This is a genomic window from Arthrobacter sp. CG_A4, assembly GCF_035985125.1.
Lineage (GTDB): Bacteria > Actinomycetota > Actinomycetes > Actinomycetales > Micrococcaceae > Arthrobacter.
Window position 1 is genome coordinate 56,775 of the sequence record NZ_JAXCID010000003.1, and the last position, 55,205, is coordinate 111,979.

General features: G+C 67.3%; 57 protein-coding genes, 3 tRNA genes and 1 pseudogene (1 of these 61 only partly in view). 16 read left to right on the forward strand and 45 right to left on the reverse strand.

Translation table 11 applies throughout. The features are described 5' to 3' along the window. The first annotated feature begins 112 nt into the window (after nt 1-112). Together RCH07_RS02265 and RCH07_RS02270 are read left to right on the forward strand one after the other, a co-directional pair. Nucleotides 113-919, forward strand: a complete 807-nt coding sequence (locus tag RCH07_RS02265) for an exodeoxyribonuclease III (protein ID WP_326965842.1) — start codon at nt 113-115, stop codon at nt 917-919. Between the two features lie 31 nt (nt 920-950). Then, nucleotides 951-1,904: a hypothetical protein gene (locus RCH07_RS02270; RefSeq protein WP_326965843.1), complete on the forward strand. Its 954-nt coding sequence runs from the start codon at nt 951-953 to the stop codon at nt 1,902-1,904. 2 nt (nt 1,905-1,906) lie between these two features. Here the strand turns inward: RCH07_RS02270 and RCH07_RS02275 are convergent, their stop codons facing one another. From RCH07_RS02275 to RCH07_RS02355, 17 genes are all read right to left on the reverse strand, one after another. After that, nucleotides 1,907-3,079, reverse strand: coding sequence for a LacI family DNA-binding transcriptional regulator (locus tag RCH07_RS02275; RefSeq protein WP_326965844.1), 1,173 nt, complete (start codon nt 3,077-3,079; stop codon nt 1,907-1,909). A gap of 97 nt (nt 3,080-3,176) precedes the next feature. Then, nucleotides 3,177-3,431 (reverse strand): hypothetical protein, encoded by a 255-nt coding sequence (locus RCH07_RS02280; RefSeq protein ID WP_326965845.1) that lies wholly within the window; start codon nt 3,429-3,431, stop codon nt 3,177-3,179. 10 nt (nt 3,432-3,441) lie between these two features. Further along, nucleotides 3,442-4,329, reverse strand: coding sequence for a carbohydrate ABC transporter permease (locus RCH07_RS02285; RefSeq protein WP_326965846.1), 888 nt, complete (start codon nt 4,327-4,329; stop codon nt 3,442-3,444). Continuing rightward, nucleotides 4,326-5,363: a carbohydrate ABC transporter permease gene (locus RCH07_RS02290; RefSeq protein ID WP_326965847.1), complete on the reverse strand. Its 1,038-nt coding sequence runs from the start codon at nt 5,361-5,363 to the stop codon at nt 4,326-4,328. Before RCH07_RS02290 ends, RCH07_RS02285 begins: the two co-directional genes overlap by 4 nt. A 7-nt stretch (nt 5,364-5,370) precedes the next feature. Then, nucleotides 5,371-6,663, reverse strand: a complete 1,293-nt coding sequence (locus RCH07_RS02295) for an ABC transporter substrate-binding protein (RefSeq protein ID WP_326965848.1) — start codon at nt 6,661-6,663, stop codon at nt 5,371-5,373. Nucleotides 6,664-6,890: 227 nt separating this feature from the next. Beyond that, nucleotides 6,891-7,502 (reverse strand): hypothetical protein, encoded by a 612-nt coding sequence (locus RCH07_RS02300; protein ID WP_326965849.1) that lies wholly within the window; start codon nt 7,500-7,502, stop codon nt 6,891-6,893. Then, the gene (locus RCH07_RS02305) at nt 7,499-8,062 is read right to left on the reverse strand and encodes a DUF6286 domain-containing protein (protein WP_326965850.1); all 564 of its coding nucleotides are present in this window, start codon (nt 8,060-8,062) and stop codon (nt 7,499-7,501) included. Before RCH07_RS02305 ends, RCH07_RS02300 begins: the two co-directional genes overlap by 4 nt. A gap of 110 nt (nt 8,063-8,172) precedes the next feature. After that, entirely contained in the window at nt 8,173-8,556 is a 384-nt protein-coding gene (locus tag RCH07_RS02310; RefSeq protein ID WP_326965851.1) for a hypothetical protein, read from the reverse strand. Beyond that, nucleotides 8,553-8,744 carry a hypothetical protein gene (locus tag RCH07_RS02315; protein ID WP_326965852.1) on the reverse strand — a complete coding sequence of 64 codons (192 nt, stop codon included), beginning with the start codon at nt 8,742-8,744 and terminating at the stop codon, nt 8,553-8,555. The genes RCH07_RS02310 and RCH07_RS02315 overlap by 4 nt, the downstream gene beginning before the upstream one ends. Next, nucleotides 8,741-9,196, reverse strand: coding sequence for an Asp23/Gls24 family envelope stress response protein (locus RCH07_RS02320; RefSeq protein WP_326965853.1), 456 nt, complete (start codon nt 9,194-9,196; stop codon nt 8,741-8,743). The genes RCH07_RS02315 and RCH07_RS02320 overlap by 4 nt, the downstream gene beginning before the upstream one ends. Before the next feature lie 131 nt (nt 9,197-9,327). Continuing rightward, nucleotides 9,328-9,759: a hypothetical protein gene (locus RCH07_RS02325; protein ID WP_326965854.1), complete on the reverse strand. Its 432-nt coding sequence runs from the start codon at nt 9,757-9,759 to the stop codon at nt 9,328-9,330. A gap of 209 nt (nt 9,760-9,968) precedes the next feature. Next, nucleotides 9,969-10,199, reverse strand: coding sequence for a CDGSH iron-sulfur domain-containing protein (locus RCH07_RS02330; protein WP_326965855.1), 231 nt, complete (start codon nt 10,197-10,199; stop codon nt 9,969-9,971). Between the two features lie 185 nt (nt 10,200-10,384). Further along, on the reverse strand, nt 10,385-11,440 hold the full coding sequence (locus RCH07_RS02335) for an iron-containing redox enzyme family protein (protein ID WP_326965856.1): 1,056 nt from the start codon (nt 11,438-11,440) through the stop codon (nt 10,385-10,387). Between the two features lie 201 nt (nt 11,441-11,641). Then, nucleotides 11,642-12,595 carry a manganese catalase family protein gene (locus RCH07_RS02340; protein WP_326965857.1) on the reverse strand — a complete coding sequence of 318 codons (954 nt, stop codon included), beginning with the start codon at nt 12,593-12,595 and terminating at the stop codon, nt 11,642-11,644. 291 nt (nt 12,596-12,886) lie between these two features. Then, entirely contained in the window at nt 12,887-13,786 is a 900-nt protein-coding gene (locus RCH07_RS02345) for a diacylglycerol/lipid kinase family protein (protein WP_326965858.1), read from the reverse strand. Between the two features lie 457 nt (nt 13,787-14,243). Further along, complete coding sequence (locus RCH07_RS02350) at nt 14,244-14,501, reverse strand: hypothetical protein (RefSeq protein WP_326965859.1); 258 nt, start codon at nt 14,499-14,501, stop codon at nt 14,244-14,246. Nucleotides 14,502-14,720: 219 nt separating this feature from the next. After that, a complete protein-coding gene (locus RCH07_RS02355; protein ID WP_326965860.1) occupies nt 14,721-14,996 on the reverse strand; it encodes a hypothetical protein in 276 nt (91 codons plus the stop codon). Nucleotides 14,997-15,173: 177 nt separating this feature from the next. On the opposite strand from RCH07_RS02355, the gene RCH07_RS02360 reads away from it, so the two are divergent. Continuing rightward, a complete protein-coding gene (locus tag RCH07_RS02360; RefSeq protein ID WP_326965861.1) occupies nt 15,174-15,887 on the forward strand; it encodes a TetR/AcrR family transcriptional regulator C-terminal domain-containing protein in 714 nt (237 codons plus the stop codon). Between the two features lie 28 nt (nt 15,888-15,915). Then, the gene (locus tag RCH07_RS02365; protein WP_326965862.1) at nt 15,916-16,146 is read left to right on the forward strand and encodes a zinc-ribbon domain-containing protein; all 231 of its coding nucleotides are present in this window, start codon (nt 15,916-15,918) and stop codon (nt 16,144-16,146) included. 79 nt (nt 16,147-16,225) lie between these two features. Here RCH07_RS02365 and RCH07_RS02370 read toward each other — a convergent pair whose 3' ends face one another. The 7 genes from RCH07_RS02370 to RCH07_RS02400 all read right to left on the reverse strand — a co-directional run bounded on the left by RCH07_RS02370 (nt 16,226) and on the right by RCH07_RS02400 (nt 19,146). Next, entirely contained in the window at nt 16,226-16,534 is a 309-nt protein-coding gene (locus RCH07_RS02370; RefSeq protein WP_326965863.1) for a phosphotransferase-like protein, read from the reverse strand. 29 nt (nt 16,535-16,563) lie between these two features. After that, nucleotides 16,564-16,788 carry a phosphotransferase-like protein gene (locus RCH07_RS02375; RefSeq protein ID WP_326965864.1) on the reverse strand — a complete coding sequence of 75 codons (225 nt, stop codon included), beginning with the start codon at nt 16,786-16,788 and terminating at the stop codon, nt 16,564-16,566. Between the two features lie 545 nt (nt 16,789-17,333). Next, nucleotides 17,334-17,409, reverse strand: a tRNA-Phe gene (locus RCH07_RS02380). Nucleotides 17,410-17,457: 48 nt separating this feature from the next. Next, nucleotides 17,458-17,531: transfer RNA gene (locus RCH07_RS02385), tRNA-Asp, on the reverse strand. A gap of 96 nt (nt 17,532-17,627) precedes the next feature. Beyond that, nucleotides 17,628-17,700: transfer RNA gene (locus RCH07_RS02390), tRNA-Glu, on the reverse strand. Nucleotides 17,701-17,847: 147 nt separating this feature from the next. Further along, the gene (locus RCH07_RS02395; RefSeq protein ID WP_326965865.1) at nt 17,848-18,498 is read right to left on the reverse strand and encodes an FMN-binding negative transcriptional regulator; all 651 of its coding nucleotides are present in this window, start codon (nt 18,496-18,498) and stop codon (nt 17,848-17,850) included. A 45-nt stretch (nt 18,499-18,543) separates the two neighbouring features. Beyond that, nucleotides 18,544-19,146 carry a LysE/ArgO family amino acid transporter gene (locus RCH07_RS02400; protein ID WP_326965866.1) on the reverse strand — a complete coding sequence of 201 codons (603 nt, stop codon included), beginning with the start codon at nt 19,144-19,146 and terminating at the stop codon, nt 18,544-18,546. Nucleotides 19,147-19,215: 69 nt separating this feature from the next. Between RCH07_RS02400 and RCH07_RS02405 the strand changes: the two genes are divergently transcribed. The 9 genes and pseudogenes from RCH07_RS02405 to RCH07_RS02445 all read left to right on the forward strand — a co-directional run bounded on the left by RCH07_RS02405 (nt 19,216) and on the right by RCH07_RS02445 (nt 28,015). Then, on the forward strand, nt 19,216-20,097 hold the full coding sequence (locus tag RCH07_RS02405; RefSeq protein ID WP_326965867.1) for an ArgP/LysG family DNA-binding transcriptional regulator: 882 nt from the start codon (nt 19,216-19,218) through the stop codon (nt 20,095-20,097). A 98-nt stretch (nt 20,098-20,195) separates the two neighbouring features. After that, nucleotides 20,196-21,182 (forward strand): annotated as a pseudogene (locus RCH07_RS02410) (DMT family transporter); the annotation flags it as partial. A 220-nt stretch (nt 21,183-21,402) separates the two neighbouring features. Beyond that, on the forward strand, nt 21,403-21,879 hold the full coding sequence (locus RCH07_RS02415) for a metallopeptidase family protein (RefSeq protein ID WP_326965868.1): 477 nt from the start codon (nt 21,403-21,405) through the stop codon (nt 21,877-21,879). A 10-nt stretch (nt 21,880-21,889) separates the two neighbouring features. Further along, complete coding sequence (locus RCH07_RS02420) at nt 21,890-22,810, forward strand: cation diffusion facilitator family transporter (protein ID WP_326965869.1); 921 nt, start codon at nt 21,890-21,892, stop codon at nt 22,808-22,810. A gap of 250 nt (nt 22,811-23,060) precedes the next feature. Next, complete coding sequence (locus RCH07_RS02425; protein ID WP_326965870.1) at nt 23,061-24,488, forward strand: C40 family peptidase; 1,428 nt, start codon at nt 23,061-23,063, stop codon at nt 24,486-24,488. Between the two features lie 314 nt (nt 24,489-24,802). Beyond that, nucleotides 24,803-25,411, forward strand: coding sequence for a hypothetical protein (locus tag RCH07_RS02430; protein WP_326965871.1), 609 nt, complete (start codon nt 24,803-24,805; stop codon nt 25,409-25,411). A 68-nt stretch (nt 25,412-25,479) separates the two neighbouring features. Continuing rightward, on the forward strand, nt 25,480-26,091 hold the full coding sequence (locus RCH07_RS02435; protein ID WP_326965872.1) for a copper resistance CopC family protein: 612 nt from the start codon (nt 25,480-25,482) through the stop codon (nt 26,089-26,091). 53 nt (nt 26,092-26,144) lie between these two features. Further along, the gene (locus tag RCH07_RS02440; protein WP_326965873.1) at nt 26,145-26,750 is read left to right on the forward strand and encodes a copper chaperone PCu(A)C; all 606 of its coding nucleotides are present in this window, start codon (nt 26,145-26,147) and stop codon (nt 26,748-26,750) included. Further along, a complete protein-coding gene (locus tag RCH07_RS02445; RefSeq protein ID WP_326965874.1) occupies nt 26,747-28,015 on the forward strand; it encodes a Dyp-type peroxidase in 1,269 nt (422 codons plus the stop codon). Before RCH07_RS02440 ends, RCH07_RS02445 begins: the two co-directional genes overlap by 4 nt. A 13-nt stretch (nt 28,016-28,028) precedes the next feature. Here RCH07_RS02445 and RCH07_RS02450 read toward each other — a convergent pair whose 3' ends face one another. The 6 genes from RCH07_RS02450 to RCH07_RS02475 form a co-directional block, all read right to left on the reverse strand. Then, on the reverse strand, nt 28,029-28,829 hold the full coding sequence (locus tag RCH07_RS02450; RefSeq protein WP_326965934.1) for an ABC transporter permease: 801 nt from the start codon (nt 28,827-28,829) through the stop codon (nt 28,029-28,031). Between the two features lie 82 nt (nt 28,830-28,911). Then, nucleotides 28,912-29,925 (reverse strand): ABC transporter ATP-binding protein, encoded by a 1,014-nt coding sequence (locus tag RCH07_RS02455; RefSeq protein ID WP_326965875.1) that lies wholly within the window; start codon nt 29,923-29,925, stop codon nt 28,912-28,914. Nucleotides 29,926-29,944: 19 nt separating this feature from the next. Continuing rightward, entirely contained in the window at nt 29,945-31,093 is a 1,149-nt protein-coding gene (locus RCH07_RS02460) for a LolA family protein (protein ID WP_326965876.1), read from the reverse strand. Between the two features lie 116 nt (nt 31,094-31,209). Continuing rightward, a complete protein-coding gene (locus RCH07_RS02465; RefSeq protein ID WP_326965877.1) occupies nt 31,210-32,010 on the reverse strand; it encodes a hypothetical protein in 801 nt (266 codons plus the stop codon). 213 nt (nt 32,011-32,223) lie between these two features. Beyond that, complete coding sequence (locus RCH07_RS02470; protein ID WP_326965935.1) at nt 32,224-34,881, reverse strand: PEP/pyruvate-binding domain-containing protein; 2,658 nt, start codon at nt 34,879-34,881, stop codon at nt 32,224-32,226. Nucleotides 34,882-35,015: 134 nt separating this feature from the next. Beyond that, nucleotides 35,016-36,050: a universal stress protein gene (locus RCH07_RS02475; RefSeq protein ID WP_326965878.1), complete on the reverse strand. Its 1,035-nt coding sequence runs from the start codon at nt 36,048-36,050 to the stop codon at nt 35,016-35,018. Nucleotides 36,051-36,544: 494 nt separating this feature from the next. On the opposite strand from RCH07_RS02475, the gene RCH07_RS02480 reads away from it, so the two are divergent. Further along, nucleotides 36,545-37,171 carry an FAD-binding protein gene (locus RCH07_RS02480; protein WP_326965936.1) on the forward strand — a complete coding sequence of 209 codons (627 nt, stop codon included), beginning with the start codon at nt 36,545-36,547 and terminating at the stop codon, nt 37,169-37,171. 153 nt (nt 37,172-37,324) lie between these two features. Here RCH07_RS02480 and RCH07_RS02485 read toward each other — a convergent pair whose 3' ends face one another. After that, nucleotides 37,325-37,951, reverse strand: coding sequence for a copper resistance CopC family protein (locus RCH07_RS02485; RefSeq protein WP_326965879.1), 627 nt, complete (start codon nt 37,949-37,951; stop codon nt 37,325-37,327). A gap of 111 nt (nt 37,952-38,062) precedes the next feature. On the opposite strand from RCH07_RS02485, the gene RCH07_RS02490 reads away from it, so the two are divergent. Further along, a complete protein-coding gene (locus RCH07_RS02490) occupies nt 38,063-39,505 on the forward strand; it encodes an NCS2 family permease (protein WP_326965880.1) in 1,443 nt (480 codons plus the stop codon). A 231-nt stretch (nt 39,506-39,736) separates the two neighbouring features. Further along, the gene (gene hutG / locus RCH07_RS02495) at nt 39,737-40,756 is read left to right on the forward strand and encodes a formimidoylglutamase (protein ID WP_326965881.1); all 1,020 of its coding nucleotides are present in this window, start codon (nt 39,737-39,739) and stop codon (nt 40,754-40,756) included. On the opposite strand, the gene RCH07_RS02500 is transcribed toward hutG, so the two are convergent. From RCH07_RS02500 to RCH07_RS02565, 14 genes are all read right to left on the reverse strand, one after another. Further along, nucleotides 40,737-41,639 carry an HAD family hydrolase gene (locus RCH07_RS02500; RefSeq protein WP_326965882.1) on the reverse strand — a complete coding sequence of 301 codons (903 nt, stop codon included), beginning with the start codon at nt 41,637-41,639 and terminating at the stop codon, nt 40,737-40,739. The genes hutG and RCH07_RS02500 overlap by 20 nt on opposite strands. After that, nucleotides 41,636-44,371: a phosphoribosyltransferase domain-containing protein gene (locus RCH07_RS02505; protein WP_326965883.1), complete on the reverse strand. Its 2,736-nt coding sequence runs from the start codon at nt 44,369-44,371 to the stop codon at nt 41,636-41,638. Before RCH07_RS02505 ends, RCH07_RS02500 begins: the two co-directional genes overlap by 4 nt. Next, nucleotides 44,368-45,549, reverse strand: coding sequence for an HpcH/HpaI aldolase/citrate lyase family protein (locus RCH07_RS02510; protein WP_326965884.1), 1,182 nt, complete (start codon nt 45,547-45,549; stop codon nt 44,368-44,370). The genes RCH07_RS02505 and RCH07_RS02510 overlap by 4 nt, the downstream gene beginning before the upstream one ends. A gap of 34 nt (nt 45,550-45,583) precedes the next feature. Further along, nucleotides 45,584-46,480 (reverse strand): hypothetical protein, encoded by an 897-nt coding sequence (locus RCH07_RS02515; RefSeq protein ID WP_326965885.1) that lies wholly within the window; start codon nt 46,478-46,480, stop codon nt 45,584-45,586. 2 nt (nt 46,481-46,482) lie between these two features. Next, on the reverse strand, nt 46,483-47,025 hold the full coding sequence (locus RCH07_RS02520; RefSeq protein ID WP_326965937.1) for a TerD family protein: 543 nt from the start codon (nt 47,023-47,025) through the stop codon (nt 46,483-46,485). A gap of 8 nt (nt 47,026-47,033) precedes the next feature. Continuing rightward, nucleotides 47,034-47,552, reverse strand: coding sequence for a hypothetical protein (locus RCH07_RS02525; RefSeq protein ID WP_326965886.1), 519 nt, complete (start codon nt 47,550-47,552; stop codon nt 47,034-47,036). 34 nt (nt 47,553-47,586) lie between these two features. After that, nucleotides 47,587-48,783 (reverse strand): toxic anion resistance protein, encoded by a 1,197-nt coding sequence (locus RCH07_RS02530; RefSeq protein ID WP_326965887.1) that lies wholly within the window; start codon nt 48,781-48,783, stop codon nt 47,587-47,589. Between the two features lie 33 nt (nt 48,784-48,816). Continuing rightward, a complete protein-coding gene (locus RCH07_RS02535; RefSeq protein WP_326965888.1) occupies nt 48,817-49,398 on the reverse strand; it encodes a TerD family protein in 582 nt (193 codons plus the stop codon). A gap of 59 nt (nt 49,399-49,457) precedes the next feature. Further along, nucleotides 49,458-50,039 (reverse strand): TerD family protein, encoded by a 582-nt coding sequence (locus RCH07_RS02540; protein ID WP_326965889.1) that lies wholly within the window; start codon nt 50,037-50,039, stop codon nt 49,458-49,460. Nucleotides 50,040-50,071: 32 nt separating this feature from the next. After that, the gene (locus RCH07_RS02545; protein WP_326965890.1) at nt 50,072-50,662 is read right to left on the reverse strand and encodes a TerD family protein; all 591 of its coding nucleotides are present in this window, start codon (nt 50,660-50,662) and stop codon (nt 50,072-50,074) included. Nucleotides 50,663-50,689: 27 nt separating this feature from the next. Continuing rightward, nucleotides 50,690-51,826 (reverse strand): DUF475 domain-containing protein, encoded by a 1,137-nt coding sequence (locus RCH07_RS02550; protein ID WP_326965891.1) that lies wholly within the window; start codon nt 51,824-51,826, stop codon nt 50,690-50,692. A 232-nt stretch (nt 51,827-52,058) separates the two neighbouring features. Further along, nucleotides 52,059-52,295 (reverse strand): hypothetical protein, encoded by a 237-nt coding sequence (locus RCH07_RS02555; RefSeq protein WP_326965892.1) that lies wholly within the window; start codon nt 52,293-52,295, stop codon nt 52,059-52,061. Nucleotides 52,296-52,445: 150 nt separating this feature from the next. Continuing rightward, nucleotides 52,446-54,038: a histidine ammonia-lyase gene (gene hutH, locus RCH07_RS02560; RefSeq protein ID WP_326965893.1), complete on the reverse strand. Its 1,593-nt coding sequence runs from the start codon at nt 54,036-54,038 to the stop codon at nt 52,446-52,448. Between the two features lie 82 nt (nt 54,039-54,120). Next, nucleotides 54,121-55,205 carry the 3' portion of a urocanate hydratase gene (locus RCH07_RS02565; protein WP_326965894.1) on the reverse strand. Its footprint extends 616 nt past the window's final position, so only the last 1,085 of its 1,701 coding nucleotides appear in the window; the start codon falls outside the window, past its right edge; it ends in the stop codon at nt 54,121-54,123.

The window sequence follows — 55,205 nt, forward strand, 5'->3', positions numbered from 1 at the left end:
TGTGACCCACGCCATCTCCCTGCTGAATATACTCGGACTTCCTACTAATTTCCAGAGGGACTGCCCGGGCCGGGCAGCGTCGTCGTCCAGCCAAGTTCGGTAAGTTAGGGGTGTGAAGATTGCTACCTGGAATGTGAACTCGCTGCGTGCCCGTGCCGACCGTGTCGAAGCCTGGCTTCAGCGCACCGACTGTGATGTCCTGGCCATCCAGGAAACCAAGTGCAAGGACGAGAACTTTCCCTGGGAATTGTTCGAGAACATGGGCTACGAGGTGGCGCACTTCGGCCTGAGCCAATGGAACGGCGTGGCAATCGCCTCCCGGGTGGGACTCGACGACGTCGAACGCACCTTCATGGACCAGCCCGTCTTCGGCAAGAACGGCAAGGACGCCGTGCAGGAGGCCCGCGCCATCGGCGCCACATGCGGCGGCGTCCGGGTCTGGAGCCTCTATGTCCCCAACGGCCGGGCGCTCGACGACGAGCACATGCCGTACAAGCTCAACTGGCTGAACACGCTGAGATCCCATGCCGAGGGCTGGGTCAAGGACGAACCCCAGGCGCAGATCGCGCTGATGGGCGACTGGAATATCGCCCCGCGCGACGAGGATGTCTGGGACATCGACTATTTCCGTGCCGAGGGCCTCACCCACGTCAGCGAGCCGGAACGGAAAGCCTTCCGCGCCTTCGAAGACGCCGGATTCCAGGACGTTGTCCGCCCCCGCACCCCGGGCCCCGGGGTCTACACCTACTGGGACTACACCCAGCTGCGCTTCCCCAAGAAGGAAGGCATGCGGATCGACTTCGTCCTCGCCTCCCCCGCGTTGGCCGCCCGCGTCACCGGCGCGTCGATCGACCGCGAGGAACGCAAGGGCAAGGGCGCCTCCGACCATGCCCCCGTCATCGTGGAGCTGGGCGACTGATGACCGCTGGTCAGGGAAGCACCGTGATCCGATGACGGGGAACCTCTACCGGGGACAAGTCGGGCTGCCGTTTTCCTCGGCGCTGCGCATCTACGAGCCCCTGGCAGCGTTCCCGGCAGAACAGCAGGAGGCGCTGCGCACGGCGGGCGGCCGCAGCGCGTCGCGCGCCGCCGTCGAAAACGCCGAACTGCTGGCCTCCCTGGGCCGGGTCACCCGCTCCGGCGGGGATCCGTTCCCCACCGGGCGGACCGATCTGGTGCGCGTCGTCGGGTCCCCGCGTGGTGCGGCCGGCGCCCCGCCAGTGACCGCTGCCGGCGCGCCCATCGCCCCCAGTGCCGCCGACGGCGCCGGCTCCGACAGCACGCAGCCCGCCGAGGCCGGGCAGTCCGCGGGACTGCTGTATTGCCCGAGCCAGCTTGTCCTCCGGGCCGGTCTCGCGGCGAATGCCCTGCTGGAAGGAATTCATGCGCCCCTGGCGCAGCTGCTGATCCCTGAGGAGCAGCGATACCGGCACCAGGGACGCATCGACGAGGTGCGTGCGCACGCCGGACTGGGCCGCGTCCACACCCGCGCGTCCACCTGGGGCATCCCGTTCAGCTGGTTCTGCCTCTTCCAGGAGTCCGACCCCACCGAGGTAGTGGAATCCGACGGACATATCGTCACGGTGCGGGTCCGCGCGGCGATCGGCGAGGCCCTGGAGCGGGTCCGCTATGCGGTGGCCCATCTGACCCTCGCCGCGCCGGATCTGGACATGCTCGAGGACCTGACCCAGCTCACGGAATGGCTGGCGCTCTTCCACCCGGAGTCGGCGGTGGAACTGGACTACGGCGCCGTGGCGGACAAGGTCTACCCGGACGATTCCCCTCTGGACGTGAGGCTGGGGATAGAGTGCCTCGCCGAAGGCGACATGACCGGCGCGGCCGCCGCCTACCGCCGGCTGGCGTCCCGCTGGATCCCGATCCGGCAGCTCGCCCGCGCTTCCTGACCCTAGCCGGCGGCGTGCGACCGGCCGGCAGGCTGCCCGGCAACCGAGTCGTCGTCGTCCTTAATTCCGGAGGCAGTCCCGCCAGCAGACTGCCCGGCAATCCTCCCGACGGCGGGTGAGTCCGCGGCGCGGGGAGGCGCCGTCGTCCGCCGCACGATCAGCCAGTGCGGCGCGACCGTGGACCGCACGGCCCCGGCCACGCCGTCGAGCTCGTCCAGCAGCATCTTGGTGCCCAGTTCGGCCTGCTCGTCGGGCCGCTGCCCGACGGTGGTGAGTCCCATGGCTTCAGAAAAGTCGTGGTCGTCGATGCCGATCACCGAGAGGTCCTCCGGGACCCGGACACCGGCCTGAGCGGCTTCGAAAATGATCCCCATGGCCATCTCGTCCGAGGCGCAGAAGATGGCAGTGGGCTTCGGTCCCGGCCTGTCCCAGAGCCGATGGAAGGCCGCCTGACCGCTCGGGACGGTGAAGTCTCCGCATTCGTCCCACTCCGGCCGGACACTCAGCCCGGCTTCCGCCATGACGTCCTGAAAAGCCTTGATCCGGACCCTCGGGACGTCGAAGTTCAGGTCGGTTTCGTCGTCGCCATGCAGGAGGGCGATGTCCTGGTGTCCGAGGTCGATCAAGTGGCGGACCGCTGTGCAGGCGGCCGCATAGTCGTCAATGCCGATGTACGGGCATTCGTCCACATGTCCGCCCACGACGACGAGCGGGATGTCAATCTTCTGAAGGTGTTCGATTTCCTCATGGGTCAGCGCCATGCAGAGGACCAGCAGCGCGTCGATCTGCTTGTAGACCATGGTCTTGCTGAAAAGCCGCTCGCGGTTGCTGCCGTGTCCGCCCAGGTTGAAGAGGGACAGGTTATAATGCCGGCTGTGAAGTTCCCGATCCGCACCCTCGATGGCCTTGGAGAAGAACCAGCGGCTGACGAAAGGCGCCAGCACCCCGATCGTCTTGGTGCGCCCGGTGGCCAGCCCGGAGGCCGAGGAGGACGCCACGTATCCCAGATCCGCCGCAACGCCCAGGATTTTCTCCCTGGTGGCCGGCGACACCTGGGGCAAACCGCGGACCGCACGGGACACGGTGGCCGTTGAGACACCGGCCGCGGCGGCCACATCCTCGATGCTGACGCCCGAGTGGCCTCCCCGTTGTGCCCTATCCGTTGTCCGTGCCACCGTGTCCCCTTGTCGACTGAGCGCGGAGGCCATCCGGCCGTCCGCGGAACTGTGTCAGCTAGCCTCCCCGCGGCACGGCAGCTGTAACCCCCGGTCCTTACTTCTGCCTGGTCGCCGTCCGTTGGGGCAGGCGCCGGCGCAGCCGGATCATCCCGTACAGCGCCAGCACAGTGGCCAGCAGCCCGAGCGCCCAGCCAAGGGCCGGCTGGGCGGTCACCTCCATCCAGACGGTGCCCACCAGCAGCACCAGTGCCCAGAACCCGAGGAGTCCGATGATGATGTCGAAGTCCTCCCCCGAGCGCACGCGCCGGTGCTCGCTGCGGATTAGGCCGCGGCTTGGCTTGGCGCTCAAGGCCGCACCGTCATTTAACCGCGCCGGCCGTGAGGCCAGCAACGATCTTGCGTTGGAAGACCAAAACCAGGATCACCAACGGAATAGTGACGATAGTTCCGGCGGCCATGATGGCCGTGTAGGGAATCTGGTTGGGCTGGGCACCCGCGAAGCTGGCAATGGCCACCGTCACCGGCTGGGTCGCGTCACTCGAGAGCTGGCTGGCGATAAGGAACTCATTCCAGGAGGAGATGAATGCCAGGATCGCCGTCGTGAAAATGGCCGGCGCAGCCAGCGGCATGATCACCTTGCGGAACGCCTGCCCCTGGGTGCAGCCATCCACTCGGGCGGATTCCTCCAGCTCCCACGGCATCTCCCGGAAGAACGACGTCATGGTGTAAACCGTCAGCGGGAGGACGAAGGAGATGTTCGGAATGATCAGTGCCTGGTAGGTGCCGATCCAGCCGATATTGGTGAACAGCTGGAACAGCGGGGTGATGAGGGCGACGCCGGGGAACATGGACGCCCCCAGGATGAAGCCGAGCACCAAATACTTGAACCGGAAGTTCAACCGCGCCAGCGCGTATGCCGCGAAGACGCCGATCACCAGCGAGATGATGGTGACCACGACGCCGATGAACACGCTGTTGATCAGCGCCTGGCCGAAGCGGTTGCCGAAGGAAGTGTCGAAGGCGGTGTTGAAGTTATCCAGCGTGACATGGCTGGGCAGCAGTGAGGTGTCGTAGGTGAATCCGACATCCCTGAACGCCGTCACCACCATCCAGTAGGCCGGGGCCAGGCACCAGATAAGGATCACGGCGGCACTGATGTAGGTGCGGCCCTGCGCCCACTTCTCGCGGTTCTGGGCTACCTTGCGGCCACGGTCCTGCCGTGCTCGGAGTTCGGTCGCGGCGGTCATTTCTTCCCCTTACCGGTGCCGCCGCTTTGCTCCACAACATTCGCTCCGAGGAAACGGACGAAGATGAAGGCAACGACAAAGATGATGATGAACGTAATGGTGGACAGTGCCGCAGCGGCGTTGAAGCCTTGCCTGATCTGGTTGATCACCAGGATGGAGAGCGTGGTGGTGTTGTTCGCACCACCAGTGAGGATGTAGGGGAGGTCGAACATCCGCAGGGCATCGAGGGTCCGGAAGAGGATGGCCACCATCAGCGCCGGCTTCACCAGCGGCAGGGTGATCATGCGGAACCGCTGCCAGGCGGACGCGCCGTCCACCTTGGCCGCTTCGTAGACGTCGGCCGGGATCATTTGCAGGCCTGCCAGGATCAGCAGCGCCATGAACGGTGTGGTCTTCCACGTATCTGCGATGATAACGGCCCACTTGGCGGGCCATTCGCTGCCCGTCCAGAGGATGGTGGTGTTGAACAACTTGTTGGCGATGCCCTCGAAGGCGAAGATGAAGAGCCAGAGCTTGGCGGTCACGGCGGTGGGGATGGCCCACGGAACCAGAACGGCTGCCCGGACCAGGCTGCGGCCCTTGAAGGTTCGAGCCATGATGATAGCCATCCAGAAACCGAGCACAGTTTCCAGTGCCACGGTCACCACCGTGAAGAAGAACGTGGTGGCGGTCGCCGACCAGAACTGCGCACCAAGGGTTCCCGGCGGGCAGGCGACGGTTCCGCCGCCCGGAGCGGCACACTGTTGGGCAATCCAATTCACGTAGTTCGAGATGCCAGCCGGTCCGCCCGCGGTGAAGAGTCCCGTGACGGGGTCAAGGCCGGAGTCCTTCGAGAAGGACATGATGATGGCGCTGATAATCGGGTAAACGATCACGATCGCCAGCGCGATGATGGTCGGCGCAAGCAGCCACGAGGCCCATCGGCCCTGGCTGGCGACGCGGTTGTCCTCGCCCACGCCCTTCGGCGCACGGTGGACCGGGGCGCTGCCCGACGCCGGTGACTTAACCGGCGTCGGGCCCAATTCGGTTGCCATGGCTAGGCTACTGTCCCGCGCTAGCGGACTCGATGGACTTCTGCATGTCGGACAGTGCCGCGTCGACGGTCTTTTCGCCCTTGATCGCCGCGTAGGCATTTTCCTGGATGGCCTTGGTGACGGCCGGGTAGAACGGGGTGACGGGCCGCGGTACGGCGTTCTCGATCGAGGTCTTCAGAACCGGCAGGTACGGAAGCTTGGCCACCAGCGCCTGGTCGCCATAGAGGCTGGTCAGCACCGGAGCCAGTGAGCCCTGGGTGGCGAAGAACTTCTGGTTCTCCTCGTTGACGAGGAACTTGACGAAGTCCAGGGCCGTGGCCTTGTTCTTGGAGTAGACGCTGATGGCGGCGCTGTGTCCGCCGAGGGAGGAAGCGCCGGGACCGGACTTGCCCGGCAGCGCGGCCATCCCCAGAACGTCCTTGACCTTCGAGGATCCTTCCGTGGTAGCCAGGTTGTAGAGGTAGGGCCAGTTGCGGTGGAAGAGGAGCTTGCCGTCCTGGAAGGCCTGGCGTCCCTGCTCTTCCTGGAAGGTGATGCCCTCCTTGGGGATGTTGCCGTCGGCGTAGGCCTTGGCGAGGGCGCTCAGGCCCTCTTTGGCAGCCGGGCTGTTCAGGCTGGGCTTGCCGTCCTTGTCCAGCACGGAGCCATCGAAGGAGTTGATAGCCTCCGAGGCGTTGACGGTGAGGCCTTCGTACTTGGCGTACTGGCCCGCGAAGCAGCCCATATTGTTGGCCTTGGCGACGGAACACATGCCCATCATCTCGTCCCAGGTCTTGGGAGCCGTGGGGACGAGGTCCTTGCGGTAATACAGGATGCCGCCGTCGGACGACACCGGGGCCGCGTAGAGCGTCCCCTTGTAGGAAGCGCTGTCAACCGTCGGCTTCAGCATGGCAGCGGTATCCAGGGCCATCTTGTCCTTGAGCGGCTGCAGCCAGCCCTTGGCTGCGAACTCTGCAGTCCACACGACGTCAACACTTGCGACGTCGTAGTTGGCATTCTTGGCCTGGTAGTTCTGGACGAGGTCATCGTGCTGCTGGTCGGCCTGGTCCGTCTGCTCCTTGAACGTAACCTTCTCGTTCGGGTGGGCAGCGTTCCACTTTTCGATCAGCGGCCGGACGACGTTGCTGTTGTCCTTGCCCTGGACGTAGGTGATGGGCCCGCGGCCTTCGAGGCCCTGCGCGGCGTCGCCACCGGCGTTGCCACCTGTTGTTCCGCCGCCCCCTCCGCCACCACAGGCGGAGAGTGTGAGGGCTAGAACGCCTGCCGTGGCTACGGGAAGTAGGAATTTAGGGGTTTTCATGCTGGAGGCTCCTCGCTGAGTACCGGATAGAAAAACGGCGGTGCAGTTGGTGTGGTGACCATCACAATAGCGACTTGGCGGTGAGGAATGCAAGCGTTTACATGAAACCTTTATCGAAAGGAGATCGGCACCCTTCGGGCCGGCTCCCGCGCCAGTCCGCCATCATCTGCCTGGTCGCTGGGGCTGCGCGGGATACGGCAGAATGTGGCCGGGACCTCAGCACCGGGTCAGCGGACCCGCTCGGCCCGGCCGAACCTGGACCGTGCGCCGGCTGCGATGTGGATGAGCACGGGAGTGCGTTTCCCGATCACGGCGTCGAGCGCCTCCACGAGGCCGGACACCTCGGCTGCCAAAATATGGGGGGCTACGCCCTGGCGGGGCTGGACCCGGATTCTCAGGGCAGGCTCGCCACGGTATTCGTAGGTCGCGACGGTGGCTCCGGCCAGGTCCTGACGCTCAGCCAGCGCGGCCCGCAGCGCCTGCTCGGCCACGCCGCAGCCGATCCGGACGTTTCCGGGAACTTCGCCGGGGTCTTCTTCGCTGGCGAGCAGATTGGACCGCCCCTTACCCTGCTGGGCAGCCCACGCCACCATGGCGCCGATCACCGCGAGCAGCAGCACCGCCAGCACAATCCACAGCCAGCTCTCTGTCCGGCCCGGGAAGCGCGTGACTTCGAAGCCATCCCGCCAGTTGCTCCACACCCCGGCGGACCACGTCTGCCACCAACTGCCGACGGCCGGAACAACGGCCAGCAGGATCAGCAGGATTCCGATGGCGAGGAGCTTGACGCCGAGGATCCCGATCAGGATCCGGTTGAGGATTCTAGGGGTGCTGTTCATGCGCCGATCACTCCTGCCGAGGCGACGACAATCCGGATCTCCGGCATGGGGGAAGGCCCCATGCCCCGGAGCTCGTCCTGAACCGCGGCCAACACAGCAGCCTCGTCCAGGGGGATGCCGGAGGTGGGGCGGACGTTCACCACCACCCTTTGTCGGGACACAATCACCGTGACCTGCTCTTGCGTCACGTTGGTGGCCAGCCGCGCCCGGCGCGCGAGCGCGGAGGCGATCACTTCGTCGTCCACCACGACGGCGGCGCGGCGGTCCCAGAGCAGGTGGCGGGCCCGGCGTCCGGGCAGGACCGCATTGAGGAAGAAGAACAGGCCCAGCATGACGAGTACCGCGCCGGCAACGCCCAGCAGCAGGGGCGGGACACGCCCGGGGAGCGCTACGATCTGGTCGGCCGCAGTCTGCGGATCCACGAGCCACGGCGGCTGCCCGACGGCGCGGACCGCAGCTTCCAGGAGTGCATACACGCACAGCGCAATGACAAGAACGGCGGCGATAACGGATGCCTCGGCCCTCGACGAGCGGGTCTCACGTTTCAGGATCGACTCCATGCCTGCGTCGCCCCCTGCTCCGGCCGCGGGGGCTCCGGCCGCGGGGTCCGCTGGGACAGCGGATGCCGATTGCTTCGGTTGTTCCGCGTGCCCGCGTTCCGGATCGCGGCTCACCGGACCCGCCCCCCTTCGCTGACGCTTGCTCCGCTGATGCGGATGTCCACCCGGCTCAGCCGGGCGCCGCTCAATTCGGTCACCCGGCGCAGGATTTGAGCCTTGGCGGCCACGGCCCTGTCCCAGACGGAGCCGCCGAAGGCTGCGGTCCGTCCCGGATCCCGCAGCACGGCGGTCAACGGGGGCACGGTAATGGGTGCGACCAGAGACAAGGCCAGCAGGCCGTCGTCGTCGGACCACTCGGCCCGGACTTCCGGCGCCGTCACACCGAGCGCCTCCGCGGCGGCGGCCCGCGCCACGCTGGTCAGGGCCTGGGTGCTGATTCGGTTGTGTCCCGCCAGCGCGGCGCTGTGAACCACGGCCCCGGCCGTACCGCTCATGAGGAAGAACGCCGGCCAGTGAGGGCGTCGACCACGCTGCGCAGGTCCAGTTTCCCCTCCGCGGCGCGGCCCAGAACGGCCCCGATTCCCATGAACAGCAAGGCGCCGAGGAAACCCCAGACACCAAACTGGAAGGACATAAACGCCGCGAAGGCGCCTGCTGCGATCCCTACAACGGTCAGATTCACTGGATTGCCTCCCTCGCCGGCCGGGTTTCTCCGGGCTTAGCCGGACCCGGCACATAGACGTCATGGATCTCCACGTTGACCTCGATGACCTGGAGCCCCACGAGTTTCTCGACAGCCGCGTAAACCGCGGCCCGGATCTGGTCCGCCAGGGCGTGGAGGGGAGTGCCGTAGACCGCCACCAGATCGATATCCACGGCGACCTGGGTCTCACCCACTTCGGCGCGGACTCCGGCGGCGTGGTCCGAGCTGCCCACCGCGTCGCGGAAGGCCCCGAGGGCGCGTGACGGGCCCGATCCCAAGGAATAGACGCCCGGGACGGCGCGGGCGGCGATGCCGGCGACCTTCGCGACGGCGGCTTCGGAAATCACGGTGCGTCCGCCGCTGCCCGCCGGTGCGGCAGTGGGCTTCTCGGGAACGGAGCCCGCTACGGGCTGGGAATTCTGGTATTCCATAAGGCACTCCTCTTCTCTTGAGACCACCCTAGCGTCTGCCCCCGACAAGGTGGAGGCCTGGCGTTGGGAACGCCGCAGAGTCCGGTTCCGAGGAGGAACCCCGCGGCGGCCAGCGGCTGGCGGCTGGCGCTTTAGTTGCAGTTCGCGGCGAGCCAGCGCTGCACGGGGGCCATGGCATCCTGGAGCTTTCCGCTGGAAAAGACCGTCTGGTCCAACACCCCGGCGACAGCCGTCTGGCTGAGCGTGGCGAAGTCCGCCTTGATGCTGTCCGGGACCATCTCGGCCGTCCGGGCCAGTTCCGCCTTGGCCTCCTCCAGCTCAGCCGTTTTCCCCTGCGCCGCCGAGAGCGGCAGCAGCGTAGCGCCGGCAGCCTGTTCGGAGATCTTGGCACAGGCGGCGGCCGCCGTCGGGAAGTCGCCGTAGGGTCCGGAGGACTTGCTCGGAGCCGCCGCCGAGGAGGCGGAGGGAGCGGAAGTGGCGGACGCGGACGACGGCGTGCTGCCGGCTTCCGGCGCCGAACAGCCGGTAAGTGCCAGGGAGGCGAGGAGGACGCTGATGGTCAATGGGCGTGCAATATTTTTCAGGATCACGGTTAGAAATCACTTCTCCGGTTGAGATTGCACCGCCGGCCCGTTCAGGCTGCTGGCGGCCTTGGCGTTCTTTCCCCAGCGTGCGAGTCTAGACCGGTTCGCTCCTGCGCCCCCAACCATGCCCGCCGTCGAACTCCCATCGGTTGCTCCGTAACGGCCCTTTTGACCCGCCAGAAGGGCCGTTACGGAGCAACCGACGGGCCGCCGGTGCGGAAGTTGATTAGTTTGTGGGTGCCGTCGCAGTACGGCTTTAGGGCGGAGGCACCGCATCTGCAGAGGGCAACGGTCTTGCGTTGCCGCGGCACGGGATCCCCGGCCGGAGTGAGGACGTCAAAGTCGCCGCGGACCAGGATGGGTCCGTCCGGGCAGAGGAAGAGTGAGGCGCTGCCGGGGTTTGGCTGGGTGTCCTTCATGGCTGTTTCCGATCAGAGTTAGGGGAGGGAACGGGCGGATCTTGCCTGCATGCCGGAGCCGTCGCCCGGCCTCGGAATGCGCGCCGGATTCAGGGCGGGTTCCCGCATATGGCACTCCTCCGGCCGGCCTTGGGGCAGAATGTACTCCTCCCGCGGTCCCGGGAGGAAACGTGGTGCCCGGTCAGTCATGCCGCGGCGGGAATGGCCGACCGCAGTGAAGACCGGCCGTTCTCCCATGCGTCCAGGAGGTGGGTCGCGAAGCGGGCGTCGATGCAGGAGACCGCGGCCGCACCGAAGAGCACATCGTCCAGGAGGTCCGGTTCGGCCTCTACGAGTCCGCCGGCGAGATCCCTTCCGGCTATCTGTTCGTGGACGGCGTCCGCCTCAACGTGCTCATCGAAGTACCCGGTGACGTCCGCATCAAATCCCAGACGGCGGAAGCCGTTCCCGTAGAGCTGGTTCGGCCGTGAGGACGTCATCTCATACATGGCCAGATGCCCGGCAATGGCTCCGCGAAGCCGCCGGTTCAACCCGAACAGGGACATCATGTTCACGGAGGCCAGTGAGATGGCCGGGACCGCGTCCACGTAGCCGCCGTAGCTGTCATTGAGTCCCAGCCCCCTCATGGTCCGGGCGAACATGGCGCTGTGCATACGCTCCGGGTGGCCGCCGCCGTATTCGTCCGCCTGGATCTCCACGAGGGCGGCCTTGGCCCGGCCGCTCAGGCGCGGAATGGCCCAAGTGTGCGGGTCGGCTTCCTTGAGCTGATACAAGGACTTGTGGATCAGGAATTCACGCAGCTGCCCGGCCGTCGCTTTCTTCGCCACATGACGGGAGACACTGGGACCGCTGTCCCGCCCGGCCATGCCGAACAGAAGGGCCGCAGTGGCATCGCTGCCGGGCGTCCTGGAGTCCGGGCGCACCACGGACGCCGACACCGGGCCGGCCTCGGCCCGCAGCCACGCCTCGAACGGTTCCTCCAGCAGCTGGCGGATCCCGATCAGCCCGGGATGCCATTCCCAGCGGTCATCGACGCCGTCCAGCCCTCCGTAGTGCAGTTCATAGAGGCAGAACAAGGCGAGCTGGACGTCGTCGTCGATCATGTCCGCGATGACCAACAGCCGCTCCGCGACCAGAGTGTGCAGGTCAGCCAGGCCGGCAGGTTCCGGCCCGGGCTTCTCCTCCACCAGGATGGCAATGAGCCCGGCGCTGATAGGTCCCCTCGGTTCAGGGATGTTCATAGTTACTCCTTGGTGGGGGCCGTGCGGCTGCGGATCGTTGTGGTTGTCAAGGATTAGCGGCGGGCCGGCGTTGCCTTGACGCTGTCGCGGGAGAGCGCCAGAGCCAGGCCGATCATGCCAATGCCCAGGCCCAGGTGGAGCACGTTGTCCCGTTCCGCTCCGGGTGTTCGGGCCGCCGGGTCATGGGGAGGGCCGGGTAGGCTACGTCGTTTTGGATTCGCTGGGGTTATCGGCCGCTTCGAGTTCGACTTCGGCGGTGGCCTGGATGAGTGCCAGGAGGTCAGCATCCAGCCCGGGCGCAAATTCCTCCCGACGTTCCGGCGACATTGCCATCGGGAAGCCCTCGGGCATCACACCGGTGCTCAGTTCGGTGCCGTCATTGGAAGGAGATGCGCCCCGGTATAGCTTGGCCGCCTCGCTGGCGTCGTCCGCACTGAACGTGTACTGGATGCTCTGGAGCCCCTTGTCCAGGAGCTTCTTGACTTCGGGGAACTGCTCGGCATTGGTTTTCGGGATGGGCAGCACCTTGCCCCAGTTCACCCCCAGGCTCTCCAGGGCCTTTGCGAAAGCATTTTCGTGCGCCTGGTCCCGCACTATCAGGTACGCGATCGTGGAACGTGCGGCGGCGTTCTCAGTCATCTCGTAAATCCGGCATTTCTGCAGCCGCCCCGTGGATTCCAGCATCAGGTTGTAGAGCAGATCGAGGACCAGGTTTCCGCTGTTGTACACATATGACCCCAGCCACGGATTGCCGGCGGCATCCACTGGCAGAGCACCCTGGGCGCCCACGAGGTAATGGTGGATGTTGCTGGTGTCCAGCGCTATCTTCAGCGGCGTGGCTCCCTTCGCGCCGGGCTGATCCACGGGATCGGTTTTCTTCCCCTGGTACTGCGGGGATCCGTCCAGCAACCGGGAAATGGTTGTGCCGATAAGTTCGACATGGCTGATCTCCTCGGTGCCCACGCCCTGGATAAGGTCCTTATAAGGTTTCGACGCCGGGTCCCCCCGGAAATTGATGCTCTGAAAGAGGTACTGCATCATGGTGCGCATTTCGCCGAACTGCCCACCCAGCCCTTCCTGCAGGGCATTGGCCGCCGCGGGATCGGGCTCGTCCACGGCGATTTCATTGATCAACTGCTGAGTGTGCAAGTACATGGTGGCTCCTCAAGAAGGTGACGGATGGACACTGGTAACTTCGCTGCTGACCGTAACCCTGGGTCGGTCTCCCCACACCCGGCCGTTTCCCCGGATATGGATCGCGGACTTTTTCGAAGCGAGTTTACTAAGCATGCTTAGCTTATGAGCGAGCATGAAACCCGTCAAGACGTATCTTCGGCAAGGTCAAGACGTGTCCTCAGAAAGCAGGAAAGGCCGCGGGTCGCGGATGGGGCTCATCCTCCGCGGCGTCGTCAGGCTCCACGGTTCCTTCGTGCCTCGTGCCGGGCTCTACCCAAGTATTGGCAGGGCGGCCGGGGCGCATTCGACCTTGACCAGTGTGTCCGCATCCACGGACTTCACTTCCCCGTCAATCTGGTAGGGAAGGGACTTGAGTGTGGTGAATTCGTAAGTGCTGACGCTTGGCTGGTCGCCCAGTCCCTGCGTGGTGGCGCGCAGGGCCGTCAGCAGTACCCGCCACTTGGGCATGTGCGGAAAGAGGATCACCTCGAATTTTCCGTCGGACGGCTCGTCGTCAGCGTCACTCAGGGTGGCGTACTTCGCCATCTCAGAAATGTTGGCGAAGACAAGACTGTCAAGCTTCCGGCGCTTTCCGTCGGTCTGGCGTATTTCGAACGGTTTGAACTTCGCGAAGGCCCGGATCACGGAGACCATTTCCTTGATGGCACCTTTGCTGCCCTCTTCAATATCGATCGCCATCACCGGCGTCAGACCGAATCCGATGTAGGAGTGGGCGTATACCGCCGGCGCGTCGTCTCCCTGGCCCGTGTGGATGCGCAACAGGTCGACGTGGCGCACATTGCCCTCGGCGATGGCCTCTTCCAGCGGCTTGGTGCCGGTGGCCCGCCGGTGGTCATTGGCGTTCCCTGCCGCCATGACGGCGCAGACCGCGTTGGGGTTGCCGCTTTGCTTCACGCCGTTGACGACTTCGTTATAGCCCCCGTCACCGCTGACGGACACAACAAGTACGTGGCCGCCCTTGCTGGCAGCCTCGCGGGCGAGCTCGACGGCGTGTCCGGCGTGACTGGTCGGTTGGAGCCTGAGATCCGGCGTGTAGGTGAGGAGCTCAGCAAGCCGGTCCCGGAGTTTCTCGGCGAGCGTGGGCGCATCCCCGGTGCTGTTGGGATTGAAGATGATGACTATTGACCCAAAAGTCCGTACAGAATCCATGGTGTGCTCCTGGTTTATAAGTGGTGGTTTCCGGACGGGGCGGCTGATTCCAGCCGTTTCGCGGCCCGCTGACCGAACAGTGCAGCTGTTCAACTGTTGCCGGCGTGGACGAGGGTGTCGGGGTCAGCCCGGCCAATTCCCCACTGCCGGGTGTGCGGGTTGGTGTGCGCCGTCGTTTCTGGTCACAATGTCCCCGCGTCGTTCTCGGCTGGCTGCAGATCCGGACAGGGTCCTGCCTGGCATTGGCGGGGTATTTCCATCTGGAATCCGCACCGGCACCGCAGAACGCGGGTCCGGAGGTAAACGCTCAACAACTCCGCAGGCCCGGCCTCCGTGGAAACCGGCCACTGCACGCCCCGAAGGGTGGGGTCCGCGGGTGACATGGGCTCCTGGCAGTGGACGCGGGGCCGGTGGGCATCGCGCGGCATGGATGCGGGGAAAGTCGCCGACATCCGGATCAGACCACTTCCGGGTAGCTGGCCTGGTTGTAATCCGCCGAGACCGGGTCCTTCAGACAATGGCCGGTGCGCCAAGGATCGATCCGCTTCTTCTTCATGGCAGTCCGGAATACATTTTCCGGCCCGGGCGCGGCCTGGAACAGGCGACACCAACTCGTAGAGACGCCATAGCGGAGGGTCCGGCCCAGAGCACGGTCGCACGCCGGGACGTGGGTAGTGGCTGCCTGCAGGAACCGGTCGTGCTGCGAATCTGCCATGGGTGGCTCGTTTCCGCTCGGTGCATTCTCGTGCCGCCGTGTGGCTACAGCAGCTGAAGCCTCAAGGCCGTGCACGCGGCGCCGAAGCGGGTTCCCGGACGGGTGCAGATCCGGGGATGAAACAATTCGGACTGAAAATCCTGGTGCCGCCGCCCTTTCGGCGGCCGCACCAGGACCATCATTGTTCAACAGCACTCACAGCCGAACGAGGTACAGATGTTAGCCGTGGTTGTGGTTGCGGTTGCCGGCCTTGGCCAGGCCGCGGGCCACCATGAGACCGACCGTCAGCCAAGTGATGAGCTGCATGGCGTCATGGGCGTTGAAGACATCCACGCCGTTTTCGCTGCGGTCGTCTCCGACGACGGCAGCGGTGATGATCGTGGCGAGCACTGCGGCGGCATATACGGCGAACTCGAGCGTCCTCGTGGAGATCTTGATGTCGTCCGCGTTCCGGGTCGTCTCGGTGCGTGCGGTCTGGGTGTTATTGGCAGTCATGGGAAGCTCCTGGGGTGATGTGAGGGGCCGGAATGGCCGTGCAACCAACGTCCCGCTTCAGAAACCGGTGATAACAACTTCTCTACGATGTAGACTTTACACGTAGACTACACAACAAGCAAGCCTACTTACTTTCTTTGGAAGGGGGCTTGGCCACAGCCACGGGAACGGAAACCCATGTCACCCGAAGAAAAACCGGCTCCTGTCACAGGCGCCGGCAGGAAAAAGCGGCTCAGCCGGGAGCTGGTTCTGTCCGCGGCTCTGGCACTGGTTGACGCGGAGGGACTCGATGCCCTCACCATGCGCCGGCTCGGGCAGGAACTCGGGCGCGATCCCATGGGCCTCTACCGCTACGCCGAGAACCGCGCGGCATTGCTCGACGGCGTCTCCGAGCTCGTTCTTAATGAACTTTCCATTTTCCCCGACGACCCGGACTGGCAGGCACAGCTCCGCCACATCGCCCACGACCTGCGGCGGCTGGCGCTCCGGCACCCTAACGTTGTGCCCCTGCTCGTGACCCGTCCGCTATCCACGCCCCTGGGTCTCCGGCCGCTGGGGACGTTACGGCCCCTGGAACAAATCCTGTCGCTGCTAATCGACGCCGGATTCACCCCGGCTGACGCCCTGCACGTCTACCGCGCCTACTACGGCTACCTGTACGGACACATCCTCAACGAACTGCAGGAAATCATCGCCGACCCGGACGAAAATGAAGCCCTTCTCCGCCTCGGCCTGCACCGTCTGCCGGCGAAAGACTTTCCGAGACTCCGCGCTCTCGCCCCGGTCCTCGCCGACTATGACGGCGCAGCCGAACTCGACCAGGGAATCAACATCCTGCTCTCAGGCCTCGCGGCCCGCCTGTCCTCACCGGACGCCCAAACCAGCGACTGACCGGAACAACCCTTGAAAGGCACACACCATGTTCTTGCTCTTCGGCCTCAAAACGCTCCTTCGCGACCTGCCCGGACGGATGGCGACATGCCAGTACTGCGGCCGGTTCATCCACCATCACCTGCAGGAACGCGCCACCAAACTCACCCTGTTCTTCATTCCCGTCCTCACAACATCCAAAAAATTCGACATCACCTGCACCAGCTGCGGGCAGAGCTCAACGATCAAATCCCGGCAGAAGAACGCCCTTCTCAGTTAGGAAGCCGAAGGCAGAGCGCAGGAGCTGCGATACGTTCCGGCCTCAAATTATCGGCCATTGACACCCGTCAGCTGATCCCTCAGCGGGCCAAAGCCTTGAGCAACAGCTGGCTGACAATGTCCCGTGCGCACTCTTCAGTCGAGCGATTCGTGGTGTCGACCTCTAGATCGTAGGCAACTCCGCCGTGCACGCTCAAGGCTTGCTGTCGCGTCATTCCTTCCACACGGTCGAGACGTCGTACCTCGCGGGGTGCGGCGACATCCGGGTCACAGCGCACTCCCACCCAGCTGAGCTTCACTCCGCTGAATGCTGAATGTATGCGCTCCTGTCCAGCACCCGCGGAAAGAAGCACCTCATCGAGAATCATGTGGGCCTCTGCCCGGGCCATACCGCTGAGGCCGGTATACCAACTTCGTTCTAAGGCCCGATGCTCAGCGCTAAAGGGATGGTGCCGTCCTGCTCAAAGGAGATGCCCGCGCGCGGGCTGTACCCCCTGACAGGAAGTGCGGCGATGAACGTGTCGACGCCGAAGGTCAACCAGATGCCCGCGAGGATCTCCTGAAGCGCTCTAGCAATTGAGGGTTTGCCGGAGCTCGAACCGCCGTTCAGTACGATCACCTGGGATTTCTGGCTGCTAGACATCCAGCGAGTCTAGAGGAGTAGCTCCAGGGGGTTCGTTCGGCGCGGCCCGGCGATGTGAAGGGCAAGGTGGGTATGGCAATTCCTGAAAGGGTCCCGGCCCGGTCCAGCATCCCCATCGGCATCACTCATAAGATCACCGATGCTGAGCTGAACACCCCGGCCGTGATGACAGCTTCGCCGATGGGCATTTTCGTTAGTTCGTCGGGTGGCTTGGGCCGGGGCCGGGAGGGCACCGCTCAGGGACATGCCCCGCACCGGGGCCGCGGGTGGGCATAGTCCGCGCCCTACCCCGGGCGCGAAGAATGGACATGTCCTCCCGGAACGGACACGTCCTGGCGCTGCCTGAACCCCCGACGAGCTAAGAAAAATGCCCATGGGGCCCGACGATGAACTGGCTCGTCTGGTCTTGGCCCAACAAGGCGATATCGGCACCGAGTCCGTCGGAGAATTCGGCTGATTTCGGGAGATCCCATTCGAGGGCTTCACCGTGCAACGAAAAAACCCCGCCGTTCCCGTGTAAACACTGGGAACTGCGGGGTTCTAGCTGGTGGCTCCGACCGGCGTCGATCCGGTGACCTTTCGATTTTCAGTCGAACGCTCTACCAACTGAGCTACAGAGCCTAGGTGACGTGTCACCATGACGGCCGGAATTTCTTCTGGCAATCAGAGCGACCCTGACGGGACTTGAACCCGCGACCTCCGCCGTGACAGGGCGGCGCGCTAACCAACTGCGCTACAGGGCCTTGCTGTTTTCTTGCTTCTCTGCAGTATTGCTACCGCAATTTTTCAAGGCCTTTAGCCTACCAGACTTTCACATCCGGACTGACCATTTCCCTGTGTACCCCCAACGGGATTCGAACCCGTGCCGCCGCCGTGAAAGGGCGGTGTCCTAGGCCGCTAGACGATGGGGGCCAGAACTCAATTCGGCTCATTGGGGGCAAAAATAAAGGGCCGAAGCCGTTCGTTTTTGTCCTTTCGAGTTGCTCCGAACTGGACCTATAAAACTATAGGACAGACCTCTGGATTATCCAAAATCGACGGTCGCCGGTTCGCGGGCGCTCAGCTCCCCCGGGCCTGGTCCCGGGCCTGGTCCTGTTGCGCACGCTCCACATCGGCCGCCGATTCGAGGTCACCCCGGGCACGCAACCCGGTGATGACGCCGCCAATATCAGCAGCCGACCGGTTCTGGCTGAGCTTTTGTTTCGCTTCAACCCTCGTGATGACAAGTTCGACGCCGACAATCGCCCGGAGTTGCCCGGCCGTGAAACGCGCCGGCGCGTCGTCCACGGTCCAGGGGCGTTCCGACGATGCTTCGTGCAGCGTGGTCAGCCGCCGGACCAGGTCTTCAACCCAGGCCGGGTCGTCGTGGACGATGAGCCGGCCGTAGGCGTGCGCGGTGGTGTAGTTCCACGTCGGGACAACCCGGCCATGTTCGGCTTTGGAAGGGTACCAGGACGGGGAAATGTACGAGTCGGAGCGCTGGATGATGACAAGGGATTCGCCCAGTGCCGGCAGCAGCCACTGTTCGTTGTTGCGGGCAACATGGCCCAGCAGTGCCCCATGCTCGCCGGCCGCCGGATCGTAGACGAACGGCAGCAGCGTCGCGAGCAGTCCCCGCTCGGTCGACGTCACGAGGTTGGCCGCACCGGGGTTCGCGAGCAACTCCCTGATGGCGTCCTGGTCTGCAGCGAAATGCGAGGGGACGTACACGGGCGGTTCCTTCTTCAAAGTGTCATGTGGGACGGCTGACTTATCTCAGGCTACAAGCATGACAGCGAGGGCGACCATGACCAGGGCAATACCGCCGTCGAGCACACGCCAGATGCCCGGCCGGGCAAACACCGGCGCGAGGAAACGCGCGCCTGCACCCAGCGCGGCGAACCACGCGATACTGCCCAGACCTGCGCCGGCAGCGAACCACCACCGCCCGTCCGCTCCGTGGGTGCCTGCCAGGGACCCCAGCAGCAGAACGGTGTCCAGATAGACATGGGGGTTCAGCCATGTCAGCGCCAGGCAGGTGCCCAGCGCGGCCATCCACGACCCCTGGTGACCGGTCGCCGGCTGGGCAGCCTGGGTTCCGCGGATGGCCCGCACCGCAGCCATGACCCCGTAGGCCAGGAGGAAGGCGGCGCCCGCCCACCGCACTACCTCAAAAAGCCCGGGCGCCCGCTCAATGAGGACACCCACCCCGGCCACACCGAGCATGATCAGCACGAGGTCGGACAGGGCGCACACGGCAACAACCAGAAGAACGTGCGACCGCTGGATGCCCTGGCGGAGTACGTAAGCGTTCTGGGCACCGATGGCGACGATCAGGGACAGCCCGCTGGCCAGGCCCGCGACGAGAGAGAGGATCACGCCAGCCACGTTAGGCCGCAATAGATCATGAGACCAGGTAATTATTGTGAGTCATCATAAGATGAGCTAATGATGGTAATTCATCCGGAGCAGGCCCGGACACTGGCCGCGATCGTCACCCACGGGAGCTTCGAGGCTGCCGCCAGCCACCTCTCGGTCACGGCGTCGGCGGTGAGCCAGCGTGTCCGCGCCCTCGAGGCAACGGTGGGACGTCCGGTGTTGAAACGGACCCGGCCCGTCGAACTCACCGAGTCGGGACAGGCCGTGGTGCGCTTCGCCCGCCAGCTCCACATGCTGTCCGCCGACCTGGCCGAGGAACTGCAACCCGGCGCCACCCATTCAGGGGTCCGTCTGACCCTGGTCATCAACAGCGATTCGCTCCACACCTGGGCACTCCCGGGCCTGGCCGCAGTGGCGGACAAGGTCCAGCTGGAGATCCTGCGCGAGGACCAGGACTACTCGCTGGAGCTCCTCCGCAGCGGTGCAGCGGCCGCTGCCATCACCGCCACCGCCAAGGCCGCCCCCGGCTGCTCGTCCCGCCGGCTCGGCACCATGCGCTATCTGCCGGTCTGCAGCCCGGACTTCGCCGCCCGGTGGTTTGCCGACGGAACGACGGCGGCAACGCTCGCGGCGGCCCCGGTCATCGTCTTCGACCGCAAGGACGATCTGCAGGACCGCTACCTGCGGGGAGTGAGCCGCAAAGTACTCCAGCCGCCGCGGCACTACGTCCCGGCCGCCCATGAGTTCGGCGAAGCCATCCGCTGGGGGATGGGGTGGGGGCTGCTCCCGGAAATTGAGGTCCGGGACGAGCTGAAACGCCGAAGGCTCGTCCCCCTCGACCCCGCAGCACACGTGGATGTGCCGCTCCACTGGCAGCAGTGGCGGCATGGATCCGCAGCCCTGGACGAGGTGGCCGCGGCGATTCAGGCCGCCGCCCGTCCGCTCCGGTGAACCCGCCCGGGGACGGGCGCACGGCCGCTGGCAGGACTCGACTAGACGCGACCGATTTCCGCCAGCCCCACTGCGCCGGACGGACTACATTGACTAACATGGCAACAACGGCCGCAACAGGCTCCCCCCAACCGGACAGCACGCAGGACAGCACCCACGATGTGACTTTCCAGGCTGCAGCGCCCGCATCCCCGGGCAAGACCATACGGCACGGCCAGATCAGCCGGCTCGGCATCGCCGCCGTCGTCGTCACCGTGGTGCTCTGGGCGTCCGCCTTTGTAGGGATCCGGGCCGTTGGCCCCAGCTTCTCCCCCGGCCCGCTTGCCCTCGGGCGGCTGGCGATCGCCGCCGTCGTACTGGGCCTGGTGGTGCTGCCGCGGCTCCGAAAGAGCAGCAAGCTGCCCAGGGGCCGTGAATGGTGGCCCATTCTGGCCTACGGCGTCATGTGGTTCGGCGGCTACAACGTGGCGCTGAACGCTGCCGAACACCTGGTCGACGCCGGCACCGCCGCCCTGCTGATCAACGTCAGCCCCATCCTGATCGCCATCATGGCCGGGGTGATCCTTAAGGAGGGCTTCCCGCGCTGGCTGATCATCGGCAGCCTCGTCGCGTTCGGCGGGGTAGCGGTGATCGCTCTCGGTTCGGGCCAGCGGTCGACGGCGGATATTGCCGGCGTGCTGCTCTGCCTGCTGGCGGCGGCCCTCGCGGCGGTAAGTGTGATTGTGCAGAAGCCGGTGCTGCGGAAGTTCCCCGCGGCGCAGGCGACGTGGTTCGGCATCATGGTGGGCGCCGTCTGTTGCCTGCCTTTCAGCGGGCAGTTGGTCACCGAACTGCAGGCGGCGCCGCTGCCGGCCACGCTGGGACTCGTGTACCTCGGCGTCTTCCCCACCGCGATCGCCTTCACCACCTGGGCCTATGCGCTGTCAATGATCGACGCCGGCCGGCTCGCCGCCACCACGTATCTGGTACCGGGCACCACGATCCTGATCTCCTGGCTGGTGCTGGGCGAGATTCCCACCATCTGGGGCCTGATCGGCGGCGGGATCTGCCTCGTGGGCGTGGGCCTGACCCGGCGCCGGTCCCGACAGTGGTCTTTTTGGCTAGTTCGGGGTTGGGCGGAGCCTGGGCCTTTCCGCGGCGGGGGTAACAGGGGACATGCCCATTCTTCGCACCCGGGACCGGGCACAATGGCACTACGTCCATCCGCTGGCCCCGGCGCGGGGCATGTCCCCGAGTTCGGCCACCGCGCCCATACCCCGACGAACTAACGAAAATTCCCACTAGTTTCGGCGCTACAGTTCAGCTATGTCCCCTTCGCTGCCGCCCGGCCTGCCCATAGTCCCCGACGACCCGAACGCCCCCGCTGACCCGGACGTCCCCGCCGACGGCAGCCAGGGCGGCCGGGAGCCGGAACCGTTCCCGATGTCGGAAACCGACTTCGACGCCGCGGTGAGCGACGCCCTGGACCGGATCCCGCCGGAACTCGCGAAGACTATGAACAACGTGGCTATCTTCATCGAGGACGACTACACGCCGCAGCCCGGCGAGGACCCGGACACCGTACTGCTGGGCCTCTACGAAGGGGTGCCGCTGACCGAACGGGACTCGTGGTGGGACGCCGGTTCCCTGCCGGACCGGATCACCATCTACCGCCGGCCGATCCTGGAAATCTGCGAATCCCGCGAGGATGTCATCGAGGAAGTCACCGTCACCGTGGTCCACGAGATCGCCCACCACTTCGGCATCAGCGACGACCGCCTGCATGAGCTCGGCTGGGGCTAGCCTTGTAGGCATGGGACACGACCACAGCCACTCGCACGGCATCACTGGCACTGGCAAGCACCGGAACCGCCTGGTCGCCGTCCTGGCCATCACCCTCGCCGTCGTGCTGGTCCAGATCATGGGCGCGGTGCTCTCCGGGTCCCTCGCGCTGCTCGCTGACGCCGGGCACATGCTCTCCGACGCCGCCGGCGTCTCGATTGCGCTGCTGGCCGCGTGGATTGCCACCCGCCCGGCAAACGAGAAGCGCACCTACGGCTATCAGCGGGCCGAAGTCCTGGCCGCCCTGGCCAACGCGCTGGTGCTGATCGTCATCTCGGTGGTCATCTTCACGGAGGCTATCCGCCGGCTCGGCTCCGCTCCCGAGGTGCGCACCGATGTGATGCTCGCCGCCGCAGTCCTCGGCGCGGCCGCCAACCTGGTCTCGTTGCTGATTCTGCGCGGCGCCCAGAAGGAGAGCCTCAATGTCCGGGGCGCCTACCTCGAAGTCCTGGGCGATCTGCTCGGCTCCTTCGCCGTAATCGCCGCGGCCGTTGTGATCATGGTGACCGGTTTCCAGGCCGCGGACACCATCGCCTCGATGGTCATTGCGCTGATGATCCTGCCCCGGGCCTGGCATCTGCTCCGAGACGTGGTGGACGTCCTGCTCGAGGCGACCCCCAAGGGCGTCGACGTGCAGCTGATCCGCGAACACATCCTGGCCGTGGACGGGGTGGTGTCGGTGCACGACATCCACATCTGGACCATCACCTCGGGGGTGCCGGTGTTTTCCGCGCACGTGGTAGTCGAGGACGCGGCGCTGGGAGCCCTGGACACGGACCGGGTGCTAGACAAGCTGGCCAGCTGCCTGGGATCGCATTTCGACACCGACCACTGCACCTTTCAGCTGGAACCGGTCACCCACGCCGAGCACGAGGCCCACCAGCACGCCTGAGCGCGGTTGCCTGCTATGCCGGGGACCCACCCGGGGGCGGGTCGCGTCCGGCGCTTCCCTGCCTGCGACACGCCGGGCACAAATGTGACTAAATGACACTATTGTTGTTTATGTTATAGATGTGACCAGTGTTGCCAAAGTGGCATTGAGCACGTAGCCTCAAGCCTGCTGGGGGATCAGCAGAGGGGCCTCCTTGCGCCAAAACCAAAACCTCGCCCGCTCCAGCCCGACACAGCAGCGAGGTTTTCCCATGATTTGGACCGGTTCCGGCCGCAACACGGCCGTGCTCTGCACCGCCGTCGTACTGCTCGGAACGCTTTCGTTGCCTGCGCAGGCATCGCCAGCGTCACCGGCGCCAACGATTCCGGCGCCGGCTTCCCCCGCGGTGCCCTCGCCGGAAGAGATTGCGTCAGCCAAGTCCGGTGAAAGCGCGACGGCGGCTCAGGTCACCGTGATCGACCGGCTCCTGGCGGACGCCTCCGCGGGACAGGAGGCCAGCCGCGCGGCATCCATGCAGGCCAACAATGCCTATGGCGATGCCCTCGTTGAAGTCCAGCTCCGGCGGGACGCGGCGGAGATCGCTTCGGCCAGGGCTTCGGCCGCCGGGGCGGAACAGCAGAGGACGCGCAGGCAGATCGGCCAGCTCGCCGGCGAGCTTTACCGCACCGGTGGCCTGAATCCCGCCCTCAGCAGCATTGTCAGCGGCAACGGAAACGGCAACACTCTGCAGCAGGCCGCCACCCTCGAAGCCGTGACCGCGGGCCGCAGCCGGGCCTTCCAGTCCGCGGAAACCGCCGCCGCTGCCGCTGATTCCCTGACGGCGGCCGCCGCGGAGGCCAACCAGGCCGCCGACGAGGCCGCCCGGACGGCGGAATCCCGCAAGATCGACGCCGAGCGTGCCAGCGATGCCCAGCGGACTGCCGTCTCCGAGGCCAGGACCCAGCGGACCGCACTGGTGGACCGGCTCGCGGTCCTGAACAACACCACAGCGGAACTGGAGTCCGCCCGGGTGGACGCCCTGGACCGCGGGCGCCAACTGGAGCGGCTGGCTGCGGTGACCGGGGGCGCTGCGCCGGCACCGGCCCCTGCCGTTCCGGCCCAGCAGAGTCCGGCAATGCAGAGTCCGGCCCAGCAGAGTCCGGCAATGCAGAGTCCGGCCCCGCAGCCTGGTGCCGGAATCCGGCCGGCCCCCGCCGTTCCGGCACCGGCACCGGCACCACCGGCTCCGGTCATCCCCGCGCCGGCCCCCGCACCGGCCCCCGCGCCAGCACCCGCTCCGGCCCCGGCTCCCTCACCCACGCCCGCCGGCTCCAACCAGACCGCGATTTCGGTGGCGCTGGGCAAGATCGGCGCACCCTTCTTCTACCAGTACGGCGGCACGGGGGCCTACGGCTTTGACTGCTCAGGACTGGTCCAGACAGCGTTCGCCGCTGCCGGCAAGTATCTGCCCCGCACCGCGGCACAACAGTTTGCCCAGGCGCCCGTGCACGTCCCACTGTCGCAGGCACGGCCGGGTGATCTGCTGGTCTGGGGCACGGCTCCTGGTTTCTACCACGTGGCGATCTACCTTGGTGGCGGGCGGGTGGTCCAGGCGCTGAACCCGGACGATGGGATCACCGTGACGGACCTCGCGTACATGTCAGGGATGCAGCTCCATCCGGTGGCAGCCCGGTACTGAAGTCCGTCAGAGAGCGCGCTCACCGTCAGTGCCCGGCACAGCACAGGGTTTTCAAGGCGGCCCGGATCGTGCCCCAGTCCACACCGAAGCGCCGGGCACCTGAGCCGGACGCACACACACCTGATGCCCAGTCGGAAATTTTATACTTCAAGGGTATGCGAAATACTGCAGTCCGCTCCGAGTTTCTGCGCCAGAGGCTGAGCGGATCAGCCAGACCAACGCGGCCCCTGCACTCACCGGGATGTCCCTGAAAGCCGGCGGCAACCAAGCCGACTTCGACGCCCTGTAGAATTAGTGGTGATCGAGGAGGAACAATGACGGCACGCGGCCTGCGCCTCCTGCGCGGCTGGATCGGCGCCGTCGTCACGACCTCCATCGCCGCCGGTTCGCACTTCCTGGCCGGCGGCAGCGCCCCCGAACTTCCCCTTCTCCTGCTGGCCTTTGCCTTGTCCGGGCTGGTCTGCACCGCCCTCACGGGCCGCGGGCTGTCCCTGTGGCGGCTCTCCGCCGGTGTGGCCCTGAGCCAGGGACTTTTCCACTGGCTGTTCAGCGGAGCGGCGGCTCCCCACGGAGCCACTGCTCCGGCCAGCGGCCATCTGGCCCACTCGTCCGCGCTGGAACCTACGGCCACGATTCTTTCCTCCGCGACCAACCACGCTTCGCCACTGATGTGGCTGGGCCATGCCGTCGCCGCCGGCCTGACCGTGGCCACCCTGCGCCACGGCGAGGTGGCCGTCGTCCGGTTGCTTCAGGCCATGCGCCTCCGCGTGACGGCCCTAATCCCGCTCTTACGCCCTTTGCCGGTGCGCCCGGCCCCCGCAGCACTGCCCGCCAACCGTCCGGTCCGGGCACTGCGCAACCTTGGCGAGCCCTTGCTGGTGATGCGCCACCGCGGGCCGCCCCTGCTTCCGCTCGTGTCCTAGGCGCTCCGCGCCTTTCACCCGATACTGCCCGCGACGCTGTCAAGACGGCGCCGGGGCGGGAAGTCGCCATGACAAGAAATCCCTCGAAAGCATGGCGGAATCCGGGTCTGGGAGCACCCCTGCTCGCCGCCCTCCTGCTCTATGCAGGCTTCAGCCTCACAGCAGCACCAGCGGCCTTTGCCCACGACCAGTTGATTTCGTCCAGCCCGGCGCCCGATGAGCGTCTGGACAAAACGCCGGCCAGCATCATCCTGAAGTTCAGGTCACCCCTGCTGACGCTGGGCCATGAGGTCCGCGTCGTCGATGACAATGGCAAGAACTGGGTTTCCGGCGCACCGGCACTCACCCGGGAAACGCTGACCCAGCCGCTCACGGAACTCCCCGACGGCGGCTACCAGGTCAGCTGGCGGGTGGTCTCCGCGGATGGTCACCCGATCAGTGACGGTTACACGTTCGATGTGGGCAATCCCGCCGCCGCGGCGCCCTCGGCAGCCGCTTCCAGCCCTGCTGCAAGCGGCGAACCAAGCACAGCCGCGGCACCCGACACGGGTGCCGGCACACCTGGCGTACCTGGCGGGCTGCCTGCCGCCGGAATGGCTGCGGCCGCAGGTTCCGGCATCTACCTGGCATTTATCGGCCTTCGGCGCATTAAGCGCAACACACTGTCCCCCAGCAATTAAAACTTGCCAGGCCGGCCCGCCGCGGCCGCCTGCCACGATTCAGGGAGCACCACATGTCCAAGAAGCTCATTTACCCCGCCGTTTCTGTTCTCGCCGCTGCGTCCCTGGCGCTCACCGGCTGCGCCCCATCCGCCTCGACGCCGGCACCGTCCTCGTCTGCCGCCGTCACTGCCCCGGCCAGTGCCGCCGCCGCGCTGGCAGTCAACAAGTCGTGGGTCAAAGCCACCGATTCCGGCATGACCGGCGGATTCGGCGTCATCAAGAACTCCTCCGACGCCGACATCACGGTCACCCGCGCCTCGACCCCGGCCGCCCGGATGGTTGAACTGCACGAAACCGTAGCGGGAGCCACCGGCGCCATGCAGATGCAGGCCAAGCAGGGCGGCTTTATAATCCCGGCCCGCGGCGAACTGAAACTCGAGCCGGGCGCCAACCACATCATGTTGATGGGACTTGCAGCACCCATCACCGCCGGAACTGAACTCACGTTCGCGCTGGAACTGGCAGGGGGCGGTAGCTTCGAATTCACCGCCGTGGCGAAGGACTTCAGCGGCGCCAACGAGAACTATCCCGAAGAGGAGGGCGCCGGCATGACCCACGGCCAGACTTCCGGCACCGGCAGCGCGAGCGGTGCCGCGCCGTCGTCGAGCTCAAAATGAGTGCCTCGGATCAGCAGTCCGCGGGAAGCGCCAAGCCCGGCGCCGCGCGGAAACTGCCACGGCGCGGACTGCTCTTCGGCGGCGCTGTCGCCGGGCTGGGAGCGCTGGCCGCGGCCGGCGCCCAGCTCACCGGGACGGACGGCCAGCAGCCGGGGAGCCCTGCCGGGGCTCAGCCCGCGGAGAGCGTCCACGGCGGCGGGGTCGTCCCCTTTCCAGGCGACCGCCAGGCGGGCATCACGACGGCGGCGCAGGCCCACGGCGTTTTCGTCGCCCTGGATTTGCGCCCCGGGACGACGCGCGCCAGGGCCAAGGCGCTGCTGCGGCTGCTCAGCGACGACGCAGCGAACCTCTGCGCCGGGCACGCGGCGCTGGCGGACACCGAGGGCGAACTCGCCCGGGTTCCGGCCCGGCTGACAGTCACGCTCGGCTTCGGACCCGGCCTGTTTGCCGCAGTGGACCCGGCCCGGGCGCCGGGCTGGCTGAAGCCCTTGCCGGCCTTCAGCATCGACCGGCTGCAGGCAGGGTTCTCCAACGGTGATCTGCTGTTGCAGATCTGCGCCGATGATCCGCTGACCGTGGCGCATGCCCAGCGGGTGCTCCTCAAGGACAGCCGAAGCTTCGCGACCGTCCGCTGGGTCCAGACCGGATTCCGGCGTTCGTATGGCAGCGAGAAGTCCGGGACCACCATGCGGAACCTCTTCGGCCAGGTCGACGGGACATCCAACCCGGCGCCGGACAGCACGGACTACGAGCGCGTGGTCTGGGGCAGCGGCGAAATTCCCGCGTGGATGGACGACGGCACGTCCGTGGTCATCCGCCGGATCGCGATGAACATGGATAAATGGGACGAGGTGGACCGAGTCGGCCGGGAGGAATCCGTCGGCCGCCGGCAGTCCACTGGCGCACCGCTGACCGGGACGAACGAGCACGACGAGCCGGACTTTGCGGCTGTGTCCAAGCTCGGGTTCCCGGTGATCTCGGACGTCTCGCACCTGCGCAGGGCCCGGCCCGAGGACAGCTCCCAGCGGATCTTCCGGCGGGCGTATAACTACGACGCCGCGCCCGGCGCCGGGGAGGTCTCGCACTCGGGGCTGATCTTCGTGTCCTACCAGGCCGACGTCGACAAGCAGTTCACACCCATCCAGCGACGGCTCGATGAACTGGACATGCTCAACCAGTGGACGACGCCGATCGGCTCAGCCGTGTTCGCCATCCCTCCCGGGTGCAGCGAGGGCGGGTTCGTTGGCGAGGAGCTGTTCGGCTGATCCTAAGCGCTGCCTAGGAAAGCACGTCCTTGGTGATGAACCTGCCGTAGGCGAGCGCCCCGAACACGGCGACATAGCCTCCCTGCAGCAGGGCGTTGGCAATGAATGAGTCCCAGGCGACCGGCTGGCGGAGCAGATCGGCGAAGTCCAGCCAGTAATGGCTGAACAACCAGGGATGCAGCCAGTCCAGCTGCGGCAGGGCGTCGAGGACCTGCGAGACCACCGCCAGCACCACGGTGGACGCCATCGCCCCCACCGGAACGTCGGTCAGCGTGGACACAAACAGCCCGATCGCCGAGAGCCCCATCAGGGAGACGGCGAGATAGGCGGCAATCAGCAGCAGCCGCAGCAGCGCCTCGGCCGCGCCGATGGCATCACCGGAAAGCAACGGCACCGGCCCCACCGGGAAGAGCGCCGCTCCGATGGCCGCCCCGACCAGCGCCACCACGAGCGGCGCCGCCACGGCAAACGCCACCACTCCGGCGAACTTCACCAGCAAGAGCCGGATCCGGCCGGCGGGCGCCACCAGCAGGTACCGCAAGGTCCCTAAACCGGCCTCGCCGGCCACGGTATCGCCCGCCACCACGCCCACGGTCAGCGGCAGGAACAGCGGAACGGACACAAGCATCGCGGTAAGGCCGACGAACAAGCCGTTCTGGGTGATCCGGTCCAGAAACGCCGGTCCGCGTCCCGCCGGGACAGCCGAGGACACCCGCACCGCCACGGCAATCAGGACGGGAATGGCCGCCAGCGCACCCAACATGGCCCAGGTCCTGCGGCGGCGGAAGAGCACCCAGAGCTCAGAGGCGAGCAGCCCCCGCCCCCGGCGGCGCGGGCGCGCAACGGACCGCCCGGCCGGCCCGGAGGGAGCGTCGGCGGCACGCCCGCGGGAGGTGTCACTGGACAACGTCGAAGCCTTCCCCCGTGAGCGCCACAAAGCGTTCCTCCAGGCTGGCCTGCTCCGTCGCGAAGCCCCGGACTCGGACGCCGGCCGCCACGAGGGCCGCAACCACGCGCTCCGGTGCCACGCCGCCGCCGTCGGACGCCGCCGGAAGTGGCGCAACCAGCACCTCGCCTGCAATCAAGGACCCGCCGGCGCCGGAACCTGCAGATCCGTTGCCAGCAGCGCCGTCGACCGTCAGGCCCAGACCGGCCAGTACCCGGGCTGCGGCGCCTGGGTCGGGCGTCAGCACGCGGATCCTCGACTGCCCGGCCTGGCGCAGCTCCGCGAGGGTCCCCTGCGCCACCAGCCGGCCAGCGCTCATGATGGCAGCGTGGGTGCAGATCTGTTCCACCTCGGCCAGCAGGTGACTTGACACAAACACGGTGGCGCCGTCGGCCGCGAGCGAGCGCACCAGGCTGCGCACCTCCCGGGTGCCCTGCGGGTCCAGGCCGTTAGTGGGCTCGTCGAGAACCAGAAGCTCACGCGGTGCCAGCAGGGCGTTGGCGATACCGAGCCGCTGCTTCATGCCCAGCGAGTAAGCCCGGACCTTCTTGTCCGCGGCGTGCGTCAGGCCCACGCGTTCCAGCGCCGACCGGACGCGCGCCTTCCGCGTGGCGGCGGGAACATGCGGGTCCGCGGCATCGAAGCGCTGCAGGTTGGCAGCACCGGAGAGGAACGGGTAGAACGCCGGGCCTTCGACGAGGGCACCCACCCGTGGCAGCACCTCGTGAAGCTGCCGCGGCATTTCCTGGCCCAGGAGCCGCACGGAACCGCCGGTGGCCGCGGCGAGACCGAGCATAAGCCGGATGGTGGTGGTCTTGCCCGAGCCATTGGGCCCCAGGAAACCGAAAACGGAGCCCGTCGGAACGGCCAGGTTGACGCCGTCGACCGCCAACTGATGGCCGAAGCGCTTGCTGAGGCCGGTGGTCTCGATACTCAGTTCAGTGGCCGGACCGGCGGGGGTCACGCGGCGGTCACCGGGCGGGTCACCGAGGTGCGGCTGCGGACTGGAGCCGCTCCAGGGGGACGGCGCCGGCGAAGATGCGGCCGTCGTCGAGGATCAACACGTTCAGCAGCGAGGTGGATACCAGCCGGCCGCCCGGGACGGCAACCGCCGCCTGTTCAAACAAGGACGCGGCTCCGGACGCCGGCCCGACGGGTAGCGAAGGATCAGGCCGCAGCGGGTTGCCCTCCACAGCACCTGGCGCTTGGTCCGTTGCCTGGCCCGGCATCGACACGGTCCCTGCCGGGAAGCCGACCACGGATTCCCAGCCGGTGCCGGTAACGCTGGGCCGCTTTGCCGCCATTGCCTCGGGGGACATGCCCGACGGCGGTGCGGTCGAATGGGCTTTGCGCTCCGGGACAGGGATCTCCTTCACCAGCGCCCCGGGCGGCGGGGCGAACTCGAAGATGGAGGAATCGGGGGCCTCGAGCGTGAGGCTCGTGAATGCCACCTTGAAGGCGGGGTCCGACTGTCCGCGGGCCTTCAGTTCGACGCCCAGCGGCAGGCCGGTGGTGCCGTCAACGGAGATCGCGATGGAGGCCACCAGGGTGGCCGTGGATTTGGGGGTGAGGACCAGGTTGTACGCCGTCCGCCCGGCCACCTGGACGTCCGGACCGACCCTCACATCGGTGGAGGGGTCGAGTTTCGCAAGCAGTTTTTCGGCCAGGTCCCCGGGGGTGGGAACGGTGCCGGAGCCGGGCATATCCTTGGCGGCGTGGCGCTCACCCGCATCGGCCGGAAGCTGCGCGTGGGCCGCGGTGTTGTCCTTGGAGTTGTAGAACCAGAGCTCGTTGCCGCGCCGGACGGCATTGCGTTCCGCCATCTTGTCCATCACCTGCACCCGCGCGTTCTCGGCGCCGTCGAGGTAGACCCTGGCGGTGTGCGGGCCTGTCAGCAGTTCCAGCCAGGCCGTGTCGGAGGATACTCCTCCCGGTCCCGTCTTGGGCAGCGCTGGCAGGCCGATATTGGAGGTCTGCTCCATGGTTCCGGAGAGCGACTTCTCATTGTGCTGCGCGATCATCAGCAGTACCTCCTGCGGCGTCCGGGCCGGCAGAGGATCAATGGCGCTCGCTGGAAGCGGACCTACCAGCACACCGGCGGCGATCACAGCGGGGACGGCCGCAGCGGGCATCCAGCGCAACCATTTCCGCGTCACAGGGACCGCGCTCCATCCTTGCAGTTCATAGCTTAACAGTACGCCTCTCTGGTGCCGGCAACACCTCCTCCGAGGGGATTAGTCCGGGCGGACTATGGCAGCACCGATAAGGTCAGCTCGACAGCGCCCAGCAGCAGTGCGAGCACTGACGTGCCGAGCCCGGCGATGAGCAGCAGCCCCGGATGGGCCAGGCCCAGCACGACGCGCCGCAGCCGGGGCCTGGTGCGGAGGAATTTCTCCTGCACGCGGGCCCCCGCCGGGTGCTGTTTCCAGCCGCGCAGCCGGCGGAGGAACCAGGCGCAGCGGATGATGAAGGCGAGCCACAACACGGACACCACCAGCGGAGTCGCGGCCACCAGCAATTGGAAACCCACCGAGGTGACTTCCCGTTCCGAGGCCTGTTCACTGGCACCGACCAGTGACTGGATGGTCGTTGAGATGGAGGCGCTCATGACCACGGACACACCCCAGATGAGGAACGCCGCCGTCAGGGCGAGGAAGCGGACGAAGAAGTGGCCCAGCACCGAGTCCCGCCGCGGTTTGAGGTACCTTCGGGGCGTCGCGTGCAGCAGCGTGATGGTCGCCAGCAGGGAGGGCAGCGCGGCCATTCCGGCCAATACGTACCAGGACCAGCCCGCGAGATCGACGAATTCGTCCGCCAGGATCAGGGCCGCCCAGAATCCGGTCCAGGCCCAGCCGGCGGTGAGCGGGTGCCGCACCAGCCAACCGGGGAGCCAGGCGTCGTCGCTCCCCGCCGCCGGAGGACGCGGCCCCGGAGGACCCGGCTCCGAGAGCTGCGGCACCGGGAGCTGCGGCGCGCGGTGTGCCCCTGCCGGCGCGGCGGCTGCGGTCCCACCCGGCGTCGGCGTGCCCGTGCCGTGCTGTTCGCTCATGGCCCCACTCTAGCTAGGCGTCATTTTCGCTTCGGGGGTCAGACGGAGTCCAGACCTTTTCGCGCCGGTGTCCAGTCCGCGCGGGACATGCCCATTCTTCGCACGCAGGACCGGGCATAATGGCGCTATGTCCATCCGTTGGCTCCGGCGCGGGGCATGTCCCTGAGCCCGGCAACCGCGCCCGGACCCCGACGAACTAACAAAAATGCGCACTTAGGCAGGCGGCAAGGCGTCGGGCGTCACGGTGCCGGCGGCGCCGTCGACCGTGACGTTGTCTCCGGTGGCAATCCTGGAGGTGGCGTCGGGCACGCCCACGACCGCGGGAATCCCGTACTCGCGGGCGACGACGGCGCCGTGGGAGTTGGGTCCGCCCATCTCCACCACCAGCCCGCCGGCGGTCAGGAACAGCGGCGTCCAGCCCGGATCGGTGGACGGCGCCACGAGGATCTCGCCGGGTTCCAGCTGCGCCCCCTCCGGGTCCAGGATGACGCGGGCCCGGGCGGTGACGGTTCCGGCCGACGCCGGGGTGCCGGTCAGGACTCCCTTACCGGGCCCTCCGGTTCCGCCGCCACCGGTGCCGGTGTTCAGCGCTTCGGGCTCGGTACCGTCCGAGAGCAGCACCCGGGGAATGTGCCGGCGTCCCAGTTCCTCCTGATAGGCGGTGCGGCGCCGGGCCACGACGCCGTGCAGCTTTGCCCCGTCCAGGCCCGCCCGGACTTCCCGCAGGTCCAGAAAAAAGATGTCACCGGCTTCACTGATGGAGCCGGCCGCGGCCAGCCCGGTGCCAACCACGGCGAGCTGCTCCCGCACCACGGCCAGGGCCTCGACGATATGGTACTTCGGCAGTTCCCGCAGCCCGGCAAACAGGCGGGTCCGTTTCAGCGCCGCCCGCACCAGTGCGGCGCGAAGCCGGCTCCGCTCCCCCGCCGCTGCGACGAGCCTGCCGATATGCTCCTCCGCCTCGCGTGCTGCCTTGTTGAACTGCCGGTCGGGTGCCAGCGCGGGGTCCTCCAGCCGGTGATAGTTGGCCAGGACGCCGAGGATGTGCGCCGGATCATCGGACCAGCGGGGCATTCCGAGGTCGATTTCGGCCACGGCCCGGTGGCCGTAACGGCTCAGGAAGCCTGCGAGCCCAGACTGCACGACGGCGGGAAGCGCGCCGACGCAGTAGCGGCGGACCAGCTCCGGTAGCGGCTCCCCAGCGAACACTGCGGCGGATCCGGCGTCGGCCCGGATCACGGAGGCGAGCCGCCAGAGCGCCAGATCCATTTCGGTGGTCACGTTGTTGGGCAGCCCGCGCAAGACCGCCTGCAGCTCCCCCGCTTCCACGCGGCGGCCAAGCAGCTTGCCGGCCGCGGCCAGCAGGGCGAAGCCCAGGGCGGGCAGCGGAAGCACGTTGGGTACCACGGGGAAGAGCTCCCGGCCGAGGATGCGCTCGGCGTGGTCAAGCCGCTGGACCGGGGTGGAGCCGGCCGGGACCACGAGGGCGGCCCTGAAGCGGCCGCCAAAACGCTCGACCCGGCGGAGCGCCGCCTCCGGACGGAAGAGGGCGCGCAGCAGGGATTCCGGAACCCTGGCGCGCGCCACCGCCGGGGCAACGTGTCGGAGCACCCGCCACGGGGATCTGATGGTGACCGAGAACCGGGGATCCTCGAAAAGCCCGCGCAGCACCGCCGCGGAGCGGGACTCCATCAGGTCGAACACCCGCGGGACGATCGCGCGGCCCGGAGAGCTGCGGACCACGGGGGTCAGGTCGAAGAAAAGGCGCTGCCCGGCCTGGACATACGGCCGCGGCCCCTCGAGCGGATCGGCAACCTCAAAATGCGCCGCCCAGGCCACCGAGGAGGCAATCAGCCGGAAGCCGGCCAGCCCCATCGGGGTCAGCGGGCGGGTCAGGCCCTGGGCCAGGCTGAAGCACAGATAGACACGCAGCCCCTCCCCGGCCGGCGGTTTCTCCGGCATTGGGTACAGCGTGGTGATGGGCCGGGACTGGGTCAGCCACGGCACCCCGTCGCCGTCGATGGCCCATTCAAGGTCCTGCGGCGAGCCGAAGTGCACCTCCGCGCGGCGGCCAAGGCGCTCCAGCGTGGCGAGCCCGGCATCGTCCAGGCAGGGTCTGGAGTCACCGCCGGGCTGTTCGATCCGCGTCGTTCCGCCGCCGGGCAAAGGCCGGATAGCGATGGCCTTGCTCCCGATCCGGCGCTCCAGGACCCGCCCGGTGGCAGCGTCGACGACGAAGTGGTCCGGGTTCACGGCCCCGGAAACCACCGCCTCGCCGAGTCCGGGGCTGGCATCGACGACGGTCTCATGCCGTCTGCCGGTCACCGGGTTCGCCGTGAACAGGACCCCGGCGACGGCGGCATCCACCATGCGCTGGACCACCACAGCCAGGGACACCGTCGAGGGGCTAACGCCGTGGGCTGCCCGGTAGCTCACGGCCCGGGTGGTCCACAGCGAGGCCCAGCACTGCCGGACGGCGGCCAGCACAGCGCCGACGCCGACAACGGACAAGTATGTATCCTGCTGCCCGGCGAAACTGGCGAGAGGCAGATCCTCTGCGGTCGCGGAGGACCGCACTGCCACGGGAACGTCGGCGCCGAGCGCGGCGTAGGCAGTCCGGACGGCAGCGGCGACGTCGGCGGGGACGGCGGCGGCCAGGACCAGGTCACGGGCGCTGCCGGCGAGCCCGGCGAGCGTGGGCAGGTCGTCGGCGGCCGTCACGGACAGAGCTGCGTGGATGGCCTCCATCCCCGCGGACGCCGTGGCCCGCCGATAGGCGTGAGTGGTCAGGCAGAATCCGGCGGGAACCGGAAGCCCGGCCCGCACCAGTTCGCCGAGGTTGGCCGCCTTGCCGCCCGCCTCGGGCAGCATGTCCTGGGTCAGCAGCTCCAGCCCGAGCACCAGGGCATGCTCCGGTGCGTGACCCGGCGCGTCCTTGCTGCGGAGCTGCTCCACCTGCCGGCCTCCCTTCGCGCGTCAGGACGGGTAGGGGCGTCCCGGACTGTTCAGTCGCCGAGGATGGGGCCGAAGCTGGCCCGGTCAGCCAGCCGGGGATCGTCCCGGTCCGGGACCACCATGACGGGGCCCTTGGCGTGGTGCAGGATGCCGCCCGAAGTGGAGCCCAGCAGCATCCCGGCGAAGCCGCCACGGCCGCGGGTTCCCACAACCAGCAGCTCCACATGCCGGCTCGCCTCGACGAGGACGTCCACGGGAGAGCCGTCCAGAAGCTGCGTCTCGACCGTCAGCCGCGGGAAGTGGCTCCGGGTCCAGGCCAGGCCGGCGTCGAGCTGGATTTTGATGTCGGCGAACAGTGCCTCGCGGTCCACCGGGGCGGGCACCCAGGCCAGCGAACCGCTGTAGTGGGGCACGGCGCAGACCACCCGGAGCGTCGCCGAGAGGAGTTCCGCCTGGGCCGCCGCCTCCAGGACGGCCACGCGGGCCTGCTCGGAACCGTCAACCCCTACGACCACGACGTTCTCAACCGGCACGTGGCCGGTCTTTGCCTGCTCGGCCATGACGTGCTTGTCATCCGTGGTTTCGCCCAGCCGGTCCGCACAAATCAACGGCACGGTGACGGTCGGGCACTTGGCGTGGGCCGGCAGCGCGCTACTGACCGAACCCAGCAACCTGCCCACGAATCCGCCGCGGCCGCGGGTGCCGAACACCAGGAGCTCTGCGGTTTCGCTCATTTCCAGCAGGACACCGGAAGCATCGCCGTTCTCAACGGAGGCATCGACGTCGATGTTGTAGCCGGCGACCTTGTTCACGGCCTGCTTCAGGATGGCCTCCGCTCCTTCGCGGATCACCAAATCATCCACGGTGGCGTACCCGCCGTCGAGCCCCGAAGCGGCGAAGATGGGAACCGAATATGCGGTCACAATGTGCAGCGGTCGACGGCGGCGTTCGGCTTCGCGGGCTGCCCACACCAGGGCACACTGGCTGTGGTCCGAACCGTCCACACCAACTACGATCCCCCTGGGAGCTACGGACTCGCCGTCGGCCTCCGCTGCCGGATCCGGGTTCATCTGTTCTCGGCCCATGGGGTCCGCCTCCTCGCGATTCTTGCCTGATGTTGCGGCTATTCTGCCAGAGGTCTCCGCGTACGGGGTCCTCGGCCGGCATTCACCGGCGATGCGCCCCGGAACCGGCGTACAAGAACCCCTGGTTTTCCCCACTATTCTCGGTTTGCCGGGAACTGGCAAGCGGACTCCCGGACGGCCCACGGCGGCGCACCGGCAGGGCTTTACCCAGCGTTTACACTGCGTTCAGTGAACGTTGGAGGACGCAGGGATGACGGCGTTTCGAACTCCCGGTGCGCGGCTGGAACCCTGGTACTCCCCTGCCCGGGCAATGCTTCGTCTGCTCTATCCACGGCGGGGAATCACAGGTAGTCTTCGAGGCATTGCTGAACCGAGACCCGTCTTCCAGAACGCAGCCCCGCACAATGGCTACGTCTGGACCGGGCTAACGGAACGCCTTCGGGGTACAGCCCCGCAGCTGGCACCATTCGAGGAAGGACCCTGCAGTGTCGAACATGCCTGAAGCGGGAGGTATCGAACGAACCACCGCGATCGTCATCGGCACGGGACTCTCGGGCCTGGCCGTTGCCAGCGAACTGCAGCGCCGCGGAGTGGATTCCATCATCGTGGACGGGCTGGACCTGCTGGGCGCCGGCCACCCGGCCAACACCTCCTCGCTCCAGCGCTGCGACGCGGCCGACGCCGCCACCCTCAAGGAGCGCAACGAAATCCTCCGGCACCTACGGAACTACGCCGCGAGCCACAAGCTCGATGTCCGTAACAGCATCCGGGCACTTCAGCTGGACCACCTCAAAGCCGGTGTCAGCGGCCCCACACAGCAGTGGGCCGTGCGCACCCCCGGCGGGGTCCTGCTGGCGGACCACCTCGTCCTGACGCGCTGCGCCCACAGCCAACTGCGCCGGATGCTCTCCGAACTGGGCATGGCCGCCGGGCAGAACCTGATGGCCGCCATGCACGCACTCGGGATGTACCTCGTGGGGGTCGGCGACCTCGCCACCCCGACGCCTAAGGAAGTCCTCCGCCAGGCGAAAGTGGTGGGCCAGGCGATCTCCGCCAAGGTCCACCCCGACGGCTACCCGTCGGTCCTGGCCGGCAAATTCGCCCTCGCGGCCCCGGCCTAACCAGCCCCGGCCCAAACACCCCTCAACAGCCCTACCCGCACCAGCCCTCCGTCCGGGTTTCGTCCCAGCGCGGCTCCCTACCACAACGCGGGGTCAGTTACGGCCCATTAAAGGGCGCCAGATGGGCGCTAAGTGACCCCGCGTTGCTTCTGTTCAGCTTCCGGTGCCGCCCTGCTCCGTGCCCGCGAGGCGACGCCTGGCCATCAGGCCAAGGACAACCAGGATGCCCACGGCCGTCCCGACGAAAATCACGATGCTCCAGGGGAACGGCTCGGACGCGTTCGCGGAGCGCTCCGGCGTCGAGGTGATGCCTGGCTGGGGGGTGCCCAGCGTGGGGACGGCTGCCGCCGGCGTCGAGGCGCCCGTCGAGGCGCCCGCAGAACCTGCCGCCGCCGCCGAACCTGCCGCGGCGGTGAAGGTGAAGCTGCCCTCGATCGGGTGGCCGTCCGAGCTGACCACGCGCCATGCAACGGTATACACCCCGGCGGGGGCACCGGACCTGAGCTTCTGGGACGCGACGCTGTCCACGATCTCGACGCCGCCGTCGGCCCAGCTGGTTCCGGCAGCGTCGCTCACCAGGATCTGCGAGCCCAGCGCCAGCGGGGCCTTGTTGAAGGTGACCGACACCGTCTCCGGCGGCTTTGGCACGGTGGCGCCGGCTGCCGGGCTGCTAGATTCGGCGGCGTCGTGCGCGGAAGCCGGGGAACCGGCACCCAGCACGGCGGCGGCAAGAAGGAGGGCACCCAGCAGGGCGCTCAGAAACTGTCGGAAGAGGCGCATGGGAAAAGCTACTCCTAGTGTTGGCTTGCTAACAGCCTAGGCGAAATGGGGCGGTCGCCGCGGTACCGCACCATAGGATTCAAGTAACCACCCACGTCTCCCGGAGGACCAATGCTCAAGCAGGGCTCTGCACTCGACCGGTATTTTAAGATTTCCGAGCGGGGGTCCAACGTCTCCCGGGAGATCCGTGGCGGCTTCGCCACCTTCTTCGCCATGAGCTACATCGTGGTGCTGAACCCGCTCATCCTGTCCGGCCCGGATTCCGCCGGCAATACCCTCGGGTTCCCGGCCGTCGCCGCGGTCACAGCGCTTGTGGCCGGCATCCTGACCATCCTGATGGGCGCCTGGGCCAAGCACCCGTTCGCGCTGGCAACGGGCCTGGGCGTCAACGCGTTTGTGGCCGTCACGGTCGCCACCAACCCGGGCCTGACGTGGCCGGACATGATGGGCCTGGTGATGCTGTCCGGTGTCACCATGCTGATTCTGGTCCTCACCGGCTTCCGGACCGCTGTCTTCAAGGCGGTCCCGGAGGGGCTGAAGACGGCGATCGTGGTCGGCATCGGGCTGTTCATCGCCCTGATCGGCCTGGTCAACGCGGGCTTCGTGCGCCGCATCCCGGACGTCGCCGGCACCACGGTCCCGGTCGGGCTGGGTTTCGACGGGAAGCTGCTGGGCTGGCCCACCCTCGTGTTTGTGTTCGGGTTGATCCTGACCATCGCCCTCGTGGTCCGCAAGGTCAAGGGCGCGATCCTGATCGGCATCGTCGCCTCGACCATCCTGTCCGTGATCCTGGAATCCACCCTGCACATCGGACCCAGCTTCGACGGCAAGAACTTCAACCCGCAGGGCTGGTCCCTGGTGGCCCCGACGTTCTCCGAATGGGCTGCCCCGGACCTGTCCCTGATCGGCAGGGCCAACCCGCTGGGGGCCTTTGAGCACCTCGGCTTCGTCGCCGCGACCCTGCTGGCCTTTGTGATCCTGCTGAGCATCTTCTTCGACGCCATGGGCACCATGGTGGGACTGGCCACCGAGGCCGGGACGATCGACAAGGACGGCAACATTCCCAACGTGGACCGCGTGCTCCAGATCGACGCCCTCGGCGCGATCATCGGCGGCGGCGCGTCCGTCTCCTCGAACCAGATCTACGTCGAATCCGGGGCCGGCATCGGCGAGGGCGCCCGCACCGGCCTGGCCTCGATCGTCACCGGCCTGCTGTTCCTCGCGGCCATGTTCTTCACCCCGCTGATCAACCTCGTGCCGTTCGAGGCCGTGGCTCCCGCCCTCGTCATCGTCGGTTTTATGATGGTCTCCCAGGTCGGCAACATCGACTGGCAGGACTGGGGCATCGCGATCCCGGCGTTCCTGACCTTCACCCTGATGCCGTTCACCTACTCGATCGCCAACGGCCTCGGCGCCGGCTTCATCACCTTCGTCCTGATCCGCACCTTCCAGGGCCGGGCCCGCGAGGTGCACCCGCTGATGTGGGCCGTCGCCGCGGCGTTCCTGCTGTTCTTCGCGATCGGCCCGATCGAGGCCGCCCTGGGCATGAAGTAGCCTCTACTCCGCTTGCCCCGCCCGCTTCCCACCCGCCCCGCCCGCTTCCCACCCGCCCCGCCCGCTTCCCACCCGTCCTTCGCCGCCGAGGTGAGACTTCGCGCCCATGTTTGGTCGGGACATGGGCGCGAAGTCTCACCTCGGCGGGAATTGGTGCCGGGTTCCGGGATTTCGGACAGCACGACGGCGGCGCTGCTGGTTTTCGCGTCCCGCGTGCGGTGAGCTAGGGGTATGGTTTCGCACCCACCCGCCGTTGATGTCCCACCGCAGCCCTGGACCGGGAGGTTCGACGGCGACGGGGACGACTACCGCCGCTGGTGGCAGGCCGTCACCCCGTACACTCCGGCCGCCGGCCCTTCCGCTGCCGCCCCGACCCCTGAGGCCCCTGCTGAGGCCACTGCCGCGGCCGGGGCAGTGGCCCCCGCCGTCATCCTCGGCTTCGGCAGCGACGCCGGAGTCCGGCGCAACAAGGGCCGTCCGGGAGCCGCAACCGCCCCGGCCGCCATCCGCACCGCCCTCGGCCCGCTCGCCTTCCATCTGGGCCGGGACGTGCACGACGCCGGCGACGTCACCGTGGACGGCGACGTCACCGTGGCCGGGGATGCCCTGGCGGCCGGGCAGGCACGTGCCGGACTCGCCATCACCGCACTGCTCGACGCCGGGCTCCTCCCCGTGGTGCTCGGCGGCGGGCACGAGACGGCGTTCGCGAGCTACCTGGGCGTGACGGGATCGGCGGCAGTCCGCGGGGGGCTGAAGGTGGGTGTGCTGAACCTCGACGCGCACTTCGACCTCCGCGACGAGGCGTTGCCCAGTTCCGGCACGCCGTTCCTGCAGATGGCCCGCGCGGAAACCGCCGCGGGCCGCGAACTGACGTACGCCGTCGTCGGAATCTCCGAACCTAACAACACCCGGGCGCTGTTCCGTACCGCAGCAGAACTGGGCGTGGACTACCTCCTGGACGAGGACAGCTCGGCGGAGGCCGCGCATGACTTTGTGGCGGCGTTCCTGGCCCGGGTGGATGCGCTGTACCTGACCATCGACCTGGACGTGCTGCCGGCGTCGGTGGCCCCCGGCGTGAGCGCCCCGGCGGCGTATGGTGTGCCTCTGCCGGTGATCAGCGCCGTGTGCCGGCAGCTCGCCGCGAGCGGGAAACTTCTGCACATTGACGTGGCTGAGCTGAACCCGGAGTTCGACGTCGACAGCTGCACCGCGAAGGTGGCCGCCCGGCTGATCACAACACTGCTGGGCTAGCCGGCCTCAGACCCCGCTGCACGGCCGGCGCGCCGGCAAACGGCGCCGCGCCGGAAGCCTGCGCCAGGACGTCGTCCACGAACCGCAGGATCTCCTCCCCGGCCAGGATTCCCGCAGCCGAGGTCACCGTCAGGTTGGGCCCGGTGAAGGCGTCGCTGTCGAGTTCGCCGTGTGCGGGCCGGATCGCGATATCCGCGAGTTCAAGAATTCCCGCGTCGAGCCGCGAGTCGCCCGCCGCGACCAGCAGACCTGTTCCGCTCCGCCGCCGGACCTCATCCACGGCGGCTTCCTTGGTGATCGGGGCCGGCACGCAGTACAGCTTGCGTCCCTGCAGGGACGTGGTCCAGCCGCGGGCCTGGCACCAGGCGGCGAGTTCCTCGAGGTACGCGTCGGGCATCGCCTGCCGGTCAACGATCGAATACACGAAGAAGTCTTCGGCAGTCCGGACCCGCAGGATCGCGGGAACCGCCGCGCTGCCGGTGAGATGGTCCAGCACGTCGCTCAAGGGCGCGCACTCCGTCCCCAGGGACCGCTGGATGTGGCGGGACCAATCGGCGTCCGGCTCGCCGTCTTGCAGCAGCACCGCGCCATTGGTCGTCACGGCGTAGCCCCGGCCGAAGCCCGGCAGCCGGACCCGGGCGAACTGTGCCTGCGTTCGGGTGGTGACGGGCACAAAGACGCTCCGCTCCACGATCCCTTCCAGCAGCTCTTCGGCGGCCCGGGTCATAAAGGACAGCGGCGCCGCGTCGTAGACCTCGGCCACCACCATCCGGGGCGCCAGGTGGTCGGCTCCGCCGAGCGCCATGGAATTCGCCGAGTAAATCAGGGTACGGTCCAGGTCACTGGCAACCATGACCGGGCCGGTGCCCGCGTGAGTGCTCATACGTCCACCACGGACCTGCCATCGGCGCCGGTCGCTCCCGGCGTGTGCAGCGGGTGGATCAGGCCCACGCAGCTGTAGGCCAGCCCCGGAACTTCCAGTACCTCGACGCCGCGCTGGTCTGCCAGGTGCAGGACGTGCGCGAGCTCCGGAACCGCCTCGGGGCGCACCAGAACCTTCCACGGCACGCGCCGCAGCAGGACCCTGGTGGTTTCGCCGACCCCTGGTTTGACCAGGTTGACGTTGTTGATGCCGAAACTCCTGCTGATGTCCTCCACGGCGGCCCAGCCGGACCAGTCCGCTTCCGGAAGCCCGCCGATGTCCGCAGGGGCGTGCGCCGCGGCGGCCGTGACCTCGTCCCGCACTCCGGGGAAGTGCGCCGCGACCGCGTCCAGGAAGCCGTTGGAGACATCGCTGCCGGCCAGTTCCGAGTAGAACTTGGCGCCGTGGAAATCGCCCGGGCCGATCAGCGCCTTGTTGAAGACGGTGCGTGAGACGAGGCCGGAGACGGTGGAGTTCAGGCAGGCCGAAGGGACCAGGTAGTCCTCCCGGGTGCCGAAGATCCGGACACAGTGCCCCGGGTCCGCGAGGACGGCCAGGTCCGGCCGGAAGGCCGGTCCGTCGGTCTTTTGGAAGAGCTCGACGGCGGCCGCCAGCTCACGGGCGATCGCACCCTTGCCGGTCCAGCCGTCCACGAACATGATGTCTTCCGGGCGGTGATGGGCGGCGAGGTAACCGAGCGCTGTCTGGTCGATGCCGAGTCCGCGCACGATGCTGATGGCATAGTGCGGCAGGTCCAGGCCGTGGACTTCCAATGCCCAGCGCTTCATCAGGATCCCCACCGGCGTTCCGGCCCTGGCCAGGGACACCAGGACAGGGGCGTTGCCGCGCAGTTTCAAAACCTGCTCCGTCAGGGTGCCGACGGCGTGGGCGATCCGGGCGGCCGAGCTCCCGAGCGCAGCTTGGAACAGTGCGCCGTACTCGGGGGAGGGTTCGAACTCCTGCGGCAGTGATTCGGCGTAGCTGGCTTTCCCGGATTGGATCGCGGCTTCACGTTCGGCCCGCGGCGCCTCCAGTTGGGCAAAACTCAGGTCCTTGAGCAGCCACTGGACGTCGTCCGGCGCGTAGGAGCCGAAGTCGGGGCCGAGCAACGGTGCGGGGAACCGGGTGGGGAGCGGCGCCTGGCGCGGCGCCCGGCGCGGCGCCTGGCGCGGCGCCTGGCAAGGAAGCAGCACCAGCTGGACGTCGGCGCCGCTCCCCGCAACGGCCTCCGCGATCCGGCCGGTAGCCAGCAGCTGGGACTCCGGCGTGCCGGGCTCGGCCATGATCACCACCGTGTCGAAGAGTCCCCCGGGGTGCGCGAAGTTGTAGGCAAACCGTGGCCCGGGCCCGTCCGGGGCATCATCGTCGCTGTCAAAGGCAATCCCCGAACGGATGGCGTAGCCCGGCTCGTCGAGGGCCGCGATGGGCGACCGGGTACTGGTCGAATACCGGATGTCGGTGTCCGGGCACAGCTCCTGCAGCCGGGCAGCGACCGCCAGCGGGAGCGCCATGAACTCCTCCGTGGCCAGGACCAGGACGCGGGCTCCCGCCGTGGCGCCGGTGTGGCGGGAGTCGCCGGAACTTGCGCTCAGTGTTGCGGCGAGGGCGTCGGCGATCTCCGCCGCCTGCCGCGGATCGGCGCGCCCTGCGACGCCGAAGCGGGCGCTGCGGATGGGCGGCACGACGCCGGCCAGGTCCAGCAGCCGGACTTGACCCCGGCCGCGAACCGATGGATGCGGCCGCGGGAGGCTGCCGATCAGTTCCGCGGCATCCGCAGCAAGCGTGGCCGGCAACTGGATGCTGCCCTGGGCCAGTGCCACGGCGCTGATCCTGGCGTCAATTTCGAGCGCCAGTGCATCAAGCTGATTTCTGTCCGCGTCGGAGCGCAGGTCGACGAGGGATGCAATGATGTACCGGCGGTGCGGGGCCGTGTTGTGGAGTTCGCGGATGGTGTTGATGATCGTGGCGCCGGTGCTCAGCTCGTCATCGACCAGGACCACCGTTTCGGCCCGGTCCAGGGCGGCGCGGCTCGTGGGCAGCAACTGGTGGGACGTGGCGTGCGAATGCATCTCTTCGAACGCCCCGTACGGCGCTACCCCGCCGCTGCCCTGCCGGGTGGAGTGGATGTAGTACGTCCCGAGCTGCCCGGCCACCAGCTGTCCCAGCCCCGTGGCCGTTTCCGCGTAGCCGATGGTCACGGCGCCGGGAAGTTCGGTTTGCTGTCCCGCGAGCAAAGCGCAAAGGTCCGTCACGGCGGACGCCCTGGCCTGCCGCTCGTCCCGCTTCGCCGGGCCCTCCCGGGCCTGCGGGTCAGCCGGGTCCGCCGGGCTGGCATCGCCGTCCCGGCCCGGGCCCACGGCCAGCAGCTGCCCCAGCCTGTCTGCAGCCTCATCGATGACGGCCGTGAGTAATCCGGCGGACGCCGCGTGCCCGGCGGAGCCCTCGTGTTCCCTCCTGATGAGGAGTGCGAGGAGCCAGCCGGCCGACGTCGTGATTCCGGGTTCGGTGGGGACGTGCTTGGCGAGCACCCGGGAGACGAGCAGATGGGCCCGCTTCGGATTGCGCCGCAGCGCCAGGCCGACGAGGGCTTCCACCGGCAGCACCCCGTGACCGGGGGTCGAGGCCACGTCGACGCCGAGGGTATCGCGGACGTAGTTTCCGCTCCAGGGGGCATCCGTACGGACTGCCTTCATCGCATGCTCGCTTCCAGTAGTTCGACAAAATTGACGCCTGGCCGGGCGACCCCGAAGGCCCGGGCCCGCAGCAGGGTGCGCTCCGCCCAGGCACGGTGCGGCTTCAACTCATTCATCTTGTTTCCATAGGACGACGCTTTCACGCCACCTCCCGCGCTCCCGGCAATATCCCGGGCATCGAGGTACTCCTCATGGCTCACGACGCACATGGAATGCACTACGGGAACGTGGGTGGGGTGGATGACCGTCTTGCCGAGCAGCCCGTTGGCCAGGTCCAGCTCGATCTCGCGAATCAGGCCGTCCAGGTTGTCCATCAGGATGCGCTGGCGGAGCTCGCCTTCGTTGACGGCCTCGAACGGCGAGGACCGCAATTGCGTCCTCAGGACCCGCTCGGTATTGACGAAGTGCTCCCACACTGGTCCGGAAATGACCCAGCCGTTCTGCCGTCGGCCGAAGATATTCACCACGTCGCCGATGATGTTGGCGACGACTTTGACGTTGTAGATGGTCAGGTCGCGGGAACGCCGCAGCCCGAAAGCGCTGGACATGTCCGTGGCGCCGATCCGGACGCACAGCACCAGTTCGCGGAACTCCTCGATCAAGGCCAGGTTGTCCGTCAGCACCCGGACCCGAGATTCAAGATGGGTTGTCGACAGGTCCTCGATGATGGGCATGGCCTTCAGCGCCTGCGCCGCCGAAGCGCCGCCGCGGCCGGCCTCCTCGTTAAGCTGCTGCAGCGCCACCATAAAGGCGCGTCCCCGGCCTGTTTCGTTCTCAAACTTGGGCAGGACGAAGCCGTAAACGGCCCCCAGTGCGGCACCGGCCCGGCGTCCGACGTCGAGCAGCTGTTCCGGGGTGCGGCATCGGATGAAGATCAGTGGCAGCTCGCCCGGATCGTCCTGCGAAAGCTCCGCCAGCGCTGTGAGCAGGTTCTCCTCCGCCGCGGGCACTTCATCATCGGGTACGGCGTCCTCCAGGCAAATGACGATACTCAGACACCCGGCCCCGGCCTGCTTCCGGATGCCCGCCGCGAGGCCGCTCCGGTTGGCAGGCGAGTAGAGGGTGGCACCCAGGGCCACGGCCAGCAGTCCTGGGTCCGAGGTGCGGTGAAGGACCTCGGGGCGCAGATGGAAAAGCCGATCCTTGGCGGATTCAGGCAGGGCTCTGAAGTGCTGCATCTTCCCCTAATTCTTAGCTGCGGTGTGCTGCCGGTTAGCGCAGGAGTACCCGTTGGTCCAGTGGAATCGTCATGGTGAACCCGAAGGTGGCCCAGATGACGGCGTCGGAGGCATCTGCCGGGACGAACTCGGCGCGGACCTCAAGGACCCCGCCGATCCGCACGACATACAGAACGCTCCGGAAGCCGCCGTCGTTCCTGGCGGCCACCGCGGCGGCGGCGCCGTCGAAGACTCCGATCGTCAAAGGTGACTCGCCAGCGATGAACAGTGCGCGGCGCAGCAGCCGGACGTGGCGCAGGGATACGATTCCGGACAGGTCCTGAATTCCGGCCAGGGGCCGGTTACCGGGTGTGCTGACCGGGGTGCCGGCCTTGTGCCCGTCCGCGTGATGGGCACCCGTGGTGAGGTTCTGGTCCTCCCATGCCACCGAGCGGGCCCCGGCCACCAGGAGCGAGCCGATCGCGGATTGCCTCGCGTTCAGGCGCACCACCGGGTTCGCTTGCCCCAACTCGCGGAGGCTGCCAAAGGCCGGAGCCGGGAACAGCCGCTCCGCGGACGCTGGGGCGGAGCGGGGCGCCGGGCCAGGCCTGGTCGCCGGAGGGGCGCTGGTCGCCGGAGCTCCGCCGGCCGACCCCGGGCCAGGCCCGGCCGCCGGACGGCGCGCGGGTCCGGGGCCGAGCGTCAGTCCCGCGGAAACGGCGGAACCGGACGGACCGGCGGAACCGGACGGGCCGGCGGGAACGGAGACCCGTGCTCGGTGGCCGAGCGTCAGTCCCGCGGAAGGCGAAGGGCCGGCGTCCGGCGGACCGGGGTCCCGGGGCGGGGCGGCGCCGGCCGAAGCGGGCGGCGCAGTATCCGGCTGCCTGACGGCTTTCCGGCGCCGGCTGAGGTAGTCGATATCGGTCCGCACCGGGCTTCGATTCAACCCCATGGTCAGAGCTTCAACTTGAAGTCCACGGCAACGGCGGCGAGCCCGGCCTCATAGCCCTGACCGAGGGCCCGGAACTTCCAACCTCCGCCATGCCGGTACAGCTCACCGAGGATCATGGCGTTGATCTTATCCAGGTTCCCCCGCGGCACGCTGAAACGCAGGAGTTCCCGGTTCTCCTCATTGGCGACCCGCAGATAGGCGTTCTTGACGGCGCCGAACGTGCCGGGCCCTCGGACATCCGGATCCACGTAGAGCAGTACCGCGATCTTGCTGACCGTCCCGGGCACCCGGGTGAGGTCGACGTCGATCTGCTCCTGGTCTTCCGCCCCGGCGAAGGCGATGCTGCCTTCGGGGCTGGCGATCTGGTTGAAAAAGACGAGGTGGTCATCCGAAATGGCGCGGCCGTCCGGCCCGCACATGATCGCCATCGGCACCAGCTCGGCTTGCGGCCCACGGCTGGGCACCATTTCCCAGCCGATCCCAAGAAGTACTTTCCCGAGTCCGGGGTTCTCAGCGGTGAGGGCGGCGTTGCTGCCCGCGACCATCGAAGCCACTAGTGTCCTTCCAGGTGAAGACCGTCAACATCAAATTTGTCCCGCAGGAACTGGCCGTGAACCGCCAGTTCCGTGATAGCCCCCGTGCGGACCTGGTTGTCCAGGTTATTGACGGTTGAGTAGAGCGTGTCAAGCTGCTCCAGCAATGCCGTCGTGTCCGCGGAGTCCTCATTCCGTGACGAAGCGGCCAGCATCAAATAGGCGCGCAGCGGCGCCGGCAGATAGTCGGTGATGATGGCGTTAAGGAGGACGCGCTGCTCGGTGGACGCCCCGGATTTCCCGATGTAGCCGATGAGGGACCCGAGGATGTCGGCCAGCGCCAACAGTTGTGAGACCACAACGGTTGGCAGTTCGGCGCCCTTGCTCAGCGCCGTCCCGCGCAGCTCCCGGAGCGCGGCCCCGGTGGCTGCCAGCTCGCCCGCAACCGGATCGGCGGCGGGCAGCACGTCGCTGGAGTCGGCAGCGGGGCGGTTACCCGCTCCGCTGCCGAACAGCGAGCCTAAGAATTTTGCGACCATAGCCCGTAAGCCTATTGCTCAGGGCCGGTGGCCGCTAATTTCCCTCCTGCTGGCGCACCCGGTCCAGGTAGGGACGGGCGCGTTCAAGCCCTGTTTCGAGGGCATGAACGGTGCCTTCCATGCTCTTGTTGGCTTGCGAGCGGAACGTGTCGATGGCGTCCATGGTCTGGAAGACGTTGTCGAACGCTTTCTGCAGGGTCTCCACGCTGACGCCGGAGCTGGCCGCCTGCTGGTGGATCCGGGCGGTCTGATCCTTCAGCATCTCGCTCGTCTTGAGGATCATGTTGTTCGTGGTGGTGTTGATGGCGTCGATCTGATCCAGCACCATCTTCTGGTTGGCGAGAGCCTGGGCCACGATCACGGCGGTCCGCAGCGCGGAGATCGTGGTGGTGCGGGCACGCTCAACGCCCTTGATCAGTTCGGTGTTGTTCTTGCGGATCATGTCGATGGCCAGGTAGCCCTGGACCGATACGGCCAGCTGCGTCAGGATGTCCTGGTGGCGCTGGCGGATCGGGTACAGCACATCGGCGTCGAGTTTGCCGGCTTCTTCGATCTGGCCCGAGATCTTCATCTCGTCGACTTTGGCTGCTGTTGCCCCGTCCAGGGCCTTCGCGAATACCGCGTACTCACTCAGCCCCTGCATGGTTTCCCACAGCTGGGTCTTTTCCTGGGCCAGTGCGGCGTTGTCCTTGAGCAGCGAATCCTGCCCCGCCATCAGGGACTTGATGATCTTGTCCAACTGCGTCTGCGCGGATTCGTACTTCTGGAAGTACTTGGCCAGTTTGTTGCCGCCGGGAATGATTCCCAGGATTTTGCGGCCCACGCTCAGGTCGGCCGCGTTCGGGGTGAGGTCTTCCACCGTGGACCGGAGTTCGCCAAGGGTGGACGCTACCTGCACCTGGGCGCTGCTGCCGGACTTCTTCGCGCCGGCCAACGACGTGGACGACCGCTCAAGCAACCGGCTCGAGGTGTCAGCGGAGGACACCAGCTGCTGGCCCGCCAGCCGGTTGATTCCGTCGATCTTGCTGGAGTACTCGGGGCTGTGCGGGTTCATGGCAGCGACTTCACTGACGAAAGCCCGCGCCTGCGCGTTGATTTCCTGCTGGCGTTCAGCCGGAACCGGGACCATCCCCGGGGCGTCGTCCACCTTGACGATGTCCACGGATTCCGGCGCGTTCAGTACCAGCGGCGCCGGCGACGCCGTCTCAGGCGGTGTGAGTTGCATGCTCATTGTTGTCTCTCTCTATTCTCTGGTCGCGGCGTCTTAGCCGAGCTGGACGCCGAAGTCCGCGGCGATGCCGGCGAGGCCGGTGGCGTACCCCTGTCCGACGGCCTTGAACTTCCATTCGCCGTTGTTCCGGTAGAGCTCTGAGAAGATCATGCAGGTCTCCGGCGCCGCATCCTCGCTGAGGTCATAGCGCACCACTTCCACGTCAGTCTCCTGGTTCACCACGCGGCAGTAGGCGGCGCGCACCTGGCCGAAGTTCTGCCGGCGGGTCTCTGCCTGGTCAATCGAGACCACAAAGACGATCCGCTCAACATCTGTGCCCACTGCCGAGAGCTCGACGGCGACCACTTCGTCGTCGCCGTCGCCCTCGCCGGAACGGTTGTCCCCCTTGTGGACCACCGAGCCGTCGGGTGCAGCCGGCTGGTTGTAGAAGATGAAATCCGCGGAACTGCGGACTTTTCCGTCGGCGCCGAGCAGGAGCGCCGAGGCATCCAGGTCGAACGCATCGCCGGTTGTTGTCCGGGGATCCCAGCCCAGCCCGATGAGAACCTTGTTCAGCCCCGGATCGGTCTTGGTGAGCGAGAGGTTACTGCCTTTGGTAAGGGTCAAGCCAGCCATGATTGTTCTCCTAGTTCAGTCAGGTGGGCCGGCCCGGGTTCCCCCGGGCCGCCGGGTTTCTAGTCCAGCGCGATGCCGAAGTCCGTGGCCACGCCACGGAGGCCTGAGGCGTAGCCCTGGCCCACGGCACGGAACTTCCACTCGCCGTTGTGGCGGTAGATTTCCGCGAAAATCATGCACGTTTCGGCGGCCGCGTCCTCGGTGAGGTCGTAGCGGACCACTTCGTTGCCGGTCTCCTCGTTCACCACCCGGCAGAACGCGTCGCGGACCTGGCCGAAGTTCTGCCGGCGGGCGTCTGCCTGGTCGATCGACACGACGATCACGATCTTCTCGACGTCGGGTGCGACGGCGTCGAGGTCGATCAGGACCTGTTCGTCGTCGCCGTCGCCGTCGCCGGTGCGGTTGTCCCCCTGGTGCACGATGGCACCGTCAGCCGAAGACAACTGGTTGTAGAAGATGAAGTCGGCGTTGGAGCGGACCTTGCCATCTGCCCTGACCAGCAGCGCCGAGGCGTCGAGGTCGAACTGTTCGCCCGCCGTGGTCCGCGGATCCCAGCCGAGGCCGATCATGGCCCGGCGGAGCCCCGGATCAGCCTTTGTCAGGGACAGGTTGCTGCCTTTGCTCAGGGTCAGGCTGGACATGTGTACCTCCTTGGTGCGCTGCGGGGACGGGCTTAGAGCACGGAAGCAGCGACGCCGAGAACCTCGGCGGCGGTGCGGCCGTTGGCCGGGGTGCCGATCGCCTGGAAGGTCCAGGCGTTGCCGGTCCGCGACAGCTTCGACATGACCATTGCCGTGTTTTTCCCTGCCTCGGTGAGGGAGTAGCGGGCAACTTCCGGGCTGCCCGCGGCCGAGTCGTCGATGACCCGGCAGAACGCGTTCTTGACCATATCGAAGGTCTGCTGGCTGTAGCTCGTGATGACAAACACGACGTGCTTGACCGCCGGAGAGACCGCGGGCAGGTTCACCATCATGGTCTCGTCGTCGCCGTCGCCGGCGCCGGTGAGGTTGTCACCGGTGTGCCGGATGGCGCCGTCCTTGCTGGTGAGCTGGTTGAAGAAAACCGTGTCCAGGTGCTTGCCCTCGCCGTCGAACATGATGGCCGAGGCATCCAGATCGACCTCAGCGGTCTTCGTTCCGCCGAAGAACCCCTTCTTGGCCGGCACCGCGGAGTCCCACCCCAGACCCAGGCGGACGTTCGTCAGGGACTCGCCGTTCTGCTTCGTGAGCGACAGTGACTGGCCTTTTTCCAAACTCAAACCCATTGATTTACTCGCTTTCCATAGTGGTGGCTACTGCTTGGTGCTGGCTACCGACGGACCGTTCGCATCCGCCGGCTCGAGTGTTTCGTCCTGCCCGGCGGCACTGTCCCGCCTGTTGCGCAGGATGGATCCTGTGAGGGCGGCGCCGATGAAGACCAAGCCGATGAGGCCGGTGATGATCTCGTTGATGGGGACCACGATGGTGATCAGCAGGATGACGGCCAGGGCGCCAATGGCCCAGTGCGCGCCGTGGTCCAGGTACTTGAATTCATCCAGCGTTCCCTGCCGGACCAGGAAGACGGTCAGGGAGCGGACGAACATGGCGCCGATGAAGCCGAGTCCGAGGGCGATGATGATGGGATCGGAGGTAATGGCGAAGGCACCGATCACCCCGTCGAAGGAGAAGGAGGCGTCGATGACTTCAAGGTAGAGGAACAGCATAAAGGCAGCCTTGCCGGCCAGCTTGGCGGAACCGGAGGGACCTGAGTGGACCACGAGGTCCGCGTCCGCAGCGTCAATGTCGCCGTCCTGGTCGACATCGAAAAGGTTACCGAGGCCGTTCACCAGGAAATAGGTGATCATGCCGAGCAGGCCCGAGAGCAGGACGATTCCCTGCTTCTCACCGGACACGGCACCGGCGAAGGCCAGCGCGGCCATTCCGGCGATCAGGGATGCGCCCTCGAGCATGCCCAGCCGGGCCAGCGGGATTTCGAGGAACTTGATCCACTTGATCTCACGCTGGGCGAGGATGAAGTCCAGGAACAGCATCAGGAGGAACATCCCGCCGAAGGCCGCAATCTGGGGGTGCGCTTCGTGCAGGAGGTAGCCATAAGTGCCGGGAGCGCCGGGATCGCCCTTTTCCATGGCCAGGCTGACCGCTTCAATGGGGTTCAGGCCGGCTGTGACTCCGACGATGAGGAGCGGGAACAGGATGCGCATGCCGAAGACCGCGATGATGATGCCCACGCTGAGGAACATCTTCTGCCAGAACGGGTTCATCCGCTCGAGGATTCGGGCGTTGACCACGGCATTGTCAAAACTCAGGCTGATTTCAAGAATGCCCAGGATGATGCAGAGGATGAGCGCCTCGGGTCCGCCGTAGAGAAAAGCGACCACCAATGCAATGATGGTGACCGCGAACGACCAACCGAATGTCTTGAGAACCACGCTGGAACAACTCCTGGAACTACTGGTCCTGACCAGTCAATGACGGCAGGACGGCGAAAACCATCCCGGAAGTTATCCCCAGGACTTCGTGCCAATATCATATCGGCAGGGTGCGACGCTGTGCAGCCCCGTCCCCCACCTTCTCACAACGTCCGCAGCCCGGTCCAAGTTCCGTCCGCCTTCCCGGCACTGATGGGTCACCCGGCCATCAGCCTCACGGGCCGGGGCGCGGTCAGCTGCGCCGCACCTGCACGCCGTCGGACTTCAGGAAGAGCTGCGTCCCGGACGGGTCCGCGGGGACCAGCCAGAGCACGTTGCCGCTCACCGAGACTTCTTCGACCTCCCCGGCCGCCAGGACCTGTGCGTGCTTGAGGATTTCAACCCGGTCGCCGGCCTTGAGGCTTCCCCAGTTCGAAACCGTGGCGGCGGATACCAGGCGCCTGGACATAACCGTCCCGCGTGCTTTCATGAACTTCTACCCCTTTGTATATGTTCTGTGTCACAACATCGTTGGTGCGACTTCCCCTTTGTACTACAGTTCCCGGGCCCCCGCCGGCCGTGTCGCCCACAATTTCGGGGCCGCCGGAAATTGCCCGGCCAAACCGCAGTTTGTTTGCCGTCAGGCGAGATTTCCGACGGCGGATTCGGCCGCCGCCCGGACCTTCCCCGAGGCAACGAGGCGGTCCGCCGCCTCCAGCTCCGGGGAGAGGAACCTGTCGGTTCCCGGACCGTCGACGACGTCGCGCAGCGCCGCGATCACCGCGGTGCCTGCCGGTCCCGGCACAAGTTCGCCGCCGGAGAGCTGGGTACGGATCTCGAGCGCCCTCGCCGACGTGACGAGTTCGATCGCCAGGACACGACGCAGGTTCTCCACGGAGCGGCGGAGCTTGCGGGCCGCGTGCCAGCCCATGGAGACGTGGTCCTCCTGCATCGCGGAGCTCGGAATTGAGTCCACCGACGCCGGGACGGCCAGCCGCTTGTTGTCCGAGACCAGCCCGGCCTGGGTGTACTGGGCGATCATCAGGCCCGAGTCGACGCCGGGATCCGCTGCCAGGAAAGCCGGCAGCCCGTGCGAGCGGGCCGGGTCCAGCATCCGGTCGGTCCGGCGCTCGGCAATGGAGCTGAGGTCCGCGACGGCGATGGCCAGGAAATCCAGCACATACGCCACGGGCGCACCGTGGAAGTTGCCGTTGGAGCTGACCCGGCCGTCGGGCAGGACCACCGGGTTGTCGATCGCGGCAGCGAGTTCACGGGACGCCACCATGGCGGCGTGGTCCACGGTGTCGCGGACGGCGCCGGCCACCTGGGGTGCGCAGCGCAGCGAGTAGGCGTCCTGGACCTTGGTGTCGTTGATCCGGTGCGAGGCCACGATCGGGGAGTTGGACAGCACGCGCAGCATGTTGTCCGCGGAGGCGGCCTGTCCGGGGTGCGGCCGGAGCGCGGCGTGCAGTTCGGGCAGGAACACCTGGTCGGTGCCGAGCAGCGCCTCGACGCTGAGCGCGGCGGTGATGTCCGCCGTCGTGAGCAGCTGGCGGATGTCGGCGATGGCCATGAGCAGCATGCCCAACATGCCTTCGGTGCCGTTGACGAGGGCCAGGCCCTCTTTCTCGGCGAGGGTGACGGGTTCGATCCCGTGCGCGGCGAGGAGTTCGGCGACCGGGTTTTCTCCGCGTCCGCCGTAGGGCGTGCCGTCGGGGCCGGTGGCCTCGCCTTCGCCCATCAGGACCAGGGCGCAGTGGGACAGCGGGGCTAGGTCGCCGGAGCAGCCGAGGGAGCCGAATTCGCGGACCACCGGGGTGATGCCCGCGTTGAGCACGTCCACCATGGTCTGCAGCACCACGGGGCGGACGCCGGTGCGGCCGGAGGCGAGGGTCTTGGCGCGCAGGAACATGATGCCGCGGACCACCTCACGTTCCACGGCGGGGCCCATGCCGGCGGCGTGGCTGCGGATCAGAGATTTCTGCAGCTGGGCGCGCAACTCGTTGGGAATGTGCCGGTTGGCCAGGGCGCCGAAGCCGGTGGAGATGCCGTAAGCCGGGGCCGGGCTGTGGGCGAGGCGGTCGATGTGGGCGCGGACCTTGGCGACGGCGTCGAGCGTGTCCCGGGAGATGGTCACCTTCGCGTCGTGGCGGGCGACGGCGACGACGTCCTCGGGCGTGACGCCGCTGGAGCCAAGCGTGACAGTGAGCGGTGAGTTCGTGGGGGGAGTCATGATATTTCCTGGTTCTTTTCTTTTCAGAGCCTGCAGTCACTGGGGCCCCTGCAGGCCGGGTTCCCTGGCCGAGCTTGCGAGGTTAGGGGGCCTGTGGGGACATGGGGATGCGGACGCCGCGTTCCCTGGCGACTTCGACGGCGCGGTCGTAGCCGGCGTCGACGTGGCGGATGACGCCCATGCCGGGGTCGTTGGTGAGCAGGCGTTCGAGCTTCTGCGCGGCGAGGTCCGTGCCATCGGCGACAGAGACCTGGCCGGCATGGATGGAGCGGCCGATCCCGACGCCGCCGCCGTGGTGGATGGAGACCCAGGTGGCGCCGGAGGCGGTGTTGAGCAGGGCGTTGAGCAGCGGCCAGTCGGCGACAGCGTCCGAGCCGTCGGCCATGGCCTCGGTTTCGCGGTACGGGGAGGCGACGGAGCCGGAGTCGAGGTGGTCCCGGCCGATCACGATGGGCGCTTTGACCTTGCCTTCCTTGACCAGCTGGTTGAACAGGAGTCCGGCCTTGGCACGGTCGCCGTAGCCAAGCCAGCAGATCCGCGCCGGCAGGCCCTCGAACTCCACGCGCTCAGCGGCGGCGTCGAGCCAGCGGTGCAGGTGCTTGTTCTCCGGGAAGAGGTTTTTAATGGCGGCATCCGTGACGGCGATGTCCTCCGGGTCGCCGGAGAGCGCCACCCAGCGGAACGGGCCGAGGCCCTCGCAGAAAAGCGGGCGGATGTAGGCCGGGACGAAGCCTGGGAATTCGAAGGCGCGGTTGTAGCCGCCCTTGCGGGCCTCGTCGCGGATGGAGTTGCCGTAATCGAAGACCTCGGCGCCGGCGTCCTGGAACTCGACCATGGCCGCCACGTGCCTGGCCATGGAGGCCTGGGCCTTCTTGGTGAAGCCGGCCGGGTCTGCGGCGGCTTCACGGTGCCATTCCTCGATGGCGACGCGTTCGGGGAGATAGCTCAGCGGGTCGTGGGCCGACGTCTGGTCCGTGACGATATCCACCGTGAGCTCGCCGGCGGTGTGGCGGCGCAGGATCTCCGGGAAGACCTCGGCGGCGTTCCCGACATAGCCCACGGACCAGCCGCGGCGCTCTTCCTTGGCCGCCAGCACCTTGGCGATGGCGGCGTCGAGGTCGGTCTCCACCTCGTCGAGGTAGCGCTTGCCGGCGCGGCGGCGCAGGC

Excerpts from the sequence above, each read along its gene's own strand:
- RCH07_RS02270 (WP_326965843.1), top strand. The coding sequence starts at position 951 with ATGACGGGGAACCTCTACCGGGGACAAGTCGGGCTGCCGTTTTCCTCG.
- RCH07_RS02285 (WP_326965846.1), bottom strand. The coding sequence starts at position 4,329 with ATGACCGCCGCGACCGAACTCCGAGCACGGCAGGACCGTGGCCGCAAG.
- RCH07_RS02290 (WP_326965847.1), bottom strand. The coding sequence starts at position 5,363 with ATGGCAACCGAATTGGGCCCGACGCCGGTTAAGTCACCGGCGTCGGGC.
- RCH07_RS02295 (WP_326965848.1), bottom strand. The coding sequence starts at position 6,663 with ATGAAAACCCCTAAATTCCTACTTCCCGTAGCCACGGCAGGCGTTCTA.
- RCH07_RS02300 (WP_326965849.1), bottom strand. The coding sequence starts at position 7,502 with ATGAACAGCACCCCTAGAATCCTCAACCGGATCCTGATCGGGATCCTC.
- RCH07_RS02305 (WP_326965850.1), bottom strand. The coding sequence starts at position 8,062 with ATGGAGTCGATCCTGAAACGTGAGACCCGCTCGTCGAGGGCCGAGGCA.
- RCH07_RS02310 (WP_326965851.1), bottom strand. The coding sequence starts at position 8,556 with ATGAGCGGTACGGCCGGGGCCGTGGTTCACAGCGCCGCGCTGGCGGGA.
- RCH07_RS02320 (WP_326965853.1), bottom strand. The coding sequence starts at position 9,196 with ATGGAATACCAGAATTCCCAGCCCGTAGCGGGCTCCGTTCCCGAGAAG.
- RCH07_RS02330 (WP_326965855.1), bottom strand. The coding sequence starts at position 10,199 with ATGAAGGACACCCAGCCAAACCCCGGCAGCGCCTCACTCTTCCTCTGC.
- RCH07_RS02335 (WP_326965856.1), bottom strand. The coding sequence starts at position 11,440 with ATGAACATCCCTGAACCGAGGGGACCTATCAGCGCCGGGCTCATTGCC.
- RCH07_RS02340 (WP_326965857.1), bottom strand. The coding sequence starts at position 12,595 with ATGTACTTGCACACTCAGCAGTTGATCAATGAAATCGCCGTGGACGAG.
- RCH07_RS02345 (WP_326965858.1), bottom strand. The coding sequence starts at position 13,786 with ATGGATTCTGTACGGACTTTTGGGTCAATAGTCATCATCTTCAATCCC.
- RCH07_RS02350 (WP_326965859.1), bottom strand. The coding sequence starts at position 14,501 with ATGGCAGATTCGCAGCACGACCGGTTCCTGCAGGCAGCCACTACCCAC.
- RCH07_RS02355 (WP_326965860.1), bottom strand. The coding sequence starts at position 14,996 with ATGACTGCCAATAACACCCAGACCGCACGCACCGAGACGACCCGGAAC.
- RCH07_RS02360 (WP_326965861.1), top strand. The coding sequence starts at position 15,174 with ATGTCACCCGAAGAAAAACCGGCTCCTGTCACAGGCGCCGGCAGGAAA.
- RCH07_RS02365 (WP_326965862.1), top strand. The coding sequence starts at position 15,916 with ATGTTCTTGCTCTTCGGCCTCAAAACGCTCCTTCGCGACCTGCCCGGA.
- RCH07_RS02370 (WP_326965863.1), bottom strand. The coding sequence starts at position 16,534 with ATGGCCCGGGCAGAGGCCCACATGATTCTCGATGAGGTGCTTCTTTCC.
- RCH07_RS02375 (WP_326965864.1), bottom strand. The coding sequence starts at position 16,788 with ATGTCTAGCAGCCAGAAATCCCAGGTGATCGTACTGAACGGCGGTTCG.
- RCH07_RS02405 (WP_326965867.1), top strand. The coding sequence starts at position 19,216 with ATGATGGTAATTCATCCGGAGCAGGCCCGGACACTGGCCGCGATCGTC.
- RCH07_RS02415 (WP_326965868.1), top strand. The coding sequence starts at position 21,403 with ATGTCCCCTTCGCTGCCGCCCGGCCTGCCCATAGTCCCCGACGACCCG.
- RCH07_RS02420 (WP_326965869.1), top strand. The coding sequence starts at position 21,890 with ATGGGACACGACCACAGCCACTCGCACGGCATCACTGGCACTGGCAAG.
- RCH07_RS02425 (WP_326965870.1), top strand. The coding sequence starts at position 23,061 with ATGATTTGGACCGGTTCCGGCCGCAACACGGCCGTGCTCTGCACCGCC.
- RCH07_RS02430 (WP_326965871.1), top strand. The coding sequence starts at position 24,803 with ATGACGGCACGCGGCCTGCGCCTCCTGCGCGGCTGGATCGGCGCCGTC.
- RCH07_RS02435 (WP_326965872.1), top strand. The coding sequence starts at position 25,480 with ATGACAAGAAATCCCTCGAAAGCATGGCGGAATCCGGGTCTGGGAGCA.
- RCH07_RS02440 (WP_326965873.1), top strand. The coding sequence starts at position 26,145 with ATGTCCAAGAAGCTCATTTACCCCGCCGTTTCTGTTCTCGCCGCTGCG.
- RCH07_RS02445 (WP_326965874.1), top strand. The coding sequence starts at position 26,747 with ATGAGTGCCTCGGATCAGCAGTCCGCGGGAAGCGCCAAGCCCGGCGCC.
- RCH07_RS02460 (WP_326965876.1), bottom strand. The coding sequence starts at position 31,093 with ATGCCCGCTGCGGCCGTCCCCGCTGTGATCGCCGCCGGTGTGCTGGTA.
- RCH07_RS02465 (WP_326965877.1), bottom strand. The coding sequence starts at position 32,010 with ATGAGCGAACAGCACGGCACGGGCACGCCGACGCCGGGTGGGACCGCA.
- RCH07_RS02470 (WP_326965935.1), bottom strand. The coding sequence starts at position 34,881 with ATGCTGCCCGAGGCGGGCGGCAAGGCGGCCAACCTCGGCGAACTGGTG.
- RCH07_RS02475 (WP_326965878.1), bottom strand. The coding sequence starts at position 36,050 with ATGGGCCGAGAACAGATGAACCCGGATCCGGCAGCGGAGGCCGACGGC.
- RCH07_RS02480 (WP_326965936.1), top strand. The coding sequence starts at position 36,545 with ATGCCTGAAGCGGGAGGTATCGAACGAACCACCGCGATCGTCATCGGC.
- RCH07_RS02485 (WP_326965879.1), bottom strand. The coding sequence starts at position 37,951 with ATGCGCCTCTTCCGACAGTTTCTGAGCGCCCTGCTGGGTGCCCTCCTT.
- RCH07_RS02490 (WP_326965880.1), top strand. The coding sequence starts at position 38,063 with ATGCTCAAGCAGGGCTCTGCACTCGACCGGTATTTTAAGATTTCCGAG.
- hutG (WP_326965881.1), top strand. The coding sequence starts at position 39,737 with ATGGTTTCGCACCCACCCGCCGTTGATGTCCCACCGCAGCCCTGGACC.
- RCH07_RS02500 (WP_326965882.1), bottom strand. The coding sequence starts at position 41,639 with ATGAGCACTCACGCGGGCACCGGCCCGGTCATGGTTGCCAGTGACCTG.
- RCH07_RS02505 (WP_326965883.1), bottom strand. The coding sequence starts at position 44,371 with ATGAAGGCAGTCCGTACGGATGCCCCCTGGAGCGGAAACTACGTCCGC.
- RCH07_RS02510 (WP_326965884.1), bottom strand. The coding sequence starts at position 45,549 with ATGCAGCACTTCAGAGCCCTGCCTGAATCCGCCAAGGATCGGCTTTTC.
- RCH07_RS02515 (WP_326965885.1), bottom strand. The coding sequence starts at position 46,480 with ATGGGGTTGAATCGAAGCCCGGTGCGGACCGATATCGACTACCTCAGC.
- RCH07_RS02520 (WP_326965937.1), bottom strand. The coding sequence starts at position 47,025 with ATGGTCGCGGGCAGCAACGCCGCCCTCACCGCTGAGAACCCCGGACTC.
- RCH07_RS02525 (WP_326965886.1), bottom strand. The coding sequence starts at position 47,552 with ATGGTCGCAAAATTCTTAGGCTCGCTGTTCGGCAGCGGAGCGGGTAAC.
- RCH07_RS02530 (WP_326965887.1), bottom strand. The coding sequence starts at position 48,783 with ATGAGCATGCAACTCACACCGCCTGAGACGGCGTCGCCGGCGCCGCTG.
- RCH07_RS02535 (WP_326965888.1), bottom strand. The coding sequence starts at position 49,398 with ATGGCTGGCTTGACCCTTACCAAAGGCAGTAACCTCTCGCTCACCAAG.
- RCH07_RS02540 (WP_326965889.1), bottom strand. The coding sequence starts at position 50,039 with ATGTCCAGCCTGACCCTGAGCAAAGGCAGCAACCTGTCCCTGACAAAG.
- RCH07_RS02545 (WP_326965890.1), bottom strand. The coding sequence starts at position 50,662 with ATGGGTTTGAGTTTGGAAAAAGGCCAGTCACTGTCGCTCACGAAGCAG.
- RCH07_RS02555 (WP_326965892.1), bottom strand. The coding sequence starts at position 52,295 with ATGAAAGCACGCGGGACGGTTATGTCCAGGCGCCTGGTATCCGCCGCC.
- hutH (WP_326965893.1), bottom strand. The coding sequence starts at position 54,038 with ATGACTCCCCCCACGAACTCACCGCTCACTGTCACGCTTGGCTCCAGC.